This is a genomic window from Cohnella sp. GCM10027633, from assembly GCF_042675445.1.
In the GTDB taxonomy this organism is placed as follows: Bacteria; Bacillota; Bacilli; order Paenibacillales; family Paenibacillaceae; genus Cohnella.
Genome location: NZ_JBHTGV010000004.1, coordinates 115,344 through 173,014 on the forward strand (window position 1 = coordinate 115,344; position 57,671 = coordinate 173,014).

Annotated in this window: 43 protein-coding genes and 1 pseudogene (2 of these 44 cut by a window edge); 8 read left to right on the forward strand and 36 right to left on the reverse strand. The window is 50.4% G+C overall.

Annotated elements, in window-relative coordinates:
* From dndB to ACFQZG_RS12085, 7 genes are all read left to right on the forward strand, one after another.
* A protein-coding gene (gene dndB, locus ACFQZG_RS12055; RefSeq protein ID WP_378152740.1) for a DNA sulfur modification protein DndB crosses the window boundary here: on the forward strand, positions 1-630 show its 3' portion. The gene continues 462 nt to the left of window position 1, outside the view; the window shows 630 of its 1,092 coding nt (coding positions 463-1,092); its start codon lies off the left edge, out of view; the stop codon is at positions 628-630.
* Entirely contained in the window at positions 623-2,113 is a 1,491-nt protein-coding gene (gene dndC / locus ACFQZG_RS12060; protein ID WP_378152742.1) for a DNA phosphorothioation system sulfurtransferase DndC, read from the forward strand. Before dndB ends, dndC begins: the two co-directional genes overlap by 8 nt.
* 15 nt (positions 2,114-2,128) lie before the next feature.
* On the forward strand, positions 2,129-4,132 hold the full coding sequence (gene dndD / locus ACFQZG_RS12065) for a DNA sulfur modification protein DndD (RefSeq protein ID WP_378152744.1): 2,004 nt from the start codon (positions 2,129-2,131) through the stop codon (positions 4,130-4,132).
* Positions 4,133-4,504, forward strand: coding sequence for a DndE family protein (locus tag ACFQZG_RS12070; protein ID WP_378152746.1), 372 nt, complete (start codon positions 4,133-4,135; stop codon positions 4,502-4,504). It begins immediately after the preceding gene.
* Between the two features lie 14 nt (positions 4,505-4,518).
* The gene (locus ACFQZG_RS12075) at positions 4,519-5,637 is read left to right on the forward strand and encodes a cysteine desulfurase family protein (RefSeq protein ID WP_378152748.1); all 1,119 of its coding nucleotides are present in this window, start codon (positions 4,519-4,521) and stop codon (positions 5,635-5,637) included.
* A 221-nt stretch (positions 5,638-5,858) separates the two neighbouring features.
* Entirely contained in the window at positions 5,859-7,865 is a 2,007-nt protein-coding gene (gene dndD, locus ACFQZG_RS12080) for a DNA sulfur modification protein DndD (RefSeq protein ID WP_378152750.1), read from the forward strand.
* Positions 7,866-7,869: 4 nt separating this feature from the next.
* Positions 7,870-8,235 (forward strand): hypothetical protein, encoded by a 366-nt coding sequence (locus ACFQZG_RS12085; protein ID WP_378152752.1) that lies wholly within the window; start codon positions 7,870-7,872, stop codon positions 8,233-8,235.
* Between the two features lie 32 nt (positions 8,236-8,267).
* On the opposite strand, the gene dptH is transcribed toward ACFQZG_RS12085, so the two are convergent.
* From dptH to ACFQZG_RS12205, 24 genes and pseudogenes are all read right to left on the reverse strand, one after another.
* Entirely contained in the window at positions 8,268-13,760 is a 5,493-nt protein-coding gene (dptH, locus tag ACFQZG_RS12090; RefSeq protein WP_378152754.1) for a DNA phosphorothioation-dependent restriction protein DptH, read from the reverse strand.
* On the reverse strand, positions 13,741-15,111 hold the full coding sequence (gene dptG / locus ACFQZG_RS12095) for a DNA phosphorothioation-dependent restriction protein DptG (protein WP_378152756.1): 1,371 nt from the start codon (positions 15,109-15,111) through the stop codon (positions 13,741-13,743). Before dptG ends, dptH begins: the two co-directional genes overlap by 20 nt.
* Complete coding sequence (dptF, locus tag ACFQZG_RS12100) at positions 15,108-17,393, reverse strand: DNA phosphorothioation-dependent restriction protein DptF (RefSeq protein ID WP_378152758.1); 2,286 nt, start codon at positions 17,391-17,393, stop codon at positions 15,108-15,110. Before dptF ends, dptG begins: the two co-directional genes overlap by 4 nt.
* Positions 17,394-17,813: 420 nt before the next feature.
* Entirely contained in the window at positions 17,814-18,395 is a 582-nt protein-coding gene (locus tag ACFQZG_RS12105) for a hypothetical protein (protein WP_378152760.1), read from the reverse strand.
* Positions 18,367-19,164, reverse strand: a complete 798-nt coding sequence (locus ACFQZG_RS12110; protein ID WP_378152762.1) for a hypothetical protein — start codon at positions 19,162-19,164, stop codon at positions 18,367-18,369. Before ACFQZG_RS12110 ends, ACFQZG_RS12105 begins: the two co-directional genes overlap by 29 nt.
* Complete coding sequence (locus tag ACFQZG_RS12115) at positions 19,161-22,478, reverse strand: UvrD-helicase domain-containing protein (RefSeq protein WP_378152764.1); 3,318 nt, start codon at positions 22,476-22,478, stop codon at positions 19,161-19,163. The genes ACFQZG_RS12110 and ACFQZG_RS12115 overlap by 4 nt, the downstream gene beginning before the upstream one ends.
* Positions 22,471-25,116: pseudogene (locus ACFQZG_RS12120) on the reverse strand (PD-(D/E)XK nuclease family protein). The gene ACFQZG_RS12115 and the pseudogene ACFQZG_RS12120 overlap by 8 nt, the downstream one beginning before the upstream one ends.
* 364 nt (positions 25,117-25,480) lie before the next feature.
* Positions 25,481-26,320 carry a hypothetical protein gene (locus tag ACFQZG_RS12125; RefSeq protein WP_378152766.1) on the reverse strand — a complete coding sequence of 280 codons (840 nt, stop codon included), beginning with the start codon at positions 26,318-26,320 and terminating at the stop codon, positions 25,481-25,483.
* A gap of 20 nt (positions 26,321-26,340) precedes the next feature.
* The gene (locus ACFQZG_RS12130) at positions 26,341-27,585 is read right to left on the reverse strand and encodes a vWA domain-containing protein (RefSeq protein ID WP_378152768.1); all 1,245 of its coding nucleotides are present in this window, start codon (positions 27,583-27,585) and stop codon (positions 26,341-26,343) included.
* Positions 27,563-27,916, reverse strand: a complete 354-nt coding sequence (locus ACFQZG_RS12135; protein ID WP_378152770.1) for a hypothetical protein — start codon at positions 27,914-27,916, stop codon at positions 27,563-27,565. The genes ACFQZG_RS12130 and ACFQZG_RS12135 overlap by 23 nt, the downstream gene beginning before the upstream one ends.
* Before the next feature lie 137 nt (positions 27,917-28,053).
* Positions 28,054-29,004: a helix-turn-helix transcriptional regulator gene (locus tag ACFQZG_RS12140; RefSeq protein ID WP_378152772.1), complete on the reverse strand. Its 951-nt coding sequence runs from the start codon at positions 29,002-29,004 to the stop codon at positions 28,054-28,056.
* 139 nt (positions 29,005-29,143) lie between these two features.
* Complete coding sequence (locus tag ACFQZG_RS12145) at positions 29,144-29,731, reverse strand: ATPase (protein WP_378152774.1); 588 nt, start codon at positions 29,729-29,731, stop codon at positions 29,144-29,146.
* Positions 29,724-29,900: a hypothetical protein gene (locus ACFQZG_RS12150; protein WP_378152776.1), complete on the reverse strand. Its 177-nt coding sequence runs from the start codon at positions 29,898-29,900 to the stop codon at positions 29,724-29,726. The genes ACFQZG_RS12145 and ACFQZG_RS12150 overlap by 8 nt, the downstream gene beginning before the upstream one ends.
* A 177-nt stretch (positions 29,901-30,077) precedes the next feature.
* Complete coding sequence (gene rlmD / locus ACFQZG_RS12155; RefSeq protein ID WP_378152778.1) at positions 30,078-31,541, reverse strand: 23S rRNA (uracil(1939)-C(5))-methyltransferase RlmD; 1,464 nt, start codon at positions 31,539-31,541, stop codon at positions 30,078-30,080.
* Positions 31,538-32,488, reverse strand: coding sequence for a diacylglycerol kinase (locus ACFQZG_RS12160; protein ID WP_378152780.1), 951 nt, complete (start codon positions 32,486-32,488; stop codon positions 31,538-31,540). Before ACFQZG_RS12160 ends, rlmD begins: the two co-directional genes overlap by 4 nt.
* A gap of 48 nt (positions 32,489-32,536) precedes the next feature.
* Positions 32,537-33,313, reverse strand: coding sequence for a sirohydrochlorin chelatase (locus ACFQZG_RS12165; protein ID WP_378152782.1), 777 nt, complete (start codon positions 33,311-33,313; stop codon positions 32,537-32,539).
* A 159-nt stretch (positions 33,314-33,472) separates the two neighbouring features.
* A complete protein-coding gene (locus ACFQZG_RS12170; RefSeq protein WP_378152784.1) occupies positions 33,473-35,071 on the reverse strand; it encodes an ABC transporter substrate-binding protein in 1,599 nt (532 codons plus the stop codon).
* A 105-nt stretch (positions 35,072-35,176) separates the two neighbouring features.
* Positions 35,177-36,109, reverse strand: coding sequence for a carbohydrate ABC transporter permease (locus ACFQZG_RS12175; protein WP_378152786.1), 933 nt, complete (start codon positions 36,107-36,109; stop codon positions 35,177-35,179).
* A gap of 19 nt (positions 36,110-36,128) precedes the next feature.
* Entirely contained in the window at positions 36,129-37,109 is a 981-nt protein-coding gene (locus tag ACFQZG_RS12180; protein WP_378152788.1) for an ABC transporter permease, read from the reverse strand.
* Positions 37,110-37,381: 272 nt separating this feature from the next.
* Positions 37,382-37,840, reverse strand: coding sequence for a PIN domain-containing protein (locus ACFQZG_RS12185; RefSeq protein WP_378152790.1), 459 nt, complete (start codon positions 37,838-37,840; stop codon positions 37,382-37,384).
* A gap of 14 nt (positions 37,841-37,854) precedes the next feature.
* Entirely contained in the window at positions 37,855-38,133 is a 279-nt protein-coding gene (locus ACFQZG_RS12190; protein ID WP_378152792.1) for an AbrB/MazE/SpoVT family DNA-binding domain-containing protein, read from the reverse strand.
* A 630-nt stretch (positions 38,134-38,763) separates the two neighbouring features.
* Positions 38,764-40,368 (reverse strand): response regulator transcription factor, encoded by a 1,605-nt coding sequence (locus ACFQZG_RS12195; RefSeq protein ID WP_378152794.1) that lies wholly within the window; start codon positions 40,366-40,368, stop codon positions 38,764-38,766.
* Positions 40,346-42,187, reverse strand: coding sequence for a sensor histidine kinase (locus ACFQZG_RS12200; protein WP_378152796.1), 1,842 nt, complete (start codon positions 42,185-42,187; stop codon positions 40,346-40,348). Before ACFQZG_RS12200 ends, ACFQZG_RS12195 begins: the two co-directional genes overlap by 23 nt.
* Before the next feature lie 144 nt (positions 42,188-42,331).
* Positions 42,332-42,664 carry a YerC/YecD family TrpR-related protein gene (locus tag ACFQZG_RS12205; RefSeq protein WP_378152798.1) on the reverse strand — a complete coding sequence of 111 codons (333 nt, stop codon included), beginning with the start codon at positions 42,662-42,664 and terminating at the stop codon, positions 42,332-42,334.
* Between the two features lie 219 nt (positions 42,665-42,883).
* On the opposite strand from ACFQZG_RS12205, the gene ACFQZG_RS12210 reads away from it, so the two are divergent.
* Positions 42,884-43,345, forward strand: coding sequence for an aminotransferase (locus ACFQZG_RS12210; RefSeq protein WP_378152799.1), 462 nt, complete (start codon positions 42,884-42,886; stop codon positions 43,343-43,345).
* Positions 43,346-43,402: 57 nt separating this feature from the next.
* Here the strand turns inward: ACFQZG_RS12210 and ACFQZG_RS12215 are convergent, their stop codons facing one another.
* From ACFQZG_RS12215 to purL, 12 genes are all read right to left on the reverse strand, one after another.
* Positions 43,403-44,347, reverse strand: coding sequence for a DUF1861 family protein (locus ACFQZG_RS12215; RefSeq protein WP_378152801.1), 945 nt, complete (start codon positions 44,345-44,347; stop codon positions 43,403-43,405).
* 83 nt (positions 44,348-44,430) lie between these two features.
* Positions 44,431-45,438, reverse strand: a complete 1,008-nt coding sequence (locus ACFQZG_RS12220; RefSeq protein ID WP_378152802.1) for an inorganic phosphate transporter — start codon at positions 45,436-45,438, stop codon at positions 44,431-44,433.
* Between the two features lie 27 nt (positions 45,439-45,465).
* Positions 45,466-46,080 (reverse strand): DUF47 domain-containing protein, encoded by a 615-nt coding sequence (locus tag ACFQZG_RS12225; RefSeq protein WP_378152804.1) that lies wholly within the window; start codon positions 46,078-46,080, stop codon positions 45,466-45,468.
* A 271-nt stretch (positions 46,081-46,351) separates the two neighbouring features.
* Positions 46,352-47,440, reverse strand: coding sequence for a DUF3048 domain-containing protein (locus tag ACFQZG_RS12230; protein WP_378152805.1), 1,089 nt, complete (start codon positions 47,438-47,440; stop codon positions 46,352-46,354).
* A gap of 161 nt (positions 47,441-47,601) precedes the next feature.
* The gene (locus ACFQZG_RS12235; protein WP_378152807.1) at positions 47,602-48,423 is read right to left on the reverse strand and encodes an alpha/beta hydrolase; all 822 of its coding nucleotides are present in this window, start codon (positions 48,421-48,423) and stop codon (positions 47,602-47,604) included.
* Between the two features lie 784 nt (positions 48,424-49,207).
* Positions 49,208-50,473: a phosphoribosylamine--glycine ligase gene (purD, locus tag ACFQZG_RS12240; RefSeq protein WP_378152808.1), complete on the reverse strand. Its 1,266-nt coding sequence runs from the start codon at positions 50,471-50,473 to the stop codon at positions 49,208-49,210.
* A gap of 2 nt (positions 50,474-50,475) precedes the next feature.
* The gene (locus tag ACFQZG_RS12245) at positions 50,476-51,222 is read right to left on the reverse strand and encodes an IMP cyclohydrolase (RefSeq protein ID WP_378152810.1); all 747 of its coding nucleotides are present in this window, start codon (positions 51,220-51,222) and stop codon (positions 50,476-50,478) included.
* 19 nt (positions 51,223-51,241) lie between these two features.
* On the reverse strand, positions 51,242-52,420 hold the full coding sequence (locus ACFQZG_RS12250) for a phosphoribosylaminoimidazolecarboxamide formyltransferase (RefSeq protein WP_378152812.1): 1,179 nt from the start codon (positions 52,418-52,420) through the stop codon (positions 51,242-51,244).
* A 47-nt stretch (positions 52,421-52,467) separates the two neighbouring features.
* A complete protein-coding gene (gene purN, locus ACFQZG_RS12255; protein WP_378152814.1) occupies positions 52,468-53,091 on the reverse strand; it encodes a phosphoribosylglycinamide formyltransferase in 624 nt (207 codons plus the stop codon).
* The gene (purM, locus tag ACFQZG_RS12260; protein WP_378152816.1) at positions 53,088-54,134 is read right to left on the reverse strand and encodes a phosphoribosylformylglycinamidine cyclo-ligase; all 1,047 of its coding nucleotides are present in this window, start codon (positions 54,132-54,134) and stop codon (positions 53,088-53,090) included. The genes purN and purM overlap by 4 nt, the downstream gene beginning before the upstream one ends.
* Before the next feature lie 937 nt (positions 54,135-55,071).
* Positions 55,072-56,571, reverse strand: a complete 1,500-nt coding sequence (purF, locus tag ACFQZG_RS12265) for an amidophosphoribosyltransferase (protein WP_378152818.1) — start codon at positions 56,569-56,571, stop codon at positions 55,072-55,074.
* Position 56,572: 1 nt separating this feature from the next.
* Positions 56,573-57,671, reverse strand: partial view of a phosphoribosylformylglycinamidine synthase subunit PurL gene (gene purL / locus ACFQZG_RS12270; RefSeq protein WP_378152820.1) — the end only. 1,157 nt of this gene lie beyond the right edge of the window; the window shows 1,099 of its 2,256 coding nt (coding positions 1,158-2,256); its start codon lies beyond the right edge, outside the window; its stop codon occupies positions 56,573-56,575.

Genomic DNA, 57,671 nt, shown 5'->3' on the forward strand with positions numbered 1-57,671 from the left:
CATGCGGTTAATACAACATCCAGCATCGGAATTCTCTATGATCATCGCGACCAGTTTGCCTTATTGACGAAAAATCTCATTAATAGTATCCCGTTATTTGAGAGGTATACAGATAAAGAAAAGGTATCCTTGTCCAAGAACTCGCCGAAATTATTCGCTCTTAATCATATCTTTAATTCGAATTGCAGACTGATAGGAAAGAAAAAAGGAGAGTTGCTTTCAGAACAGGAACGTTTATTTATCATGGAGTTTTGGAAAGTCTTAACCGACTCGATCCCTGAGTGGAAGCTAGTTTTAACTAAAGAGATATCCCCGCGTGAGTTAAGACAAACATGCATTGTTGCTCACGGAGTATTCTTAGAAGCAGTAGGAATTATTGGACATCATCTTTATTTAAACATGCCGACTAATTGGCAGGATTATATACGAGCATTCAGCAAAATCGATTGGAACAGAGATAATAAGACTGACTGGTTAGGTAGAGCCTATGGCCCAACGGGACGAATAAATAAAACCAACGAAACGATTCTTCTAACTGCAAATTTAATAAAAAGCAAATTGGGTCTCAATTTAACTTCAAGCGAACGCGAAATTGAGAAGAAATTCATGGAGGGAAATCACATTGCTTAATATCTTTCAAGAAGATACAAAGTTCACAGATACAAAAGAATTGATAAAGGATATCTATTTGGCCGATGAACGGCCCTGGGTTGTCGGATTTAGTGGAGGAAAAGATTCCACGGCAGTCGTACAAGCGATATTTAATGCACTCATGGACCTTCAGCCTGAACAATTAACGAAGAAAGTCTACATTATCTCATCTGATACATTGGTTGAGACACCGCTAATTATTAATAAAATAACGACTACTCTTGGAAAAATGCAAGATTCTGCAATCGAGCTCGGGCTCCCAATTGAAACTCATAAGATTCGTCCATCCATTGAGAAAACTTTCTGGGCATCGCTTATTGGCAAAGGATATCCCTCCCCTCGGCAAAAGTTTAGGTGGTGCACAGATCGTCTTAAAATCGAGCCCGCTAATCGATTTATTTTGGAGAAAGTTTCTCAATTCGGGGAAGTAATCATGGTGCTCGGCGTTAGAGATACCGAGAGTGCCTCACGTGCAAATGTTATGCAGCAGCATAGTATAGAAGGTAAAAATTTAATGCGTCACTCTACATTGCCCAATGCTTACGTATTTGCACCTATACGTAATTTCTCTACTGATGATGTTTGGGAATATTTACTCCAATCCGGCCTTTCTCCGTGGGGTGAGGACAATAACGAGCTACTTCGACTCTATCAAGATTCAAACAGCGAATGCCCCTTGGTAGTAGATAAAGAGATCAAGGAGTCTGCAGGTTCCTGCGGAAATAGTAGGTTTGGTTGTTGGACTTGCACTGTCGTGAGTGAGGATAAAGCACTAAGCGGATTTATTAATAATGGTGTCACCTGGCTGCAACCGCTGTATGAATTTCGAAACTTTTTATACCACATTCGAAATGACCGGAATGCACGTCAGAAACAAAGAATGAACGGCCAAGTATATTTACTCTCTCATATTGAAGGTATTGATCTAGATGCTGCTGAAAAAATTCATATCGACGATTTGGGTACTTACCTTGCGAATAACAACATTGATCTCGCCAACGCAGAAGACTTAAACCTACTAATTATTGATCATGATGGTGAATTGAAACAGCTTGGAGTCGGCCCCTTCACTCTAAAGGCCAGAGAAGAAATTCTTAGAAAGCTTCTTCAAGCTCAAAAAAAGGTGCAAGATCTCCATGATCCTAGTATTGAATTAATTACTATCGATGAACTAAAAGTCATACGACAATATTGGGAAGATGATTTAGACTGGGAAGACCGCATCCCTACCATCTATGAAGAAGAAACAGGTCTTCGATTGGACTGGGAAGAGAACGACCGGCCTGCTCTTGCAGAAGACCAAATTACTGACCTCGAGCGCTTATGCATGGAAGAAAACATCAGCCTGTCAGTAATAAAAAAATTGATTAGTATCGAAAAAAACTATTCCGGTTACAAAGTACGGCGAGGATTGCAAAAAGAGTTCGAAAAAACTTTAAAACAAGATTTTCTACATCTTTAAATAGGAGCTTGCCAGATGAAACTTCAAAGTATTATGCTCCGAAATATTGGCGCTTATTACGGTAGCAATATAAACAAAATCGACTTTACCACTTCTTCAAATCAGAACGTCATTCTCATCGGTGGCAAGAACGGAGCGGGCAAAACAACCTTGCTGGAATCCATCAAAGTTGTTTTATTCGGTTGTATTGCCTATGGTTTTATGAGTGAGAGCGAAGCATACTATACTAGAATTCAGTCCCTTTTTAATCGCAAAGCGTTTAGGGAAAAAGAAAGCCTTTATCAAATCATTCTGTCCTTCGAAAGCATAGAGAACTTTCTTCCTGTCCAATATGTTCTAAATCGAAGTTGGAACGTAAAAGGTGAAAAGACAAAAGAAGAATTTAGCGTTACACGTGATGGCCGGTTGTTGGACTCCCGCGATACGGATAACTTCCAAAACCGGATTCGAGAAGAAATTCCACCTCGCCTCTTTGAACTTTGCCTATTCGATGGAGAAGAAATTTCACGTATTATTTCTGACGGTCAGCTATCTGATTATTTGAGTGAAGCAGCTCACATCCTATTTAATCTGGATCTCTTTATCAATCTCGATAAAGATTTAGCCCATTATATCAATTCCCGTGATGGAAGTTCTCATTTGCAAATAGATACGACTCAAAGAGACAAACTAAAAGTGGAAATATCGGAAATGCAAATCGAACTTATTAAACAAAGCTCGAATATTTCTAGTCTTCATCTAGAGATTAATAACAAACGAGAACTTCTATCTATAAAAAAACACGATTTTGAAAGACACGGCGGTATTCAGAAAGATATCCGAGACAAAATGATAGCCGAAATTAATGGGTTAGAGAACATTCGCAAAAAGAACAGTGATCAAATTAAAGGATTTCTTAATGATCTTCTTCCACTCTATCTTGTACGAAATCTGATTCAAGAAACAAGTAATCAAATGAATGTTGAAGAAAGTAACCAGACTTATGAGCAGGTCGAAAAAGTCTTGAATAGCGACTCTACAAAGCAAATCATTACATCGCTTTTGAATGAGTTTAATATCCAAATCGATTCAAATACTGCACTTCAGGATCTATTGAATAAAAAGATACTTTCTATGTTTGAACCAAAAAATAATCTGGTTATTCATAGAGCCTCATTCGCACAAAAAACCGAGGTCAGCTCGCTTCAACATTCCTTGGATAGAATTAGCAGCTACTCTTTTATTAGTCTTTTCGATGAAAACAATGACCTTCTCGAGCGCATACAAGTCCTAAAACGGAAATTAGATACTAATGACAATTCAAGCGAGTTTAAAGTGCTCCTCAATGAGATAGAAGAACTTTCAATGACTATTGAGCAAACACGACATACGATTGAACAAAAACAACAAGAAGAACATGCATTGAGCGAGCAGATAAATGCAGCTCTTTCTGAGCTTGAATTAGAAAACGAAAAGCTGTCGCAATTGCGCAGAGCGGCTACTTCATTCATCCTAGCTGAGAAAATCACACAAGTTAGCCAAAAATTCCAAACTATTCAACTTCGAAAAAAGCTAGATCAAGTTCAAACCGAAGCCATTCGAATGGTTCATAGGTTATTTCGGAAAAAAGATTACATCACTCGCATCTATATATCACACGAAGATTTTGAGATCAGATTATTCCACCAGCAAGAACCGATGATTATTCAACGATTATCCGCTGGCGAAAAAGAAATGCTCATGTTATCGATTATTTGGGCGATGTTCAAGACGACGGGCTGGAGACTTCCATTAGTATTTGATACTTTACTGGGCAGGCTTGACCAGGATCACAAGAGGGAATTAATTCAGTATTTTCTCCCGAATTGTGGCGAGCAAGTCATCGTATTATCAACCGATTCCGAAATTACTTCAGTGCAATTCAAAGACTTACAAGATTGTCTTTCACGAAGTTATACTTTGGAATTTAATGTAGCGTCCGAGTCAATTGATATTCTTCCCGATCAATATTTTGATATTTATAATTTGGAGATGGTTTGATTGAATTTTAACCTGCGTACATCCAAATATACTGCAGAAAGTTTGAAGCAACTCCACTCTGCTACTAATATTACGCCGAATATACTTATTAGATACGCTGTCTCTTTATCGCTACGCAATTCCGAGGATGTAAATGCATCCTCTAAAGAACATTCAGATGGGCTTACATTACATCGATCTGTTGTCACCGGGAGTTATGACTATATTTTCTTCTCACTAATCGCACAACACTGCAAGAGAGAAATCACCGATTCCGAGTATTTCCCCAAATTATTCGCCGCTCACCTAGAAAGAGGAATCCGCACTCTTATAGGGGAGTACAAATCAGCGGGTAACAGCGAACGTTTCTTTAAAGCCCTTATGTGCATGTAAGGAGGTAAACTGCCATGATTTATATGGACAATAGCGCAACGACACGAATTCATCCAGAAGTCTTGGACGCTATGTTGCCATACCTGCAAGAAGAATACGGTAATCCTTCCGGCAAATATTATTCTCTTGCTTCAAATGCGAAATTTGCAGTTGATAATGCGAGGCAACATATTGCAAATCTGCTGGATTGCCAGACAGACGAAGTCATCTTCACGAGCGGAGCAACGGAAAGCAATAATATGATAATTAAAGGCGCCATCGATCAATTCGGCCAGTCTGGCAGTACGATCGTGACCTCCTCTGTAGAGCATCCTTCAGTTTTAGAAACTTGCAACTATCTTGAAGGCAAAGGAGCAAAAATAACTAAACTCACAGTTGATGCTTACGGTCGAGTAAAGCTTGATGACGTTAGACAGGCAATTGCTCTTAAACCTACATTGCTCAGTTTAATTTGGGGAAATAATGAAGTGGGCAGTCTGAATGCGATTACTGAGATTGCCGAGCTTTGTCATGAACACGGCGTACTGTTTCACACGGATGCAACCCAGGTCGTCGGCAAAATTCAGTTTACATTAAGGTCGTTACGCGGTATCCGTTTCTTATCATTGTCCGGGCACAAGTTTCACGGACCAAAAGGAATTGGCGTCGCTTACATCAAGAAGCAGACAAATGAACTTTACACTCGACTTACTCCTTTATTGCATGGTGGCGGACAGGAGAACAATTACAGGAGTGGTTCACTGGCTGTTCATAATATCGTGGGGATCGGCAAAGCCGCAGAGATTGCATTGAAAGAACAAAAATTGAATGAACTTTATCTACAACAACTCGAACTTGAACTCACGGATCTGCTCGTACAAAAGTTCGGAGAAAAGATTAAATTCAATAACGATCGCGAAAATAAAATCCCCGGATTAATGAGCATTCAATTTATCGGCCTTAACAATGAATTGCTGATAAAGAAGATCGCCCCCTATCTCGCCGTTTCATCTGGTTCTGCATGCAGCTCCAGTAAACCAAGCCATGTTCTTGATGCAATGGGATTAACGCTAGCTGAAATTAGACAGACCATAAGAATCTCTTTATCCTCTTTAAATTTGTCTGAAGATCTTGCTTTTTTTAAAAATCTATAATCGGAGTGATCCCATTTGGATCTTTCACTAAAAGAACAAGAAAGTTTACTTTTAAGGAAGCTATGTTCTCAGAATGGAATTTCTACCGAGCTTGTTCAAAAGTTATTGGCTTCAGCCGAAGAAAACAACTATACTAACAAATCCAATACGGAGAGACGTACGGATTATATAAACTTAATTAGTTTTTATTCAAAATAATAATAGGAACTGAGGCGAAAGAGTTGATTCTCAAAAAGTTGATCTTAGATAATTACAAAACCTACTACGGTCACCAAGAGTTAAATCTTTACATCCCTCCTCAAGTTCGCAAAGAAAAAAATAAAAATATTATCTTAGTCGGCGGTCTTAACGGCGCAGGCAAAACAACTATTCTAAAGGCCGTTCATTATGCACTGTTCGGCAAACGTGCGATGCGCGAGGAAGAATACCGTAGAATATTTTCGAACGTAATCAATAATCACTTTTTTGACGAAGGCGGACGCGAGTGTTATATCACGCTAATTATCGAAAACGATAATTTAGAAGAATGGGAACTAAAGGTTAAGTGGATTTTCGACCATAATAAAAGAGTCGTAAACGAGACAAGAGAAATCACCATTCGAAAACCAGGCGTAAGTATTGGCAAACATAATGTTATTAGTAATATTGATACTTTCAATCGCTTTATAGATCGGAAAATCCCCTATCATGCCGCACCATTTTTCATTTTTGACGGAGAAGAAATAAAAGAAACGATCTTAAGACAAAATAGTGAAGAAATTAAAACCGCAATTCAAAAACTTAGCGGGCTTGAAACTTATAAAGTGTTGTTAGAAGACTTAATCGATACAAAAAGCTACCTTGAACGAAAACTATTAAGTTCACAAGGCACTTCAAAATCATCCAACTATCAGCAAGAACTTATCCGAGTAAGCGCCGAAATCGACGAAATTAATCAAAAAATAAAAGTAGTCAACCAAAGAAAATCCGAATTAGAGGAACAAATTCAACAAAACAAACAACTGCGAAATGAAAAAATTCAGGTTAATTCTAAATCAAGAGAAAGCATTCTCAAAAAGCTTACAACCAGCGAAGTAACTCTAAACCAGGCCAACGAAGAGTTCAATAATAAATTTAAAGATGCGGCATTCCTGCATATTTTAGCAGAGCCGATTCGAAAACTGAAAGAACGAATCAAATTAGAAGAAAAGGAAATAGAACGTCGTCACTCATTAAGTAGTACATATCAGCCTTACAAGGAATTCTTGCAGAAATTGCTTATTCATCAAACTGAACCTCCTTTGACCGAGGCCCAAAAAGAACAGATGACATCTAAAGGAGAATCCATTTGGAAAGCGAGTTCGAAAGATTCTAACGAGACAGAATTCCTCATTCTTCACGACCTAAATAAGAGCCAATCTTTGAAGCTGCAAAGCATTAATGTAATGCCCTTAACGGAACTTGGTTCCCTTCATCAAAAAATCGCCAGACTACAATCGGATATCAATCAATTCGAAGAAGAGATCAGAAGCGCACCAGAGTCCGTCGATATCGAAAAAGAAAACAATCAAATCGACAATCTGACAAAAATGTTAGGTGAAGTCGAAATGCGAATTCGAAGTTTTAGAAACAAAAGCAACAGCTTGCGAGAAGATAAAATCAAATATGAAAACTTATTGTCTCGCTCGGTTGCAAGCGACACCAATACTGATGAAATACAAGCGCAGATTCAACAAGTGGATTCAGTAATTACATTCGTTAAACAGTACATCAGTGAAGTAACGTCGCTCAAAGCGAACTTTATTCAAAGCGAGTTCAAAAAAATGTTGTCGGAGTTGATCAGAAAACAAGACGAGTTCGGAAGAATCGACTTCGATATCAATAGTTATACTGTACGCTTATATAACGATCGTGGACAGGAAATAAGCATTCAGGATCGATCCGCAGGGGAAATGCAGATTATCTCGTCAGCGTTGATTTGGGCGCTTACAAAGTCCAGCAAATTCTCACTGCCCATGTTGATCGACACACCGTTAGGTAGATTGGATAGTTACCATCGCAACCACCTGATTAATAAATACTATAAAGAGCTCAGCGATCAAGTTATTATTTTATCTACGGATACCGAGATCACTCAAGAATACATTGATACCATTACTCAAAACTCCTACAAGCAGTTCGTACTTGAATATAACGAGAAACTCAAATATTCGATAATTCGCGATGGATATTTCGAGTTAAAGAGGTGAGAATATGTCTTCTAAAAGAATGATCCTAAGTGCCAGAGGCAAAAAGATACTTGACGATTTTGTTGGATACTTATCATTAACTCGTCCTCAGGTATTGAAATTGGCATTCGCGAAGGGTTATACGAATGTTAACTACGCTACAATACCCACTGATAGCATGGAAAAGGGATGGGAAATCCCCGATGTCTTTAGTGAGGACGATCTCTTGCTTTTCAAACACCTCATTATCAATAAATTGGAACGCGAACTAGACTCATCCGAGATGGTGCAAGAGTTACTGCGGTGCCTAGAAATTGGTTTATATATTTTTGACCAACTCTATAATGAGCGGAACTCACTCGATGATTTAAAAATGCTGATTATAAGATAAAAATCCTGGGGCTTAGAGTGCCCCAGGATTGATTAAATGCGCTCATTTAAAGATGTAATGTCAACAGTAATTACAGATTGCGACGATAATTCTTTTCTTTCCGTTAGCATCGGTCCATGGACTAAACATTGTCCCTTCTTTAGGTTAGAAATTCTTGTTTCGATTCTCTTTCTTTCTGCATTATCGCTTGATAAGTTAGAAGCGATGTATGAGAGTTCCTGCTCCGGTTGAGCGAAATAAATCTTCTGAGAAGCATTTTGAAGCCTTGCTAACTCATCGCTACCCAATTGCGACTTAAGGAACTGTGTTGCGTACCATCCAGACCAACCGAATTTTCTACCTTCTGTTAGTATTTTAGATGACGGCGACTGTTCAGTATGATCCAAGTTCTGGGCTTCATCTAAGACAATCGGAATAGGCTGCGATTTGTTGCCTGTCCTTAACGTAAAGTTCCACAGATCCCAAAGAATAAATTCCGTGATAATCAATTGAATATCTCGAGGGTAGCCGGTCAATTGAATCACGTACACGCACCCTCGATCGGAAAGAATGTTATCCCACGCCATTGCAGAGTCTTGAGAGAAAACTTGCCTATCGATGAACGGTCGGATTTGTGACAAGGCCGTCTTGGCGTAATTGCTTCCGTCTTCCTCAAGGCAATTCCGCAAATGGTCAAGATTCATCTCCCTGTCGTACTTCTGCATGCCCCTGAGCGCTGCATCATAGATCGCATTTTGCTGTTGAATTCCCAACGACCTATATACGCTTGAAAACACGCTTTTCACACGTTCGGCCACATCAGTGTCCGATTCCGGCAACGTTAAGCCGCCTATATCGCGAACGTTTCGCCTAAATGGGTTGATTGGGAACTTTTCCGTGAATACAATTCTCTGATTCAACTTATTCCCTAGATAGTTAACAAACTCTGGCTCCAGTTGAGTTGGCAGGAATCCCTCGGTGTAGTCCACTACTATGCTGGATACTTGTTGTTTAGACAGTTCCAATAATAAGCATTGCATAAAGTAAGTTTTCCCTTGGCCAGATTTGCCGGAAATCAACAAATGTCTATTGGCTAATCCTTGATTACCGTACTCCCAATAGATTTTCTTATTGCTGTTCTCCGCTTTGCCGATTAGGACGCGAATGTCTTCAATCTTTTTAGTTGCCTCTGCAGTAAACACTCTTGCATTTGTTGCCATTACGTTGGGCGCTTCCACGAGTTGTATCGTTTCTTCCTCTAATTCTTCTTCCGACTTTTCTACCGACAACTTTTTTTCTTTTTGCAGTTCTTCTTGCGGTTCTTCTTGCGGTTCATTTTGCAGTTCATCTTGTGGTTCTACTTGCGGTTCATCTTGTGGTTCTACTTGCGGTTCATCTTGTGGTTCTACTTGCGGTTCATCTTGAGGTTCTACTTGCGGTTCATCTTGTGGTTCTACTTTCGGTTCATTATGTGATTCATCTTGTGGTTCTACTTGCGGTTCTACTTGCGGTTCTTCACTTGCATACTTTACAGAATAAGTACCTTTTTGATCATCCGTCCGTTCGATCTGAGCAATTGGATTGACGGTGGGTATAGATTCCTCAGCTCCATCCGTCAAGCAGTCGGAATAATTTTCATCAACTAAGTAGGTGTGAGACAGCATTTTCTCTCTAATCAAATCGTTGGGTTGCACTTGAATCCACTTGTACATCTCTTCCATTGATTTAACTAGACCGTTATATCCATCATGCTCTGGAAGATTAACAAAGGTAATTCCGTCAGTAAACTCAGATTCACGAATAAAGGCGTTTTTCTGAAATGATAATACCGCACCATCACCAAGATAATTATCTGTTTTAAAGGAGATAATCATTTCGTTACTCAATAGTTTGCCTATAATCGTCTCGCTAATTTGATAATCCTTTTGTAACCAGAACTGGCTATAGTTCAGCTTTGCAGCATTAACAAGGTAAAGTTGAGCAAAGAAATAGCGATAGAATTTTGAAGTAAACGGTTTGGCTTGATTGCATAACGCTTCTTTAAATAACTTTTTCGTTTTCGAAACTTGCACTTTGGCTTTTTCAAGAACCGGTTTCATGTTAACACCGATTTTCACTTCGATCGGGAAGAAGTGAACCAATAGTTTTTTATGATCTGTCTCCTCGATTCCCATCAACAATAAATCGTCACTGTGCGAACCATTAAACCCCAAATTCTTCGCAGTGAAAATGCCGTCTGTACGATTTAAACTCACGCTCCCAGTAACTCTAAGAATTTCCTCCAGTGAAATCGGGACCCATTTAATTTTCGGGTGGTCAAAATAAGCCAAAGCAAATTTGATCGCGGAGAGAATGCTCAGTTTCTCGCGAGAAAAATGTCCCTTGCTGCCGACGATTCTGAGAAGCCACTCCCCGTTAAACGTATTAAAAGCCTTAATCGTTTGAATAGCAGCTTCATTGTTATCCTGAACACCTTTCTCTTTTAGGAACTCCTTAATGACAGAGTAATATTGCTCGGACTTATTCGTCACCGTAATCGCGTCGTATTTGTTGGAAGAAGAATATTGATCATTATAGTGAATCACAACCAGGTTTTCATTTAAACTATTGAAGTACTCCAGATCAAGGTTTGAATCAATGAAGGTAACCCAATGGGAAGCTGAAAAAATGGTGTTTAGGTAAGCCTCTTCAGCTGCTGTCGTCCGAGAGAAGATCGCCTCACCTTTGTGGTAGGAATCGTTTCCTTCATTTTTCAAGTTCGCTGCCAATTCGTTAACTGAGATCGCTACCTTCAGCAATAATTCGTTCTCAGGATGATTGTAGTTCTTCAGACCAAATCCGCTCTTGTAGTTCTCTTTTCCTTTCATGGAAGGGACGGATGAGTAAAGCCCTTGTAGTGCCAGTCCCGTGTTCATATCTTTCATTGGCTGAATGGCATACTTCTCTTGCAGATTCATTCTGTAATATGAAATGTGTGCATAATCAAATTCGTTAATCGACTTTTTCTTATAGAAAACCAATGACCGGTGAATCATGCGTAAAATGTCGGTTGGGTTCAGATCGTTAATATTGTCAATTTTTAGTCCGAATTGCTTTTCGAACTCTTCTATGTCATTGGTTTTGCTAAGTTGATCGAATGCGCTGATATAGTTTGAATCCCTATAAATCGTGATTTCAATCGGCAAAATGTCCTTTTTTTCTTTTTTCTTAAGCTGGTGGAGCATCCAAGACAAAATCCCTCGAACAACCTCATGATCGTTTTCAATGTTAATGACATTGATTTTAAGGGGCGATTTGCTTCTCGCAGTAAATAAATAAGCGAAATGCTCTTCGAACTGTAAAAGCTTGTCTTGAATAATTTTAGCTAAGTACTTGTTAGCATCTGCTACACTTACCTTCTGTACCGGCCTAAACGTAATCCATTCTGCTGCGATCGCTTGTTCATCAGATTTATATAATTGATCATGCTTTGAACTAACATAGATATACGGAACTAAACTTTCCGGTCTCAAGCGGGTCAGGACAGCATTTTCTACCTGCTCGGTTTGCAGAGAATTGGTTAATTCTAGCTGATAGGCTATGTTTAAGGGGTGAAATGGACTAAATAAGATTTCATCTTGTATACTTAGTACACCAAGTTTAAACAAATCGATTCCTTTTCGCCCTGCAGCAACACCATCCGTGAAACTTTCAATCTCTCTGATATAGGAATCTAAATACTCTAACGCATGCTTCTTTAACGTTTCATCATAATATGTAAGGCTAGGAACATTAGATGCAATCTTAAATCGATTAATAAAACGGTTGTAAGCTTCTCGAAGCTCGACGCTAAGATGTATTTCTTCTTTAATTATCTCCCCAGAATCGATCCTCGCTGACATCAGCCCATCTTCTATCCACTTTTGTTCCCAATCCAAATAAATAATAAATTCATGACTAGCGTAGTACTCTCTATTACCAATAATCAGCTTACTTTTGTTTCCCCTCTGGAACGAGCGTCCCTCTTCGCGCTTAAGTCTCCAAATTCGAAATGCATTAATCGGAACGACTTCAGGCAATTCGTTCCTAAAGATGATTGGTACGTTCAGCTGATATTTCTCGTATATCAAATTTACTTTCAATTCGTTTTCATCATTGAAGGCATCACTTTGAAATACTAATTTATATCTTTGCTCATTAAGGATAATTATTGATTTATCCATTTCAGTAATTTCGACGATATCTTCAGTAAAACTTCCATCGCCGATGGTTTTAATATCACTTTCCAAGTTAGAGAAGATGCAACATTTTCCTGAGTCTATACTAAAGTTCGTTTCGAAATCAATAAAATCCTCACGATTCATTGGTAGAACAACGATATTTAATTCGCATCCAAGAGAGACTTTCTGGTCATGTTTATATGAAATCTTTGTAAATGTGGGCGAGAAGTTTTGTGTTTGAATATTAATCGATAAATTTACTTTTCCAGCCTGACATTTGACTAGGGATTTTGATTTTTTATCAATGGATATGAACATATTGCTTAATGACTTAACTTCTCCTTCCAACAAGAAATTAGCAATGATTTGCACTTCTTCTAGGTGCTCTGGATTAAACACGATAATATGTCTTTTTCGTTTTCCTGCTTTCGTATCTTTTAATGATCTCTCCCAAAAGTTTAATTTTTTATGAATTCGAATTTCAGAAAGTTCAACTGTCGCGCCTTCAACTTTAGCGTCTTCAAAACCTTTTAGGACGTCCGTGAACTCCGTTTTCATCCATTTGTTTTCATCGGCTAAGTCTCTGGCGTATCTTAATGCGATTTTTCTTTCTAAAAGCCCTTCATCAAAGTTTGTTGCATGAACTTTCTGAACATAATCAAACAGCTCACGATTTAATTCTAATCTGCTCTTTATTTGCCCGACACTATAAGTGTGTAATTCTGAATCATGAAACAATCCGAAATGTTCATAGTCTCCTTGATTGATTACTCCTTTAGAGATTGCGGAGAAAATCTCTTCAAAGTCAAAAAAAGTGACTTGCTGAAAAGATAAATCTTCTAAAATTTGTCCCATTCGATAATCCAGAATAATACGATCTACATTAGCCAGAGCATTATTTTGGATTTCTGCCTGCAGTTTCTTTACAAAAGCACTGGGATGCAAAGGCATGCCTTCTTTTTGTAAATCGCTGCTTCCACCGGAAATTGAGTCAAGCTGTCTGGAAACTATGCTGAATAGTGCCGTATCTTTCCATACACCCTTTTGTTCTCCGACCTGATTGCGCAATGTCACAAGAAAGTCCGGGTTCACTTCGACAGATGTATTTGCGATTACTAATCTGACTCCTGATACATCAAAGGAAAAAGTATTATAGACATTCCCTTGTTCATGCGAATAAGAAAAATCCAAATGCTCATGTTCGGAGAACGATGCCATAATTTGATGAACATCTTCATCTCGTTCAACTTGAAGATAATATCGGTTTCCCGCTTGAAGATTCGTATTCGAATCAAGGAAGAAATCCAATAATAAATTCGTAATATACTTATAAAATTGGTTTGACATATTGTGCATCCCCGCTATCGCTCTTTTTATCAATGAAATTAAGACTATCGAGCAATTCGACTACGATTTTCTTTGAAATCCGATCCAACTCAATTCCTCTTTTTGAAAATTCTAGAAATAACTGATTGAGCGGGATTCGGTTATCCTTTATGCACACGCTGGTGAGTAATAGCAGCATTTCTTTAGTTAAGTTCAATGTGGCACCTGATCGTCCTCTTACTTTTATGAACTCCGCACCGCCTAAGTCATCAATATAAGCTCCATATTTCTTTGCTGCATCTACAGCAATACCTTCAGAATTACTTTGGAACAAGATATTTATTCCTTCTTCGATCGATTGCGGAATCGGTTTGTCTGTCACTCTGTGCTCGAAGTTGGACTGGTAATGAACAATCCAATCTTGCAAACTTGCTAGATATTCGGCTTGATCTTCCGGTTGTATAATGTCAAAAAGTTTAGTCAGCTCTGTATAGTGCAGAAATTTATATTGATTATCTACTTTATTTGCTTCGAATAAGCTAAGCTGCGCCAAAGTATTCAAATGAACGAACAATAATTTCTGGCTGTCTTTAATACGTTTAAAAGCATATATTCCATCCTTAGCGTTTCTTCTCTTCCCAACAGATTCCCAATCGAGAGCAAAATACAAGGGGGTCAGTTTTTCGAAGTCAGATTTCTCTTCAAATTTCACCAAGGTCTGACATGTGTACATAAAAACATAAAATCTAGTTAGAAGAGAGAATGAATTTAGAAAGTATTCCTTATGCCTGCTTAAATACAAGAGATCCTCGCAATAAAGCCCTCCAAGTGATGGGAATAAAGTTTGATATTCCAATAAATTAATATTATTTGAATTTATTTTTAATTTGGCTAGTACAAGCTCATCTAGAATATTATCTGATGTTGTGTTTAGAAAAAGGTCTTGAACCGATTTGTTGTCACCCACCAAAACATCTGCGATAAACTTTGAAATTTTCTCATATATTTCTTTATCAGGTGACTTTGAAAAATTAAATAAGTAAGGATGCGTTATGATGATATCGTCCGAATCTCCATACAAATAATCTTTAAAAAACCTTTCAACCTCTTGATCTAATGAAGATTCAAATTGAACTTCTTTCTTTAGAGCCTTAATCTTAGGATCGTCATCACCTTCGATAGTGTTCTTTGAAATTGATTCTAATCTTGTATTGCAGATGTTTCGTACAATTTGACCTGTTATCTTGTAATAATTATGACGAAGTTCTTTAAATGCATGCGTAGAAAATGGAAGAATACTATTCACATCTTTTGTTCGGTGCGCACTCTTATTCAAACGATCGAGCTCTGCAACTTCTAAAGCGTAACTCAATTTGCACCCTCCTTTTCAAACAAATATCCTTGAAACTCGTCTTTTGATAGGAAAAAGATTTTGTTCTCACTCTCTAAGTGAATGAGCAGCTTTTTATTTTTCATACCAATCCCCATCAGCTTCTCAATAAACTCGATGAACTTAATAGAGTCTTCCTGGTCTTGTTTATTGGGCACATATCCATTATTTATTTGTGATAATAACCTGTAAAGTTGGAAATCAATCTCCAGGTTTGCCGTGCCGTTGTTCGTCCCCAACTCATATGAAACAATCATTTTATCGCTGAAGTTTTCAAGCAAGGCACCTTTTTCTTTTGGAAGGTGCACTAATGATGGTCTAAAGTTTAACTCCTGAGCGAGTCTGAATTTCGTTTGATCATTGGAGAGATAAATATAATCCTTACGAGGCGAGCCTTTCCAATCAAAAACCGCATCTTTTACACTTTGATATAATCCCTTAATAATCTGCATGTTTGAGGTGTTATACCCATAGAGCCGGTAGATATACGAATTGTATATTGGATCACCTACTGAATTGCTGAATTCCTGATTGGATAAATACGCAGTCAATACGACCGCCTCCGCGAATATAAGAAACGGCTCATGGGCAAGTTCTTTATCTTTCATGAGCACAGATAACAATTCCAATCCTCTTGCATTAGTCACATGGTTGGTTACAACGTCTTCGTTATCTTCCAACATATTAAGCTCGATAATTAATTGATCAACTTGACGCAGACGTTGAGTCGTATATGGGTTAAGCATGGCCATGTGCCGTAATATAAAAGAACGATCGGGACGATTAAACAACAACATCGGAACTGATGAGTTAATTTTCTCGAATTCGTTAAGCATTCTATAGGTATTGAGGTTATCAATAACTAAAACATCTACGAGAAAGTTTAAAAACGAACGTGCAGAAATTACGAGTTTGAATTTAATCATGCATTCAATGACCAAATTAACGACGGTTTGTTGAACCTGTTGATCCCTCATGAACTCATAATTAAAATGAGTAGCCGTGTAATTTCCATTTTTTAAATCTTCTTGATAAGCTAAATGGAAAGGATTTTCCGCTTGTTCTCCGAATACTTTTGTAACTAAACCCGAAAAAAATTCCGATTGCGTTCCATTAACGGAGAGTTCATAAGATTGATAGTCTCCAATACAAATCAAATCGAAATTATCTGCGGATAGACGTTGAATCTTCCTTTGGGAAAATAATTCACTATTGTAGACGAACTGTCTCAAGCTTGAGAACTGATTATCCTCGTCAGCTTGAATGAAATTATGGAGCACACCCAGGTTGATTGCCAACAACGTCTTTTTACCGGATTGGGAAATTCGGTCGTCCGAGAAGTCCTTAAGAGATAACTTCAAAGTGTCTAAAGCATTCATGTTTGGAGAATAACTCTCCGTCGCATCATTAATAATTGAATAATGTTGTAGTAGTTCAGAATGATGCGATTGGATATACGCCAACAAGTGGGATTTGCCGTCACCAACGCTTCCGCAAATTAGAACAAGATTTGAATTGGTATTATTTTGTTTGTTTTTTAGCAATTCAACGAAGTCTCTCTGTACTTTTCTTTCCACGTGTAGGTATTCTTTAAATGCAGTAAACGCATTTGCACTTTCAATGGCTTCTTTAGAAGAATCCTGTAGTCGCTTTAATTCACGCAGTAAGTAGCTCTCGCCATTATTTAAATCCAATTGGATCGGTAATGCATGAATATCTATATTTCTATCCTCATTTTGTGGTTCAATTAATTGCTTTATACTTCCCTTATTCGAATGATCACCTAACAATTTCTCTACATATTCTTTAAGATCTGATTTTAAATTATCCAAATCAATTTGAGGTTTAGGAAAATGGTAATCTGGTATTTCATTTTGCGAGGACGTTGAATATATTTCATAAAACCATTTAGCCAATTCATACATAAGTTTATGTGCTTTGATCGGACCTTCTAAATCCGATACAGCCTCATGAGCCCCTTTATTGCCAAGGGTTCTTAAACTATGCATTGCAAACTGAACTGGAGGCGTTAAATATCCATTGCTAGACAAATAACCGATTCGATCGAACAATGATTTATACAATTGTTCTTGATCCTTGAGTTCTTCGATTTTAAAAATCTCTTTTATGATCTCCTCAAGAAAGTTTCTTGCTTTCACTAAGGCAGCACCAGGTTCTTGGAATAAGATCTGTTCCATTCCTTGAGCATGATTGGCTCCTTTCGGAGAAAGCTCACCAATAAATTGAAGATATTTTCCGTTCAAGAATACTCCTCCATTGGTAGAATATATATATTCGTTAATGTTTTTTGATAAATCGAAGACCCCTTAACTAGTATGTCGCATAGCCTCTCTAATGGGAAGATAAATGGTCCTGAAAAAAAGAATATTCTCGGCTGCTCATTTTTCCTACACATTAATACGGGCAATAATCGCTTCTTTATAGGATCTAAATTATTCATAATTTTATTAGTTTCCTTCACCTTGTAGCCACAGTATTCCCATTCCAGAGAACCTACCTTATGGTCAGTAGAATTCAATGAATCGTTGCAAAATCTCTTGAGACCGGCTAGAAATAGATAATTATCCAATCGTCCTCTTCTACCAACAAAAAGCTACCATTGACAATCTGTCACCATTCGAAAAATTAGCAGTGTTGCTTGATTCAGCCATATAGGATCAGTTTTATTCAGGCAGAGACTCAAACGCTGCAAAAATTTCATTTCTAATGGCATCCCGATTGTTAACTTTAACGAGTGGTATAGACTTTGCAACCGCCTTTACGATCCCCCAATAACGTTTCTTCACCCGATCATCTACAGGCAAGCTAATCAGCATATTATCGTTTTCTTTGATTATGAATGCTGAATTTTCAGCGAGGGAATAGTAAAAAACACCATGATCCGAAATGGCCGGCATGCGGTTCCAATAACTGAAATCAAATGCATATCGGATAATCCAAAGCTTTGGAAAATCTTCTTCAAAACTAACTTCAACCCCGTAGATCGTACCGATCTCTTGGTTGGTTTCCTCGGAAGGCGATAATTCCCCTTCCCTCTGATATAACTTAATGAAATCGTTGATTAACCAGCCGCTCGATTCATTATCCGACTTCCACCTGAGAAATTTTGGCGTCAAGGAAATGTAGCCAAAATCTTTTGCTTCTAAATCCATCTCCGTAAACAGTAAATCTAAGTTTTTATAAGTAGCCAGAATGACATCAAACGCTTGAGAAATGTTACGCCCGACTTGATCGATTGTAGACATAGTTATCATCCTTTATAGTAGTATTTTCTGGCCAATGTAATTTCTCAAGGCATCGTCTTGATTCATTAAAAATATAAGAGTTAGATGTTATTTGGAAATGATTCATGTCTGCCTCGAATCCCGTAAATCGAACAAACCCTTTCTTTACGAGCAGATCCATAATGTCTTGCAAGATGATTTTCTGACCTGTTTCAAGCTGGCATAGATCAACCTCTTGGATAGACTCCAGCAACTCCTGCCAGGATAGGTAACCGAGCACAACCCCATTTGGTATAATCCTTCGAGACTTCATCGAAGCTTCTACTTCTGTGAGGATTGATAAAGGCGCAAGAAAGACCAAATACTTTGGCCTCGAACCACTGTCGTAGTTCGCTAGCATTCTAGCATATCTTGCAAGCTGATTCCGGCTATCAACCATGTCTATTTCGTATTCGCTTTCCTCATCTTCTGATGACAATGAACTAAAATACTTAATCTCAACGCCGATAAGAATATCGGGATGATCCAACATCAAATCAATTTCGCCTTCTTCATTGGGAGGCCAAAATTTGTAGATTGTTTGATAGCCTTGTATCTGTTGTAAAGATTGCCGCCATTTCTCCGCCGAATCCACTGATTCAAAACGGGCATTCGATATTGCACGCCGTAGCCCCACCTCCGAAGGCAAATATCTCAATGCTCCAAAAACGTTGCCAGTCAGTTGATCTTCCAACCGATCGGACAGATTGCTGCCCGATGAGGAAATTTTGTTTCGGATTTCTGCGATCATTGAGATCCTCCAGAAAGATTCACGTATTTCCTTACTTGTGCAAAATATAACCCGGCTTCCTTCACCCGATACCCAAAAGTCCCTTCCCACTCCTCCACATACGCCTGCACCTGCGTGCGATAAAAGTCGATGAAAGTCTGAAGCTTATCTTCCGTTACGCTATCCGTCTTAAAGTCTACGATAACCCATCCGTCATCTTCCTCGAACAGAAAGTCGATGACCCCTCTTACATAGACGTGTTCAATGTCGCCAGTTCCGGCTGATGCGACCGCAACTTCTGAACCGACATCCCCAACACCGCTAAGAGCGCTGACCTCATTAGCTCTCTTTCGAATCATTAGCGGCACCTCGAACAAACGGCGTTGAGCACGCAGGCTTCGTTGCCATAGCTCGCTGGCCAGCACATTCCGAACAACGCGGACAGCTTCGCCGATATGCTCCGCCGACAAGCCCTCCTCGTCCGCCAATAAACTTATCGCATCCTCCAGCTCTACCTCGGCTAACCCCTTACCTAGCATTTCGATCGACCGATGAACGACGCTGCCAAAGGCAATGCCTTTGCCTTCCGCGGACCATTCCGGCTTAACGCCGGTTGCTTTGGTCTGGCCAGTTACTGAAAATACTGCATAAGTCGACGCACCGATTGCGTCCAGCTTCTGCTGACGATCCACCACGATCGTTTTCAAATCCAGCCCATCCATCAGCTCTACCTTCTTCTCTGGTTCCATCGCCGGTACGTCCAGCTCTCGTGCGAAGTCCATCCCGTCCATAAGCGGTGTCCATGGACATTTAGCCGGTTGCTCCGGATACAAGCTGATGACCAGCATCTGCTTCGGACGCGTGGCCGCGACGTAGAGAAGCCGATCCTTCTCTGCATGACCAAACAATCGCTCCCGCTCATTCATCGCGTCCCAGCCTCGTGGTTGAGCGACGAGCTCGGTCTTGTACTCACCTAAAGTTCGGCTGATTGTAAAGTAACCTACAGCAGGATCAACCGACCGATCAATATACTGCGTGGCATCGTGGTCGGACTCTCCACATGGACATGCCAAGAACACGACGGGCGCTTCAAGCCCCTTGGCTTTATGCAAGTTCATAATGCGGACAGCCTGGTTGCCACCGGCATAAAGGCTCGACGTTTCCATTCCCCGATCGGCCAGCAACTCCTCAATTTTTCGACACAGCTCCGGCCAGCTTGAACTTGTCGAAATATCGCTCTGTACGAGCTGAAGCATCCGTACTAAAGTTCCGGCACGGATGGAACCAGCAGGTAACGTCGAAACGTATGGCAGCAGGCCCAGATCTTCTACAATTCGGCTGAACGCCGTCGCCGCGCCATTCTCTCGCACCCAATTCATGTAAAGAAACAAGCGCTTCATCACAACAGCAACCGGTCGAGCCGCTTCCGCACAAGCCTCCAACTCCGGTATTGCGAACAAAGAGAATCTGTATCCTTCTCTTTTGTACGCCCATAAATCCCGATCGCTTAACCCGAATAACATGCCGCGCATAACCGCAAGCAGAGCAGGCTTATTGGCGGAGTCCTCCAGACAACATAACAACTGCCACAGCGACAGCAATTCCTCATAGACCGTCGTGCTCCCCGATGTATCTGCCGGAACGCCATACAAATCCAATTGCTCCGCGTAGAGATGAATGAACTCCCGTGTTTTCGTCAAAATGAGGAAATCCCCTGGCACTGCAGCCCGGCTAACGCCATCCCGCTCCGCGATTTGCAGGTTGCCTCCCTTGCACGCCCAGGCGATGTACCGTGCGATCTGCTCGGCATCCAACTGAGCGACGACGCTTTTCCCGCCCTGCAGCTTCGGGTAGTTCAATACATAAATACCATGGGATGCTTTTCGATAGCCTTTAGGATCCTGCGCACGAGTTTCCATCGTCACGAATGCGGCCTGATGCTCAGTCTCCGCAGAAGGCAGCTTGCCGACGAATTGACCGTTCACGAAATCGCCAATCGAACGTACGGAGCGAAAATTGGCCGTCAGTCGCAACACGGCCCCGCACTCTTGAATCCGTGCCTTAACCTCGTTATAGATCGAAATATCCGCTCTGCGAAAACGATAAATCGACTGCTTCGGATCCCCGACCACGAATAGCGAGCCTGGACGCGGCACAAGCCGCCGCCAATCCTTCTCGAATCCGCCACCTACTGACTCGCCTGTGAGCAGAAACATTAGCTCCGCTTGGATAGGGTCGGTATCCAGAAACTCGTCAACGAGCAATCTCCTGTATCTTCCGGAGAAATAAGCTCTCACTTCTCCATTTTCACGCACCAACTTGGTCGCTTCCATTAGCAAGTCCTGAAAGTTCAGTTTTCCTGCCGTATATCGCCTATCCTGGTAATAGTCTAGTGCCGGCCTTACGAACATGATTAGCTTCGGGTACAAATACTCTCGCCATTCCTTTATGAAAGGGATAAGCACATTGATTTTCCAATCGGAAAATCGCAATTTCATCTCACTGGCATGCTCTTTAGTCGTCCATCGATTCAACGTAACGTCGAGATTGCGGTCGAACTCCTTTGCTATTTCGAGTACGCGAAGATCATCCGAAAGGTCGATGAACCGCATTTTCTGGCGGCATTGTCGAACCAGCTTTTGAACCGTATCCCAGCCCTTCTCCGGTTCAACTGTCGGTAAATAGGGGGCCGCTGTTTCGAGTAGCGAAAAGAGTGTATCCCGAATCCGATCGAAGTTAGGCCTAGCCCGCTCCTCGCACGGAAGCTCGATATCCGTAAACAAGGATACTCGATCATACACCGTCCGAAGCGTATTGACGTCTACACGCAAGCTGAGCAATTCCTCAAACATTTGCCTTTGCGCTTCACCCAATTCCGCCATGTAGTCGTCCCAGCAGCTCGCTCGAAATTGCTTGTCGCTCTCTTCGTCCATTTCTTCAAATGAAGGATCCAGCCCAGCCTCGATCGGACGCTCGCGTAAAAGCGATCCGCAGAACGAATGAATTGTCCCAATGAAAATATGATCAAGATTGCCCAGTGCTTCAGCTAACCTTTCGCGTGCAATCGTTTCGTCCGCCATATTTCGATAGGCTCGCTCCAATGCCAGCCGAAAACGCTCTTTCATCTCATCGGCTGCTTTGTTCGTAAACGTAATGGCAGCGATTTGATCAACGCGGACACCCGACTCAATCAACGCAAGAAGTCTCCCGACTAGACTGGTCGTTTTACCCGATCCTGCTCCAGCCTCAACCAGCAATGTCGTGTTCAAGTCCGTTAGGATCCGATCGCGATCAGCTTGATCCGAAAGAACAGAAACTGCATTTAGTTCAGCCAATTCCCTCTACCTCCAAAAGCGAACTCAGCGCATCTACGTTTGCAGTCGATTCCCGTTTGGCCGCCATCCAATCCGCATGCGGCCCGCAAACCTCTTGGTAATCGCAATATCGGCACCCATTTGCATCCCTGGCAGGGATGTAGAGTCCTCGTTCTCTGGAATTCAGCAACTGAGACACAATAAATGCCAGATCCTCCTTGCGATTCTGTATCCGCCTTACATACTCGCCTCGGCCCCGCTCCGTTGGAAAATAATATTCCGCTTCCGTAACCCGGGCTTCTGGATCGACGCCCGTCTCTCGAAACCATTGCTCTACCGCTATCGCATAAAGTGCATGTTGGAGCTGTGTTCCGCTGCTGAAATATTCCGAAGGCTTGTATTTGCTCGGATTGCCCGTCTTGTAATCAATGATTCTGTATTCATGGGGTCCAATCCGATCAACACGATCAACGAATCCTTTTAGCTTAAAGCGAGTGCCATCGGCCAATTCAATCTCCATCGGTTCGCCGTCAGCCGTTGACAGCTCCAGCTCGAAGAAGCAGGGCTGATCAGTTTTCCTGATCTCACTATGATAAAAGATTTCCGCATCCCGGCGGATTTCCTCGCACTCCTTGGCTAACACGTGGGAACTGGGGGCTGGAACGGCTAACGCATACTCCCCGATCACCATCTCCACGATTTTGACCAATCTGTTCCGGTCATGTATGGCAGGTTTCGTGCCGCGATCGGTTGCTTCCTCTAAGTAGCGTCAAAAAACATCATGCAACAAAGAGCCCCGTTCGTTCGCCAGCAGCCACCTTGTACGATCGAATTCCGCGGCTTCTTTCGGACGAAGCTTCAATATGTAGTGGAAATAGTACTTCAACCCGCAACTCGCATAATGCTCCAATTGACTCACGCTAATGTAGTTACGGCCTCTATCTTCCCCTGAGTCGCTGGGTTCTGCGGAAAGATCGAGGTTCAGCCAGCCATCGTATTCTGAAAGCTTCTCGTCCTGTCGGAGAACTTGAGCTTTGTAACCTTGGGCAAGCGCTTGATTAGCCTGGAGCATGACCTGCCATCCATCTTTGCGTTTCCCGTTAACGTCTAATAGCAGCCTAGCCCACGCATCGCTCCAATCAATCGGATTACGATTTTCGCCAGGATGCATCACGTCCATCACGCCATAAGGTTCACCCAGCGCATGTTTCAAAGCACCAAAATCTTTCGTCGAGTCGCCCGATTGCAGACGCAACACTTGAAGCATCTCAAAAGCCGGGCTTTGACTCTTTTGCTCTCCAACATCATAAGAAGAATAACTCAACCATACTTCGCCCCGAATAAGCGAGAGTCTCGATTCACGTTCAAATCTTGTTCTCCTTGCACGTTCACTCATTGTTTCCAAACCCGATAGCACGGTACGTTCTTCGTCTAATAGAAGCGGATCTTGTACGGCGGATATGCTCCATACCCGCTCATCCATACCCATGATCCAAATCCGGTCCCGCCCACTTAAACCGCCGTTTTGCAAAGAACTGACGTGAACCGTGCCCGGCCGCGGCGTCGCCGAAACACGAATACGGATCTCGCCAAGCATCTCCCTCACATAACGAATGGCCATTTCCATTGGCATCAATTCAGAGGGGCTTTCCGAATTACACTTGGCCAATTCTTGCAATGTTGCAATGACCGCGCCATCATCCGGCGAACGTACAGCCGAATAGTTCGCAGCAAAATCAGACACCCATTCGAGCAGTCGAATCGGATTGCATTCTCTTTTGACTGGCAGGTGATCAAACCACTTTTCCGCGTGACCGAATAGAACAGTGCCTTGCTCTCTTACCTCCTCGTCAAGTCTCTCCGGCTGAAGCATGCCAAGATACCTATCCCTGCCCCAACCAATACCGGACTTTTCGAGAAATCGCACCCATTCTCCCTGAGACCACCGCTCATCTGGAAAAAGCATATCGCCATTTCGCAGCATTTCCGCAAGCTTTTTGACGGGGTAGCCTTCCTCGATCCAATCCATTATGCCAACGGCTGCTCTTCCCGCAGAACAAAATAGGAGTGGCAGTCCGTTTGAGAGCGTACACACGACTCCCATTGCCTCGGCTTGAGCAAGAATGACATGAACGTCGCGTTCATAATCGGACAAAATGATTTCCGTACGGTCTAGCGCCGTTGACCCTGATAATATTCTGCGGAATCCTTCGCGAACTTCTGCCACGCTTCCAGTTGCGCGAAACATAGAAAATGTATTAGCGGCAAACTGCTCACTATCATAAAACGGCGCGTCAGTGTCTAGAATGCATAGTCGATCGTTCGCAACCCGCTCTATCATTTGGCATTCCGCCCATGTCCACCCAGTAGGCTCGATCGCAAAATAAAGCGTATCGTTTTCTCCCGGCTTCAGATATTCAAACAATCCGGCAAAATCCGTTTGCCTCTGGTCCCGAAGATACACTTCATATCGTGAGAGCAATTGCTGCAAATAGACGCCTTTGACCGGATTCGTAAAATGTTCCGCCTTCAAATGATCTGAACGAATGCCGGCTTGCCGCATCTCTCTGACCGCACGATAGACTTTGTTTACGATACCGGGCTTCAACATAGCTTCAGTGATATATGATGTCTGATTATCCGTGGCGATCTGCCTCATCAAATGCCGAACAATCCAAAAAGTCTGTCCCTCATCGAGCAAACGGATTTGCCGGCGGAACAGTTCCAATTTAGCTTTTTCGACTACGACCCCGCGAAGGGTCTGAATATCAACGTTAAAGATCGCCCCGTAGCGCTTGCAGATTTGCCCGAGCAATTGGTGACCTTGTGCATAAGACCTTGCCAATAATACCTTAGGGCGCAGAGGCTCCTCTTTTATTTTGTCGAATAGACGATACACCAAACCCACCTGCAATCCCCCTATTTCATAATCCAATATACCTACATTCGCTGAGAGTTACCCCCTTTCCTTCCTACAATCGGAAAACCAAGACACCGGCGATTATCCCGGTGCCTGCTTCGATTTACAATTTGTTTGTTACTAGCGCCAGTTGATCCGTTTGCCCGCCTAATTTGTTCTCGACCGATACAATTCCGACAGGGTAAGCAACCACTGTAATCTGATCTCCAACTTGAATTTCGCCGCTTCCAACCATACTAAAGATGTCTACGATCGTTCCGTCCGGAGCCTGACCTACAACTTCGGATTTAATATAGCTGTCGCCGTCTGGCGGGTAGTCCTGAACGATCGCCACATCAACCGTGAATTGGATTTCCTTTCCATAATAGTTCCAGGGGGCTTTAAACACTGAACCTGCTTTTACAGTTGTTGGGGTGACGGCTGTATCCCCGATTGCCTCAAGCATTTGAAAAGCTAATTGTGGATTCCCGTTTTTCAATGCATCCATCTCAGATTTATCCCAGTCAGGATTTTTAACGCGTTCCAATGCGGCTGCTTTCTCTTCCTCTTCCTTTTTGGCCCTTTCAGCTTCCTTCGCCGCCTTCTCCGCAGCCTCCGCCTTTTCCTTCTCTTCTTTCTCTTTCTGCTTAGCCTCTTCTTTCGCCTTAGCATCTGCTTCTTTCTTCGCCTGTGCGTCTGCATCCTCTTTAGCTTTTGCATCCGAGTCTATCTTGGCTTGGGAAGCTTCAGCAGACGATGTAACGTTCGCAGCGCTAGCCGCCTCCGTTTCAGGATCACTCGGTGCAGTAACCCCAATCAATAGGAGCAAAACAACCGTACCTACAGCGAGCATCCAACGTTTAACCCTGCGCTTGAATAATTTGTCGAACATTTTGGGGTAGATGATACCGGCGATCGATGCGAAAAACAATAATGTGAAAATTACCATTAAAAATGATTTCATGGATATGTAGCCCCTCTCTTTTACTTCCTTTTCATCCTGCGATATTTCTCCTGATTAAGCTCCTTACGCTTTTTACTCGAGTATTCGAAATTGTCTAGCTGGCTGTAAAGCTTCGCCGACTCTTCCGCCATAATCGGACTGTTCATTGCAATCGACATTTGCAGCATTTGATCCGCTTGAACTTTCAGCAGCTTCTGCCCGTGTTCCATGTCGCCATTGTCGAAAGCCACCATGGCATCCTCGATGACCTTAGCCGACTTTGTTAATTCGACCTGCTGCTCTACTATGGCGTTACCAGGTTCGTTTAGCAGATTGATATCTGATGTGAACGAAGTGGATATTTCAATCTGGGTGCTGCATGCTACCGCACTCTCCGTAACGTCAATGTAGTCCCAGTTCAATTGAATCACGTTATGTTCGCCTTGGATGTGCGGGTGGAATGCCAGTTCGACAAGAATGGACTTTACCTCGTTGTGATAGATGTCTCCAAATTGGAGAACCGGCTTGCCAGACTGCTCCTCTGCCGGATACCCGTAGATAGCAACGATTTGAGTGCCATCCGAAGGATTAAGCGTAAGTTTAACGTTCTGGGCAATCACCGATAGCAATCCCTCAAGCTCTTGCTCAAAAATCTCTGGGATGCCGTCAGCCTTGTCGATATAGTAGAAATTGCCGCCGCCATGTTCGGCGATGCCTTCCATTAACTCCTCATCGAAACCGTCTCCAACCCCCATCGTACTGATTCCTACCCCGGAAGAACGGTACTCTTTTGCAATCGCGAAAAGCTTTTGCTTATCCGTAACCCCTTCGTTCGCGTGTCCATCGGAAAGCAAAATGACCCGATTAACCATTCCGTCCGTCTTTTTCTTCCGTACGTGTTGCGCGCCTTCTATCATGCCGCCGCTAAGGTTTGTTGTTCCTCCCGTTTCGATGGATTCGATGCGATGCTTAATCAAATCTTTGTGTATGACTTGCGATGGAGGAATAATCGTCTGAACTTGATCATCAAAAGCAACGAGATTTAGCAGATCGGATACATTCATTTGATCGGCGACGAATTGGCAAGCTTTCTTGCTGTACATCAACGGTTCTCCAGACATGGACCCGCTTCGGTCAAGCACAAGAGACAAATTGATCGGTGCCCGAATTTGAGCCTTCTCCCCTTCGTTTCCCCTCGCTTCGATAAGCAAGTACACTTTTTCGACCCCGCCGGTCGGTAAATAAACTTTGCTCCAAGCATGATTAAACGATATGGCTTGATTCACTGTATTTCTCCTTCCTCCGAATGGTTTTCATGATTTTCTGATTCGCTCGTCTATTTCTAAATGAATCCAGTCTCGACCATTTGTCGTTACTGATGAATTCCAAAATACCCAAACATGTGACAAGCGTGATTTCGTTCTTTTTCTCGTCCCGCACGTAACGCCAATAGGACTGGTTGAAATACACGGCCGGCTTGCCTTGCCACTCTAAGAAACACAATTCACTCCGTGTTAACTTTTGAAGCTGATTTTGAAAACCATTAAAGTCGCCGCGGTAAACCGCTGCTCTCTCACGATAACGTTCAAATGCGTGTTTCGTTATGATGAGCTTCATGGTCGATGCCTCCTCATCTCGTCTTTGTACTTGTATCTTAAAGTTTCTATTGGGCACCTATTTGTCAGCGAATAAACGTTCGCAAAAAAATAAACCCCGCTTCAAAGTAGAAGCGAGGCTGTTTCTCTCCTGTATAGCTATTGATACATGCTGACCCACTGCGATAATTGAACCTTGAGCGAATCCCGTACCGATTTAGGTTCAAGGATTTCCGCAGAAGGCCCATATTGGAGCACCCATTTCAGAAACTCTTTTTCATTATTAACGGTCACTTCGAAAATAAGGCTTCCGTCCTTCTGATCCTTCATACGCGGATGAACGAATAGCTCCTCTTCCTTTATGTACCGGGCCACATCGGCGGAAAACCGAACTTTGAACGTCATATTCTTTTCCCCGCGATCGATCGACCATGTGTTTTTCAAATAGTGCTTAATGTTGAAATCGCCTTTGTCGAATGACTGTCCCGTAATTTCTACCTTTTGAAAACGGCTGATCCGGAACGTCCGTATCCCCTTCTTTAAATGGCAATACCCGAATAGGTAAAACAGTCGTTCACGCGGAACGAGATAATAAGGATCGATTTTCCGTTCAGTCGTTTCATTGCGGTACTGGGTGTGATAAACGGTGTCGATCGTCTTTTGCTCCAGTATCGCTTGGATGACCGGTTGCAAGAAGTTCGGACTTTCTTTACGGTATGCGGGCGTACCCATTTGAATAATGCTCGCGATATCTTCGATGATATTAATCTGATGGGACTTTTGTTTGAAATGGGTTGCCATAACTTTATCATACGCCGTCTGGAAACCGGGTGGGAGCTTATTTTCGTCCAATACAGAAGGAAGCAGCGAAAATACAAGTGCTTCCTGCTCTGAAAAATTGAGTGGAAACATAGAGAACTTGCCCATAAACCTGTAGCCTTTTCCCTTGCCATCGTTGGTAATAGGCGCAATCAAGTCGAGCACTCTTAAATCCCGATAGATCGTACGAATGTCCACTTCGCATTTAAACGCTAAATCATTCGCCGAAATGCCGGGATTCGCTTGAATGGCGTTAATCATTTTGAAAATACGAATCACTTTATCTATCAAGCTGATCCCCTCAATTCCCCATAATAGGTAGCCATCATTAACGACTATCGTATCACGGTTCGAATAATCTATGAAGACGAAGCGATAGAATTTTCTACTAATAAGAAAAGAACAGACCAACTTGCATAGCCTGTTCTTACTAAGGATTCAATTTCTGTACAATGCATTCAATCCATGATGGTATGGAGTCTGATCGGTAAGTTACTGCACCATGATCTGCCCCTAATATAATCCTGCCTTCCGATTGACTGTTATCGATCACGATTAAGTGGTCAATTAGATGAAGCTGAGCGAGCAAGTTTTGGATGGTGGTATCATGACGCCTTTTAATATCTTCGGAGGGAATGTGATGTCCGCCATTTTTAACACGGACAGCTACCCTCTCAATATTCAAATGATAATCGCCTAGACCGACATAAAACATGGTTACTTCGAATCCGTTCATTTTGGCATCGCGCATGAGCCGAATGGCATTCCCGCCTGCCAACGTTGTTTCTATTGAAAAATCCCTACCGTTATGAATACATTCCCTAGACAATTTGATGGCTTCTTTCCCTGCAGTTACTTTGCGACTCTCGGGATGAACCGAATCAATGCCCCTTGCCAGTGCATCGGGATCAATATTAACGCTTATTCCAAGCCGGTCAACAATCAGATTTCGTATGGTGCTTTTCCCGCTTCCATTGTTCCCGGCGAAAACGTACATCATTGGTGATAGTTCATGCATGAGGGGAATCCTGTTCTGTCACAGGGATAACATGACCATCATTGTACTCCTTCACAATCTGGCCTTCTAACGTTTTATAAACAATGTATGTTTCGTTTGCCTTGGCATCCAGCTTAGCGCGATCACCAGTGAGCTTAATAAGCTTTTGCAGGTCTTTGATTTGATCCATACGTTTCACCATCCTCGTTAAATAACTACCGATATTTGAGACTTATTATAACATACTAAAATCTACGCCGAATAAACAAACCCGCCCGGTTGACCAAGCGGATATCACTGTTTTCTATCGTCTATTTTCAGTGTCCAAAACTCGAAAACCCTATACCCACAAGGGCTTTTCGGACATTCACTTCACCACCCTTGACACCCCTGCCACACACTCCACATGCCCCGTCCACGGGAACATATCCACCGGCTGAACCTCCACCGTCCGATACCCGCCATCCTCGAGCAACCTCAAGTCCCTAGCTAACGTGGACGGATCACATGAGACGTACACGATCCTCTCTGGCTTCAATTCCAGCATCGTCCGAATCAACGCCGGATCGCAGCCCTTGCGAGGCGGATCGACGACAATAACGTCCGGCGTCACGCCCTGCGACTGCCACTTCGGCATCACAACCTCTGCCGCCCCAACCTCGAACTCAACATTCCGAATATCATTCAGCAACGCATTCCGCCGAGCATCCTCGATCGCTTCCGGAATGATCTCCACCCCGTACACGCGACGAGCATACTGTGCGAGGAACAACGTAATCGTGCCGATACCGCAATAGGCGTCTACCACAACTTCGTCCCCAGTCAATGCCGCGTATTCCACCGCGGAGCGATACAACTTCTCCGTCTGAACAGGATTCACCTGGAAGAACGAACGAGGAGAGATGGCGAAGCGAATGCCGCCGATCTCGTCATAGATGACGTCTTCGCCCCACAACGTACGCGTGACGTCACCCATGACGACGGGAGTCGCCCCAGTATTCACGTTCTGGCAGACGCTGACGAGCCCCGGTACTTGCTCGCGGATGAGGCCGATCCATTCGTCCACATAAGGAATGTCGAGGCCGTTCGTGACGAGGACGACCATGCGTTGGCCGGTCGCCTGCGCATGGCGCACGACGACATGCCGCAATAACCCGCGCCCCGTCTCGCGATTGTACGCGGAGATGCCGAGCTCTCGAGCGACGGACTTCACGGCGCGCACCAATGCTTCGTTCTCTTCCTGCGTAATCAAGCAAGCGACCATATCGACGACGACATTACTGCCTTGCTCGTAGAAGCCGCCGATGAGACCCGCTTCGCCGGAGCCGATCGGCACCTGCGCCTTGTTGCGATAGCGCCAAGGCTCGTCCATGCCGATAACGGGATGCACGATGACGCCTTCGCCGTCGTCCGCGCCGTTGCCCGCAACCTTCAGCTTCCCGATCCGCTCGAGGTTGCTCACGACGTGCTGCCGTTTCCACTTCAACTGCGCGGGATAGCTCAGATGCTGCAATTGGCAGCCGCCGCATGCGTCATAGATCGCGCATGGCGCCTTAATCCGATCCGGACTCTCCTTAATAACCCGAACCAATCGAGCCCGTCCGAACGACTTTCCGACGCTGACAACCTCAGCCGTAACTCGCTCCTCCGGCAACGCCCCACGAACAAAAAGGGTATAGCCCTCGTACCGGGCTACCCCTTCTCCGTCATGCGTTAAGCCGATTACGTCGCACTCTACCGTCTGTCCGGACGATACCGGCACGCCGGCCAGCGACTTCGGTTTTTCTGTACCCTGCCGACCCTTACCGCCCCAGCTCTTGCGTCCGCTCATAGCATGAGCGCCCGGTTCGGGCCGCCGTTCTTGCGGTAAGACGTCTCGCCGCGCTCGTCGACGATGACGCGAATGTGCCCGGGCAGCATATCGAACACGCACGGCAGCGTGCCGCCGAATTCGCCGTCGAGGTTAAGCTGCACGCGCTCTTCCGTCTCCACCGTGATCTTGTTGCTCGTGAAGTGCAGGAAGTGCGAGTCGTGCAGCACAGGCTCCCCGCGCATGACGAGCGTCGCGATCCGGAAGAACTCCGGCAGGCTGCACTTGCGCAGCGCAATGAAGTCGAACACGCCGTCCGACGTGGAGGCGTCCGGCAGAATACGGTCGAAGCCGGCGACGGAGTTGCTGTTCGCGATCAGGAACAGCATGAACTCCTCCTCGAACTCCCCGACTCCGTCCGCGGTAATCTTGAGAGGCGTCGGATGAAGCCGCGCGACCTTCTCGATTCCCTTCATATAATAAGCGAGCTGGCCGACCATCGTCTTCAGCTTGCTAGGCACTTCGTAAGTCAGCTCCGTCAGCGAGCCGCCGCCGGCGATATTAATGAAGTACTTGTCGTTCGCCTTGCCCACGTCCACAGGCGTCGAATAGTTCTTCGTGATCAGATCGACGGCGCCTTCCCAATGGCGCGGAATACCGTGCGCCCGCGCGAAGTCGTTCGTCGTCCCGAGCGGCAAGAGGCCCAGCGCCGGACGATGCTCCGCTCCCGCGAGACCGTGCACGATCTCGTTCAACGTACCGTCTCCGCCTGCCGAGATGACGATGTCGAAGCCGCGTTCGGCCGCGATGGCCGCCGCGTTCGTCGCGTCGCCCTTGCACTCGGTCGCGTGGCACGACACCTCGATGCCGCCGCGCTCGAGCCGCTGCAGAATCGCGGGCAGCTTGCGCTTGATCTCTTCCCTGCCGGAAGTCGGATTATAGATTAATCGTGCTCTTGGAATAGCCAATCGGATCCCCTCTTCGTTCCTTCATTCATTTCGCCATGCAACGCGAAGCTATGCTAATAACCATTCCCGCGTCTTACGCGCCACCCACTCCGCCACCCGCGGATGCGGCATGTACGCGCGCCCGTCATAGCGGCAATCTAGCCCGTTCAATGCCCTCGGAATCACCGTCGCCGTAAAATACCCCTCGCTCAGGAACAGAGGAGCCACCAGCACCGCTCCCCCGTCGTCTCCAGAACCGGAAGCAACGAGCTCCCGATAGCGCTCGCCGACTTCCTCCAGCTGCAGCAGCGCCCCCGCGTACCCGCGGTACCCGCCGCGCGCGACGAGCTGCTCGCCAAGCGACGCTATGCCCCTCTGCCATGCCTCCATGAAGCCCGGCTCCTTGCTGCCGTGCCCGATGAGCAACAAGCTCTCCTTACCCGGCGACGCAGACAACGCCGACAGCCGTTCCAGCAGCACGTCGACGACCTCCGGCGCGTCGTCCATCGGCTCGCCGTACGTCAGCGCCGCCTTCACCGCAACGCGAGCAATATCGGTCTCGAGCTTGGGCTCCGCGTACGCGCCCAACGCCCAACCGATCTCGTCCACGTGCGTGCTCCCCGACGATACGAACAGCGGCAGCGCCAGTATCCGATCTACTCCCGCGGCTTCCAGCCGGTCGACGCCGTCCTGGATGAGCCGCCCTTCCACGAGCTCGAGGAACGCGGCCTCGACGACCATCTCCCCGCCGAGCGCGGCGCGAACCGCCTCGACCGTCCGGTCGACGAGCGCGACCCAGCCCGCTTCCCGCGACCCGTGGCTAATAACGAGCAATCCCGGTTGCATGCGAAGCACATCCCCATTCTTTTCCAGCCGAACCTTCATTCTCATTAATGCTAACGAATCGTTAAGCCAATGTCAACGCCGCGCCCGCACGCACGAAGCAAAACCGCCAAGCCCGGCGGCTTGGCGGTTTCGTCTTGCATGAGGAAGGTAATAGATCGATTATTTCGCTGCGAGGAACGCGTCGAGTTGCTTCTGCTTCTCGGCGATAATGTCTTTCAGGCCGTTGTCGTTCATTTTCTTGAAGTATTCGTCTGCCTTCGCAGGATCGATCGCGCCCGTGTCGAGACCCGGATCGTATTCCTTGCGGATGTTCGTCAAGACGGAAGCCTGCGAGGAGATCGGCTCTGCGTTGAACGTGAAGCCGAGCGCCGGCGAGTTGATCGCGCCTTCGTTGAACTGCTTGAACAGTTCCCACTTGTTCGGATCTTCCGTGTTCCACACGTAGTTCAGGAACTGGCTGCCGAACATCCAGGAAGCGCCGATCGCGTAGTTAGGCGTCTTATCCGTAGCGGTGATGATCTCGCCGCTGCGCGTATAGTGTTCGCCTTCGATACCGAAGTTGAGCAGGTTGTTCAGTTGTTTGTCCGTGTGGAGCAGGTTGATGAACATCATCGCGCGCTCCGGATTTTTCGACGTCGTCGTGATGCCGAGCATCGAGCCGGCCGTCTCGCCGGTAGATACCGTGCGGTCCGTCATGTTGATCTGCTTCAGCTTGCCTTGCAGGTTAGCGGCATTCGCGACTTCCGCGTCCTTGCCCGGTTTGAGCGGGAATACGCCCATGAACACGTTGCCAGCCTTCATTGCGTCTTGCGGGGAGAGCTGAGCCGTAGCCGCGTCTCTGTTAATGAAGCCCTTCTGGAAGAAGTCGCGGGTAACCGCGAGCGTCTCCTTGTAGACCGGGAACTCGTTACGCGGCTTAACCGTCGTTTCCGTGCCGTTCTTCAGGATGACGCCGTCGATCTGGCCGTCGCCCAGGTGGTCGTACTTCGCGAAGTAGTGGGAGTTGAAGTTCTCGCCGTCCTTCATGTACAGCGGGATCAGCTCTGGCTTCTTCTCCTTGACGGTAGCGAGGATCGGCTCGAGGTCCTTGATCGTCTTCACGGCGTCGAGTTGAGCCGTCAGGCCGAGTTCGTCCGCGATGTCCGTACGGTAGATGACGCCGCCTTGTTCCGCGAGCTCCTTGCTCGTAGGTACCGCGTAGTTCAGGCCGCTGATCTTCGCGCCGGCCAGGTAAGCTTCGGGCAGCGTCTCGAGTACGCCTTGGCCGTACTTCTCGAGCAGGTTGCCGTACTTGCCGCTCGGATCGTTGACCGCGAGGAACGCGCCCTTCGCGACGTTGTTCGAGTGGCCGTTCCATGCTGCCGTGAACAGAATGTCCATCTCTTCGCGACCGGCGATCGCGAGGTTGATCTTGTTATCCCATTGGCCCCAATCGATCATGTTGATGTCGATCTTGGCGTTGATCTTGTCTTTCAGGTAAGCGTTGATCGCTTCTTCGACTTTCTTCTCGTCCGCCGGAGCCGTGCCCGGGAACGTCAGGGACAGCGTCACTTCCTCGAGATCGGCCGGAGCCGCCGCCGACGAAGCAGGAGCGTCGGAGCTTGCCGCCGTCGATTCGGACGGTTTCGCCGAAGCGGACGGGGACGCGTTCTCGCCGTTATTGTTGTTGTTGCCGCAACCCGCTAATACGACTGCAAGCATCAGGATTGCCGCCATCAGCAGCGCGAACGATTTGCTTGCTTTGCTCTTTCTAAGCATGGGTAGTGCCTCCCTTTGTTTGGTTGGAATCTATGCTCACCGGCCGGTAACCGGATGTAGCCTAACGGTAGATGATGCCTCGTTACCCTTGCTTTCCAGTAGACATTACCCTTTGACCGCGCCTACGGTCAAGCCTTGGATGAAGAATCGTTGGAAGAACGGATAAGCGAAAATAATAGGTCCCACGCCGACGATCGCCATCGCCATCCGCGCCGTCTCGCTCGGCATCGTGAACTGCGGGTTCGCCTGCAGAATCGCCGAGTAAGCCGCCGAGTTCGCGCTCAGGTACTGAATGTCGAGCAGCGCTTCGTACATCCGGAATTGAATCGTGTGCGGGCCGTCGTCGGTAATGAACAGCAGGCTGAGGAACCAGTCGTTCCAGTAGCCTAGCGTGCAGAGCAGCCCGACCGATGCGAGCACCGGCAGCGACAGCGGGAGCACGATGCTCCAGAACGTTCTCATCTCGCCCGCACCGTCGATCTTGCACGACTCGAGCAGTTCCGTCGGAATCGAGTTGGAGAAGAACGTGCGGATCAGGAGGACGAAGAACCCTTGCACGAACATCGGAAGCATGAGCACGAACGCCGTGTCCTTCAGGTCGATAATGTTCGAGTACATCAGGTAGAACGGTACGAGACCGCCGTTGAACAGAATCGTGAAGAACATAATGAAGGAGAACACGTTCCGGTGCTTGAAGTCGCGCCGCGAGATCGGATACGCGTACAGCGACATCATCGTCAGCGCGATGACCGTGCCGACCAGCGTGACGAAGATCGAGACGCCGTAGGAGTCGACCACCGGCCGCCAGTCGTTCAGCAGGAAGTTGTACGCTTCGACGCTGAACTTCTCGGGCCAGAACTTATATCCGTGAATGAGCACCTGCTTCTCGTCCGAGAACGAGACGCCGATGAGCAGTAGGACCGGTATGATGCAGATCGCGGAGTAGAACCAGAAGAACGCGTTGATCGCGAAGTTCGAGCCGCGGGAGATTGCGAGAACGTCGTAGTCGGTTTTGCGCTTAGATGCGGAAGCTGCCATTCGAATTCCTCCTTCTTAGTTAGAACAGGGCGTCGTCTTTGCTGATCCGCCGGACGATCAAGTTCGAGCCGAGCACGAGCACGAAGCCCACGATCGCTTGATAGAAGCCCGCGGCGGAAGACAGTCCGATGTTGCCCGTTACGAGGAATCCCTGGTACACGTAAGTGTCGATGACGAGCGTCGCGTCGTACAGCGCGCCTGCGTTGCGCGTGGCGTTGAAGAACAACCCGAAGTCCGCGTAGAAGATTCTTCCGATCTGCAGCATCGTCAGCACGATGATGACCGGGCGGATGAGCGGGAGCGTGATGCTCCAGACTTGCCTGAACTTCGAGGCTCCGTCGATCGTCGCCGCCTCGTAATATTCCTTGTCGATGCCGATGATCGCCGCCAGGTACAGCACCGCGTAATACCCGATGCCCTTCCAGATGTTCAAGATCGGCAGGATGACCGGCCACCACTTCGGATCCGAGTACCATTCCACTTCGCCGGCCCCGAACCAGCCGAGAATCTCCTTGTTCATGATGCCGAGCGACGGGTTCAGGAACGCGTACACGAGGTAGCTGATGATGACCCACGACAGGAAGAACGGGAGGAACATGACCGCCTGGTGGAACTTCGCGAGCCGGACGTTGCGCATCAGGTTGAACATGAGCGCGAAGCCGACGCCGATGACCAGGTTCAGGACGATGAAGATCGCGTTGTACACGACCGTGTTGCGAGTAATCCGCCAAGCGTCGCTCGTCTGGAACAGGAACTTGAAGTTGTCCCAGCCGACCCATTCGCCGTTCATGAAGTTCTCGATGAAGCTGCGGGATTCGTACGTGATCTTCTTGAAGGCGATCAGCGCGCCCGCCATCGGAATGTAGTTGTTGATGATCAAGACGATCAGCGCGGGAGCCATCATCAGGTAGAACACGCCGTACTTCTGCCAGTAACCCTGGTTGAGCGTCTTCACCTTCTTCGCTTGCGGCTGCAAGACCGTCGGCGTAACTTGTTCCATCTCTATCACTATCCTTTGCTATCGTGTTGTCTCGTCTGTGATCCCATTGTACGTCCATCCGTAATCTTCCATCTATCTACCCCGGTGACCGACTTAGCACTATTGTGACTTTCGCGCGCCCGCCGATGGTTACAATTGGATGCACGGCAACTTCAAAGTTACAATCAAGTTACAATCGGCGCGGGCGAGCCGCGGCATCCTTCGATGCAGATGCAAAAAAGACAGCCGCGAGGCTGTCTTTTGTTCGGTACAGGCATGGATGAGAGCTTGGTTTATATGACGTCGCTTGGCGCGTAGTATTCGCAGTTACTGAGCTTCGAGAAGCCCTTATCCCACGTAAGTACGGGAATGTTCTGCTCGGCGCTTTCCACGCTGAGCTTTATGTCGACGAGGTCGAGACTAACCGTCGCGTACTGCCTGAGCGTTTCGCGTATCGTCTCGGAAGACTCTACGTTCTCGGCTTCGATGAGGGCGAGTATCTTCGAAGAGATTTCGGCCCTGTCCAGACCATAGATCTTCTGCAAAACGAAGACCATTTCTTCGACTACCGCGTCGGGGAATTTGAGGGTGATTTTACCCTCCGCTACCTTGCGAATCAAGGTTAGCGTGTCCTGAACGATTTGCTGCTGTCTTTCTTTCAATTCGGGTGTACTCGCGGCTTCTATGTCTTTATTGCCGACGAGAATGCGCAGGCCGATGTTGGCGTCTGCAATGAACTTTTCCTTCGTCATCTGGGGTAAGCCTCCTAATTTTCTTGCCGCTGCAGGTCATCAGCAATCATCTCCTCACGGTATTGATCTCTGACTTCCCTAACGTCTACAAGCGGTTTTGTGAATGGAATATCTAGGCTGCCAAAAGCGTCCAGAATGGACTTGCTTTTAACGCCGCGTACAACTACGTCTTCGCCTCGTTCTTCAAATACGAGCCTATCGCCCTCCTTAATACCGAGTAAGTTTCTGACTTTAACTGGGATTGCAACGACTCCTTTGGCAGACAGTTTTCCAGTCTCAATTTTCGTTTTCATTAAGAGTTGATTCTCCTTAAGCGCGACCTAGTAAGGCACCATAAGGTAGGAATAAGGTATATGGTTGGGTAAGGTTTGGTCGTGCATCTGTAATTTGATATTTATCTACTTTGATAGGTAAGTGTAACTGCTCTACTATATTTGCTTCGATAATCCTACTATGAAATGAACTGGGCTTTTACGGTGACGGGCTGGTCTGCTGGCAGCTGTCAACTTGCGATACATGTTTATGAACTTGAATAACGATACGATGGCTTGCTTTCCCTTTCGGAATTCCCTTTCGAGACTACCGTTACGCCAATCATTCCATGTCCTTTAAGTCGAACATTTCCGCATTCAACGTTTGGCCGAACATGAATGCCGTATCCATTGATGACAACCCGCTTTGCGTAATCTCTGATCCATCGGATTGATTAATAAATCTGACTCGCCACATCTATCATCACCTCCCCGCATTAGTATAACCCAATTATTACACAACACTCTCAAAAAAGTCAAGGAATTAACGTAAGTTAAACTTTTGCAGAATGGTTAAGCATTTTGTCGAATTGTGCCGTATTAACAAAACCCCGATCGATCGGAGTATTCCGATTCCATCGGGGCGGTCTATGAACAAGAAAATGCCGGCGTCTAGCCTATATTCTGGTACTTCTTGCGGTATTCCTGCGGCGTGTAGCCCGTCGTCTTCTTGAACAGCTTCGCGAAGTACGAGAAGTGCAAGTAGCCGAGCCCCTCCGCGATGTTGCTGATCTTGTCGTTCGTCTCCCGCAGCAGCTTCTTCACGCGCTCGATCTTCAGCCCGACGATGTAGTCTGACAATGACAAACCCGTCTCCTTGCGGAAAAGCCTAGACAGATACGCCGGGTTCCGATACACCGAATTCGCGATATCGTCCCTGCTGAGCTCCTTGTGGATGTTGTCTTGGATGTACGCTTGGATCTTCGCGATGACCGCCGACGCGTCGCGCTGGCTGACGATCGCCTGGCCGGCCTTGGCCAGCGCCTTCGTCGCCCACGACTGCATGAGCGCCGGCGTGCGCGCGGCTTGCCCGTCCTGAACGTCCTGCACCGTTAGCGTGTCGTACAGCGACATGCCCCGGCGGCTCGCCGCCTGGAACAGCAGATGCGCGAAGCCGAAGTAGAACAACTCGAGCGCCTCGCGGCTCGCTCCCTCCCCTTGGAACCGCGCCATCGTCTCCTCGATCGCCTTCGCCAGCTCGTCGATCTGGCCGCCGTCGAGCAGTAGCGCCCAATCGGCGAACGACGGCATCGCAAGACCCGACGCGGCCTGCGCGTCTCCCGCCGGCGCGTTCCTGCCGTCGACGACCGTCTGCGTCTGCGACACGTTCGTCCGCTCCAGCTGCGTCAGCCGCTCGAGCGCCTCCGGCAGCTCCAAGATGCGGACGTGTTCACCGATATAGCACGATACCCGGCAATGGAAGTACTCTTGGCACGCCCGCACGTACTGCAGGCAGCTGCGGTGCAGCTCCGCGCGGTCGGTCGTTCCGCCGTACAGCAGCGCGAGGTTCAGCTCGTTACGGTCGACCATGATCGTCCCCGCCTGCTCGCCGAGGATGATCTCCGTCGCCGCCTTGCGAACCGCGTACTCCATGATGCTCTCGTCGCGGGCGTCCAGCTCCCGCTCCCAGCCCTCGATACTGAGCAACACCGGCAGCACCCTGCCGTCCGCCTCGAGCGGAATGTCGTACAGCGAGAGCTCCCGGTTCAGCCGGCTCGGCGAAGCCGGCGCCTTGCCGGCCAACACCTCGTGCCAGAACCGCTCGATCAGGATCGGCAGCTGGTTCGTCCACTGGCGCCGGTACGTCTCGAGCGTATCCTCGAACGCCTCCTGCTCGCGCCGGCGCTCGATCTCCTCGATGCCCCGCCGCACGATGTCCTTGAGCAAGTCGTGATCGACCGGCTTCAGCACGTAGTCGAAGCTGCCGTAGTGCAGCGCCTCCCGCGCGTATTCGAACTTCGCGTGCCCCGTCAGGAAGATCGTCAGCGTCGACGGCGACACCTCGCGCATATACTTGAGCAGCTCGATTCCGTTCGCTCCCGGCATCTCGATGTCCGAGATGACGAGATCGACCCGCGTCTCCTGCAGATGGCGCTTCGCCTGCTCGACGTTCTCGGCTTCGAGGATCGTGCCGATCGGCATGTCACTCCAGTCGATGCCTTGCGTGATGCCCTTCAGTGCGTAGATCTCGTCGTCAACGACCAACAACGTCAGCATCGTAATCCCCCTCCGAGTCCGGGCGTTCGCCCGCTTCGTCCGTGTCCGTATCCGTGTCCATGTCGATCCGGCCCGCGCGCGACGACGGCAGCTTGATCTCGACGATCGCGCCGCCTTCCTCCGCGTTGCGGAAGAGGATGCCGCCGTCGTCTTCGTATAGCATTTTGAACCGCCGCAGTATGTTCCATATCCCGAGATGCTGCTCGCCCGTGCCAGCCATATAGACGTTGCTCTCCAAGTCTCTCAGCATCTCCTCCGGGAAGCCCGATCCGTTGTCCGAGACGACGATCCGGATGTAGCGCCCCGGTTCGGCCGGATCGTCCTCGGAGCGGATGGTCACGCGGAACGGCGTGCCGTCCTGCACCCTGCGGTTGAAGCCGTGGATGATCGCGTTCTCGACGAACGGCTGGATCATGAGCGGCGAGATGTCGGCGGACAGATGCCGCTTGTCGACGTCGATCTCGTAATCGAGCTTCGACACGTATCGCAGCTTATGAATCTCTAAGTAATTCTTCACGTGGCTGATCTCGTCCTCCAGCCGCACGACCGACCGGTGGCTCTGCATGAGGAACCGGAAGTAGTCAGCCAGATGGAGCGACAGCTTCTGCACCGACTTGAAGTCCTTCAGCGCGGCCAGGTTGTAGATGATATTGAGGCAGTTCATGTAGAAGTGCGGATTGATCTGGATCTGCAGATGCTTGTACTCCGCGCGCTGTACGCGCAGCTGCTCCTCGTAGATGTCGATCTTCAGTCGCTCGATCTGCTCGGCCATCTGATTGAACGTGCCAGACATGAACGCGAACTCGCTGCTCTGGTCGGTCGGGAGCCGGACTTCGAGCCGCCCTTGCCCGATCTTCCGCATCCCGCGGATGAGCTCGACGAGCGGCTTGAACATGACGCGCTGCAGGAACAGCAGGTACAACGACAGCAGGAGCGCCATGAAGAGGGGAATCCATACGTACAGCATTTTCTGGAAGAAAGGCAAGTTACGCAGAATATACGATTCCGGCATGACGATCGAATAGTGGAAGTCCGTGTACGCGGAAGGCTTGGAGAGCACGAGATACGACTGCCCTCCCTGACGAAGCACCCCGTAGCCGTCGTTCATCTCGCTCACCTGCTTGCGGAACGGCTCGTCGGCGAGCGGCTCGAATGCGCTGTCCGCGATGACCGTGCCCGCCGAGTCGATGAGGAACGTGCTGCCGTCTGTCCCGACCTCGAAGCTGTCCATCCCGCGCATCAAGCTCTCGGCCCGCACGAGAATGCCCGCGAACACCTCGGAGCCCATGTCGACGAACTTCAGCAGGTAGTGGGTATCGCCGATCTTCTTCGTCTCCCATTCGGGGGAGAACGCGAGCGTGCTGTTCTTCAGGTTCGCGGTCGTCCACTCTCTGAGCGCCGTCTGCTTCAAGGTAGAGTTGCCGCTATATTGCGTCGTCAGGAAGATCTCGTCTTCCCTCCGGTTGTAGACGAACAGCGAGTCGATGTTGTAGTTCATGCCGAGGGAGTTGCCGATGAAGTTGTTCTGCAGGCGAATCTTCGCGAGCGTGTACCCGTCGTCCGTCGCGGACAGATTCTTGATGCTCGCGATATCGGGGTCGCTCTGCTTCAGCCGGAGCAAGTAGTAGACGAACTCGAGCAGAATCTTGTCGTTCTCCCGCACGTTGACGGAGAGCAGCTTGTTGTAGTTGCTGGATACCTGCTGACGGACGACGTTCATCGCGTACAGGTTGTTGTAGATAATGAATGCGACGATCGGCACGATGATGAGCAGGAAGCCGAACACGATCTTGAACCTTACCGATTGCCAGTATTTCATGGCTCCGCTCCTCTAAGGACGATGTTGCCCCTAGCATAACCTACCTTTTCCAATGTGGGCAATAGCAATTCGATAGGGAGCGGCATACGCCAAAAAACGCCGCTTGTCCCGTTCCGGGGCGCAAGCGGCGTCTGAGGTTGCCGTTCAGTCTTGGGTTACTTCTTCGGCAGGCTTCGTCTCGTTGCCGAAACGTCCGAGCCGATCGAGCGTCAGCTTGTAGCCGTCGTTGCCGTAGTTCAGGCAGCGCTTCACGCGGGAGATCGTGGCCGTGCTCGCGCCCGTCTCCGATTCGATCTGGTTGTACGTATGCCCCTTGCCGAGCATGCGCGCCACTTCCAGACGCTGCGAGAGCGACTGGATCTCGTTGACCGTGCACAGGTCGTCGAAGAAGACGTACGCCTCCTCCACGTCCTTCAAGGTCAGAATCGCTTCGAACAGTTGGTCGATCGATCTATCGTTCAGCTTCTTCAGTTGCATGATTACGCGCTCCTTCCGTCCGCTCGCTTCCGTTGCCGATCCGCATGGGCGTCGGTACGTCGATTCCGAAGCTAGCACACCTATGCTCATATTGTACTGCGGAGCATCGTATACTTCAAGCATCACCGCATTACAGAGTTAAAATGTCGCCCGCACGGGCATCCGTCCATGCCGATCGGGTCATTCGCACATAGGATAGCAAAAAAAGGGTGTGACTTCATGAACGACCCGTATCCGTATCCGTACGTTGACCGCAACTGGACATCCGGCCAGCAGGACGGATTCCCCGGACTGGAGGCGCAAACGTTCTCCGGTCCTCCTGCGGAGATCCATACACCGACCGTCCTTCCCGCAGCCCCCGCGGCGTCGGGCGCGTCCGCCTTACTATCCAAGCTGCCGTTCAACATCCAGAACCTGAACGACGTCAAGGCGCTCGTCGACCGGATGGGCGGCATCGAAGGCGTCATCGCCACCGCGGGCAAAGTCCAGAAGTTCATGTCCACGGTGCAGCAGGTCGCTCCGCTGATCAAGCTGTTCATGGGCAAAAAAGGTTCGTCGTCGAGCAGCTCCGGGGTGAGCACGTCTCGGCCGCGCAGAAGGCGTCGAACGTCCGCCAAGCGGAAGCCCGCCGCCCGCAAGCGCGCCGGCGCCGGGTCCGGGTCCGGGGGAAAGAAGCGTTAACGCGCGAATGGCCTGAGCCGGGAAGAACTCCCGCTTCAGGCCATTCGTCTGTCTGTCTTACTTCTCGTATTCCAGGAACGGATCCGGCAGCCGGATGACGTGCGCTTGCGCGTCGCTGACGCCCGTATACAGGGAGGCCGTCCCGTCCCCGTGGCGGATGAGCCCGCCGCTGAACAGGACGTCGATCAGATCCGGCCGCTTCGCCGGCCCGTCCGGGAACATCGCTCGCGTCGCGATCAGCTTGACCGGCGTCGTGCGGTGCGAGGCCGGGTCGTAGACGAACACCATCGGGTAATAGTGCCGGATGTTGTTCTCTTCCATTCTCGCGATATGGCCGAGCACCCCGATCTTGCCGTCCGGCAGTAGATGCGCTTCGTTCGCGCCGCCCCACTCGTCCGGCAGGAACTGATTCTTGAACAGCCGCGCCGAGGAGATGATCTCCTCCGTCAATTCCGACAACGCGCCGACTTCCGTGTAGCCGATGAGCGCGCGGGCGCCCTCGACCATCATCGGCCGCGTGAACACGCCGATTCTGCCGTTCTGCAGCTCGATGAGGCGGATATCCTTCATCGTCAGCGGGCCTTGGGCGAACGCTTCCAACCCCGAGATCGAGTAACCGCGGTAGAATACGGTGCGCCACGAGGTGACGTAATGCGGATCGTCGCCGTCGAAGTACACCTCGACGCCGCCGAACACGAGCTCGCCTCCGATGAACGTGACGAACGGATCCTGCAACGCGAATACGGGCGCGCCGTTGCGCGGAACCCATTCGCCTCCCCGCTCGACGAAGAACGCGACCTCGGACGATTCCTTGTCGCGGTCCTCCACGCGGCCGGCGATAACCGGCTCGCCGTTGTCCATGAACGGCGCGCAGATGTTATAGACGTCGCGGTTGCCGACGCCGGCGAACCGAAGACGTTCGCCTCTCGCGTCGGGCGCGACGGCCATGAACTCTCGCAGCAGCTCTTCGCATGACTTCGCCCGTTCGGTGTATACAAGCATAGGTGTCCTCCAGACTCGGCGCGATGACAGATCCCGTTACGATATTGTAGTACCGGCAGGCGAATTCGGTTCGGGCTGCGCCTTTAATTCAAGAACGGACTGAGCCCGTAATAGATGAGCGCGGCGAACACGCTGACGATCGGGATCGTGATGAACCAGGTGACGATGATCCGCCCGGCGACGCCCCACTTGACGCTTGAGAACTTCTTAGCGGCGCCGACGCCGAGAATCGACGACGTGATGGCGTGCGTCGTGCTGACCGGGAAGCCCATGATCGTCGCGACCTGAATGACGCCGGCCGCACTCGCGTCCGCGGCGAAGCCGTTGATCGGCTCGATCTTGAATATTTTCGTCCCCATCGTCTTGATGATCTTCCAGCCGCCTATCGACGTGCCGAGAGCCATCGCGAGGGCCGCGGATATTTTTACCCAGAATGGGATCGGTTGATCCATGTCCGTCTGAATATTCCCGGCGACGAGCGCCATCATGATGATGCCCATCGCCTTCTGCGCGTCGTTCGTGCCGTGCGCGAACGCTTGCCAGGCGGCCGTCAGCCGTTGACCCCATCTGAAGCCCTTGTTGATCTTGTGGGGGCTGACGTTCGCGAGCACCTGCTTGAGCAGGAACATGATGATGTAGCCGATGACGAACGCGATGATCGGCGAGAACACGAGTCCCAGGACGATCTTGGTGAAGCCGCTGTAGTGAATGCCGCCGAAGCCTTCGGACGCGATGACCGCGCCCGCGAGCGCGCCGATCAGCGCATGCGAGGATGAGGACGGAATGCCGAACCACCACGTGATCAGGTTCCATCCGATCGCCGCGATGAGCGTCGCGATCAGCACCGTCAGCCCGTGATCCAACTGAAGCGGATTGGCGATGTCCTTGCCGATCGTCTTGGCGACCCCGGTGAAGGATAGCGCGCCGAGCAAGTTCATCGTGGAAGCCAGGATAATCGCAACGCGAGGCGTCAGGGCTCGCGTGGACACGGAGGTCGCGATGGCGTTCGCCGTATCGTGGAATCCGTTAATGAAGTCGAAGCTTAAAGCCAGCGCTACGATAATAACGACCAATGTCAATGTGTAATCCATATTGTCGATTCCGTCTCCGTTCGCCGATTATGAATTACGCATAATGATCGATTGCAGCGTATTCGCGACGTCTTCGCAAGAATCGGTCGTCTGTTCCAAGCGTTCGTACACTTCTTTGTATTTGATCAGCTCGATCGGGTCCTTGACGTTCTGGAACAGGTGCTTGATGCCCTGGCGCATCAAGTCGTCGCCCTCGTTCTCGAGCTCGTTCAGTTTGACGCAGTGCGGTTGAATCGCGAGCAGCTTCTTCTGGGTCAGCAGGTAGATCGCCGTCTTGATCTCTTGTGCGCTGTTGCGCAGGCAGACGCCGAACTTGCGGATGAACGGATCGGCCTTGGCGATCTGGTACATCTCGAACCGGGAAGCGCAAGCCTCGATGCCGTCCAGCACGTCGTCGAGCTTCTTGATGAGCTCCATGATGTCTTCCCGCTCGATCGGCGTAATGAACGTCTTGTTGAGCTCGGTCAGAATAATATGGGTGAACTTGTCTCCCTTATGCTCGAATTCCTTCATTTCTTTCGCGAATGCCGTCACGTCCGGCAGATCGCCGTTCACGGCGTTAGCGAAACGGTCGACCGTCTCGTAGATGACTTCGGCCATTTCTTCTAACGTCTTGAAGAAAATGTCTTTTTTACGGAACACGGATAGCCCTTCTTTCCCATTGAGTACCTGCTTGATTTAACGCGATTCAAGACCAGAATTTACATTCCGATGACCATTGAATATTTTATCACAGGGCGAGCGAGCATGGTATGTCTACCTTTGACACTTTCGACACATTTTTTAAGGTTGCCTTCGAGGGGGAATCGTAGTCGGCGAGAGGGGATTTTTTTGCTTGCGGGGGCCGCATGGCAAACGCCGAGGAACGTTGCGTTCCCCGGCGTCTTAGTGTATTCGCGTATTCGGTTATCGGTTACTGATAAGTCAGGTACGAGCTTAGCGCCTTCGCGCTCGGCACGACGTGGTAGTAGGTGACGCCCGGCAGGAACGGGAGCTCCTTGCCGTCCTTCACGAGCCGGATGACGTCGCCTTGCTTGCGCTCCCACTTGCATTCGATGACCTTGCCTTGCTGGAACAGCACCGCGTCGCCGCCCTTGTCGAGATCGACGACCAGCCTTCCGTAATCGTCGTACGTCTGGACCTTCGTGGCGAGCACGGCCAGGTTCGTCGCCGTTAATTGCGCGTTGTTGTTCTTGTCGATATGCGGCTTGTCGTTGATGGAGCGATTATAGAGCTTCGTCGCGGCGTCGTACGCGTACGACACCTTGTAATCCTCGATGGCGAACTTGATCTTGATCTCCGTCGCCGTCGCGGCGGTAATCAACCCTGGAGGAGCCGGGTCGAACGTCAGCAGCGGCACCGTCGCCGTCTCGGGATACTTGCGTTTCGCCGCGCCCGCGCGCAGCTTCTCGAGCGTCGTATAGACGTTGTGCGGCGCCTTGCGCGAATTGTCGCGGTAGAACGATGCGCCGGAGTTGTTGATCTCGTCGAGCGTCTGCTTCTTCTGCCGCTGGATGATCGCCAGCGCGTCGTTGCTCGCGCCGACGTGGGCGATGACGCTGTTATAGAACTCGCCGACTTGGATGAAATAAGGCCGTATACTGCGTACCGGTCCGATCGGATCGGTGAATTCCTTGCTCTGGAAGATGGCTACGAGCCGCGTAATGCCGCCCTCGGCTTCGATCTCCCAGACGGTATCCGCTTGGGTGAGTCCGGATTGCGGCCGCGCGGGCCCGAAGTTGTTGATCATGACCGCGAACGGCCGGTTCGTGACCGTCTGCTCGACCGGCAAGCCCGTCAGAGGCGCGGTGAACGCGGCGACCGGCGTCGGCGCAGGCGTCGTAGACGGCGTCGGGGTCTCGGTCGGCGTAGCCGTGGCGATGGCGGTTTCGGTAGGCGCGATGGTCGGTTCGTCGTTGCCGCTGCATGCGGCGATCCCGACGAGACTGAGAGAGAGTGCGACTGCTGCGTACTTCTTGCTCCAAGTGAGACGCGATATCACGAGTGAGATCCCTCCGTCGGCATTCGGGTTTATTCGGGGTATTCTCCCATTAAACCATAACCGGCGGAGCTTGTCTTGATCTCATTGTCGCACAGGGGGGCGAGGTCGTGCGGGAAGATAGCGATCATGCGTGAAAAGCATGCGATTATGCCGATTGGTCGTCAGATGCTCCAATGCTGCCAGTCTTGCTGGCGCTTCTCGTGGCTGTTCAGCCAGGAGAGCGTGGAGTCGAACAGCTCCCTCTTATGCTGGCCGTGCGTGTAAGTGTGGTCCGCCTGGAACAGGATGTTCTTGTCGCAGCGGCCTTCCCCGCGCAGCCAGAACGTCTTCTCCAGCAGGAAGCTGTAGTCCGCCGGGATGATGTCGTCCGACGTGCCGTGCGCGACGAACACGTCTCCGTGGAACTTCGGCGCCTCCTGGAACGGCTGGTGCTGCTGCAGCGATTCGAAGAACTGCGGCTTCAGGCGGTAGCCGAGATAGTCGGCTTGGCCCTTGCTGGCCGCTTCCTCGAACACCTTGCGTCCGACGATGCGGACGATATCATTGAACGGATGCGCGACCGGCGACCAGAGCGCGAGCGACTTCACGCGCTTATCCCGCGTCGCCGTCAGCAGGGCGACCGCCCCGCCGAGGCTATGCCCGATCAGCGTCACGCGCAGCGGATCGACGCAGTCGAGGCTCACGCCGTAGTCGAGCACCGAGCGGGTTTGCGCGATCATGGAGTCGAGGCCGTGCTCGCCGTATACGCCGCCGCTCTCTCCGCAGCCCGCGAAGTCGAAGCGGACGACGAGGTACCCGTTGGCGGCGAACTGCCGGCTCGCGAGCAGGAACAGCCGGTCGACGCCGATCCGGTTGCCGACGAAGCCGTGGCAGATGACGACGAGCGGCATTTTGTTCGCCGACAGCTGTTCGTCCTTGACGGGGTAATGAATCGTCGCCGTGAGCGAGAGGTCTTCGTGGCGGATCGCGATCGGTTTTTCCATGGGGCATTCCTCCTATGATTGCATAACCATTAATTCCGATAAGTTAACTATGAATTAAAGGATACCATCGTTGGAGGCGCGTGTCAACGGCGAGTTGGAGGCACTTGGCAAATTAGAGTCGTTTGTTTCTCGCTCCTCCCCCGGTGTGCGTTTATGGCGCCCAAAGGCGTGTGGTGTGGCGGTATGTTGGCGGTAGAGACGCGGTTTGGGGGATGGCGATCACTCATTTGGGTGGGAGTTTGCGGGGGAAGTTGGGTAAATGTTGTATGGGTGGCGTTGTTCGGGTGCGTCATCGGCGGTTTAGCGTTATGAGGTAACGTTACTGCGCCGCGTTCAGCATCACCGGCGATTTAGCGTTATGAGGTAACGTTACTGCGCCGAGTTCGCCTTCATCTGCGATTTAGCGTTATGAGGTAGCGTTATTGCGCCGCGTTCCCATGTTCGGCAATTTAGCGTTATGAGGCAGCGTTATTCCGGCGCATTCGCCGCCATCGGCGGTTTAGCGTTATGAGGTAACGTTACTGCGCCGCCAACATTTGGGCACACTATGGCATAACCTCCGGCGCGCCCGCGTGCCGGGACAATCGAAAGGAGCATCCCCATGAAATCGTTCGTCGAATGGCTGTCGGACCATACGCTCACGACGGTGCTCGTCTTAGGTACGGTCTACGCGGTCTGGTTCGTCGTCGCCCACCGCAAAGAACTGTTCTACAAAGAATAGCACCGCTCGCCATCCCGCCGCCTGAGCAGACGGGATAACGAGCGGTGCCATATTAAGAACGACTTATACGAGCGCTTTGGCCGCAATGTCGGTCCGGTTCATTTTGCCTTCGAACGCGATCTTCTCCGCGGCCGCGTACGCTTGCGCGCGCGCTTCCGCGATGCCGGCTCCGCGTCCGACGATGCCGAGCACGCGCCCGCCGTTCGTGACGATGTTGCCGTCCTTCGACGCGGTGCCCGCGTGGAACACCAGCGCCTCGTCCTCGCTCACGCGATCGAGTCCCGAGATCGGGAGCCCCTTCGGATACGAGCCCGGATAGCCGCCGGAAGCGAGCACGACGCATACCGCCGCTTCGTCGCTCCACGTAATGTCGATCTCGTTCAACCGGCCGTTGATCGACGCCAGGAAAATATCCAGCAAGTCCGTCTGCAAGCGAGGCAGCACGACTTGTGTCTCCGGGTCACCGAATCGGGCGTTGAACTCGATCGTCTTCGGACCGTCCTTCGTGATCATGAGCCCCGCGAACAGCACGCCGCGGAACGGACGTCCTTCGGACACCATCGCGCGGGCCGTCGGCTTGATGATGTTCTCGATCGCTTCGTCGATGATCGACTGATCGATGTGCGGCAGCGGCGAGTACGTGCCCATGCCGCCCGTGTTCGGACCTTTGTCGCCGTCGAACGCCGGCTTATGGTCTTGCGCCGGGGACATCGGACGAACCGTCTCCCCGTCCACGAACGCCAGGATGGACATTTCCTGTCCTTCGAGGAACTCCTCGATGACGACTTTATCCCCCGCCGCGCCGAACGAACGGCTGACCATCGTCTCCTCGAGCGCCTTCTCCGCTTCCTCGCGGGTGAAGCACACCGTTACTCCTTTGCCCGCGGCAAGACCGTCCGCCTTGATGACGATCGGCACCGGCTGCGATTGCAAGTAATCGCGCGCGGCCGCGTAATCCGTGAACGTCTCGTACTTCGCCGTAGGGATCTCGTATTTGCGGAGCAGATTTTTCATGAAAATCTTGCTGCCCTCGATCTCCGCCGCATTCTTCCGAGGTCCGTAGACCGGCACGCGAGCCGCTTCGAAAGCGTCCACGATGCCCGCCGCAAGCGGATCGTCCGGTCCGACGACGACGAGGTCGATCGCCGTGTCTTGAGCGAACTGAACGAGGCGGTCGAATTCGAACACGCCGATCTCCACGTTCTCCGCCAGGAGCGCGGTTCCCGCGTTGCCCGGCGCGCAGTACAACTGCTTCACCTTGTCGCTGCGGTTCAGCGCCCACAGGATCGCATGCTCGCGGCCGCCGCTTCCGATGACTAATACGCGCACGCTCAAGCCCCCCTCTCGGATTCCTTGTTGAAGACGTTCAACGTGAACGTGCCGTCGTCGATGCGGATCGACTTGACGAGCAATGAGATCTTATTGTCTTCGTTCAGCAGGTTCCAGTAGAACTGGGCCGTCTCTTGCGCGTCGTCGAACAACGGCGCCAGTTGCGGCTCTCCCGCGAACGAAGGCAGCGGATTGCCGTCGCCGACGTACGTCGAGATGAAGTGGCCGTAGCCCGCGATCGCCTTCTCGTAGTGGAAGTATTGGCGCTTCGTCTGCGACTCATCATTCTCGTTCGACTTCAGAATCGACAGCTTGTAGGCGTTCTGCCGGTCGTTCAGATCGACGAGGCCGGAGATGCGAGGCGTGAAGTTCTGCGGATCCGGCTCGTACGTGCGCGTCGCGAGCGCTTGCTCGAACGTGCCGCCTTGGCGGATCGCGTCGTAGATCGTATCCGTCTGGTCGCCGTTCGTCACGATATGCGCGCCGCCCTCATGGCGGAGCGGATAATAGATGATGAGCGAAGGGTCGGACAGCTTGGCCGGATCGGCCGCTTCGGTGTGCAGGAACCCGTTATTTTCCGGTACGAAAATCCGATTCCGGCTGTTCTCGCTGCGTCCCATGATCCAATATACTTGCACGAATCTCGTCGCGTCAGGCGTCAACCCGATGATGATACCGCGACCCGGATACGAGTTGTTGCTTAGTTGCTGTACGGTCTGATCCGCCAGCTGTTGCCACTTGGCCGTCATATTCGTCGCCACCTTCCGATTAATGATGGAACAGGCGCACGCCCGAATACACCATGACCATGTCGTAGTCGTTCGCCGCTTGCACCACTTCTTCGTCGCGCAGCGAGCTGCCCGCTTGGATGACGTAGGTCACGCCGCTGCGGCTTGCTCGGTCGAGGTTGTCTCGGAACGGGAGGAACGCGTCCGATCCGTACGATACGCCCTTGAGACCCTTGAGCCATTCGCGCTTCTGCTCGGCAGTCAGGCGAGCAGGCACCTCGTCGAAGCACTTCTCCCAGCTGGCTTGCTCGAACGAAGTCACTTCGTCCTCGAGCCACAGGTCGATCGCGTTGTTCTGCTCGGCGCGCGCGAGTCCTTCGCGGAACTTCATGTTCAGCGCGGCAGGGTGCTGGCGAAGGAACCAACGGTCGGCCTTGTCGCCAGCGAGGCGCGTGCAGTGGATGCGGGATTGCTGGCCCGCGCCGATTCCGATCGTCTGGCCGTCCAGCGCGTAGCAGATCGAGTTGGATTGCGTGTATTTAAGTGTAATCAGGGCAACGAGCATATCGCGCTTCGCGTTGTCCGGCAAATCCTTGTTCGCGGTAACGACTTTCTCGAACACGGAAGCGGCGTCCGGCACGGCGGAGTTGCGCTCCTGCTGCAGCTTGAGGCCGAACAGCGTGCGCGTCTCGATCGGATCCGGCACGTAGTCCGGGTCGATCTGCAGAATGAGGTACTTGCCGCCCTTCTTCTGCTTCAGAATCTCGAGCGCTTCCGGCGTATAGCCCGGCGCCACGACGAGGTCGGACACTTCGCGCTTCAGCAGCTGCGCCGTCGAAGCGTCGACGACGTCGCTCAACGCGGCCGCGTCGCCGAACGAAGACATGCGGTCCGCGCCGCGAGCGCGGGCGTAAGCCGTCGCCAGCGGAGACAGCTCGGCGCCGTCGACGAAGTAAGCCTTAGCTAGCTCCGGGGAGATCGGCGCGTACACAGCCGCTCCCGCAGGGCTCACGTGCTTGAAGGACGCCGCTGCCGGCAGTCCCGTCGCTTGGCGCAGCTCGCGCACGAGCTGGAACGCGTTCAACGCGTCGAGCAGGTTGATGAAGCCCGGGTCGCCGTTGACGACTTGGATCGGCAACTGCTTGCCGTCGGCATGCAGCTTCGCTTCCTTCTGGTGCGGGTTCATGCCGTAACGCAATACGATTTCTTTATCGCTCATTGTAGGAGGTCGTCCTTTCGATTATCGCTTGCCGTTGATCGGCCGGCTTAGCCTTGCGCGATCGTCACGTGTCTTCCGTTCAGAGAGACGCGCCCTGCGGCGATCAGTCTCACGACTTCCGGCAGCAACGCGTGCTCGATCTTCTGGATGCGGGCGCCGAGCGTTTCCTTCGTGTCGCCTTCGAGCACTTCGACCGCGCGCTGGGCGATGATCGGTCCCGTGTCCGTGCCTCCGTCGACGAAGTGAACGGTCGCCCCGGCGATTTTGGCGCCGTAGGCGATCGCTTGCCCGATGCCGTCCATGCCCGGAAAAGCAGGGAGAAGAGCCGGGTGAATATTGATCATCCGTCCGTAGTACGGCTCGACGAGCACGTTCGTCACGAGGCGCATATACCCCGCCATGACGATCAGGTCGATGCCCGTCTCTTGCAGCTTCGCCACGATCTTCTCTTCGTAAGCTTCGCGGGACGCGTATTCCTTCGGACGGAATTCGTAGGTTTCGATATGGAATGCCTTGGCGCGCTCGAGCACGTACGCGGACGGCTTATCGCACACGACGAGCGAGATCGTCGCGTCGATGCCGCCTTGTTGCACGGCTTCGGCTAACGCCTGAAAATTACTTCCGCTCCCGGAAGCGAATACCGCTACTTTCAGCGGTCCGGTTCGACTCATGGAAGCTCAACGCCTTCGAACGTAACGATCTTGCTGCCTTCCGTCACGGTACCGATGCGGTACGCTTGCTCGCCTTGCGCCTTCGCGATGCGGATCGCTTCTTCGGCTTGGTCTGCCGGAACGACGAGCACCATGCCGATGCCCATGTTGAACGTCGTGTACATGTCGCGGTCTGAGATCGAGCCGTCGCGCTGCATCAGGTTGAACACCGGTAGAACCGGCCAGGAGCCGCGGGTAACGTCGACGTTAACGCCTTCCGGGAGGACGCGCGGAATGTTCTCGATGAAGCCGCCGCCCGTAATGTGCGCCATGCCTTTGATCTTCACGCTCTCGAGGATGTTGAGGATTTGCTTCACGTAGATGCGGGTCGGCTCGATCAGCACGTCGCCGAGCGTCTTGCCTTCGAGCTCGGTCAGCTTGTCCGTTAGGGAATAACCCTTCTGTTCGAGCAGCAATCTGCGCACGAGCGAGAAGCCGTTCGAGTGGATGCCGCTGGACGCGAGGCCGATGACGGCGTCTCCCGCCGCGATCGTCGATCCGTCGATCGCTTTCGGACGATCCACGATGCCTACGGTGAAGCCGGCGATATCGTATTCGCCTTCGCTGTACATGCCCGGCATCTCTGCCGTCTCGCCGCCGATGAGGGCGCAGCCCGCTTGCTGGCAGCCGTCCGCGATGCCCTTGACGATCGCTTCGATCTTCTCGGGGATGATCTTGTCGCACGCCAGGTAGTCGAGGAAGAAGAGCGGCTCCGCGCCGGTGACGATGACGTCGTTGACGCACATCGCGACCGCGTCGATGCCGATCGTGTCGTGCTTGTCCATCGCGAACGCGAGCTTCAGCTTCGTGCCGACGCCGTCCGTTCCGCTGACGAGCACGGGCTCCTCGTACTTGTCTTTGTTCAGGCCGAACAGCCCGCCGAATCCGCCGAGTCCGGTGAGAACTTCGGGACGGAACGTTTTCTTGACGTGTTTTTTCATCCGCTCGACGGCTTCGTTGCCCGCGGCGATGTCGACGCCGGCTTGTTTGTAGGCTTCGGACACAATTGTCACTCCTCGTTTTGTGTGGCTCTATTGTTCGCTGCTGCGTGACGAACGATCGGGTTTCGCCGCTGTTGCGGTCAGGTGACTGGAATGAATGGATGAATGTTTTCACCTGACCGCAAAGGCAGGCGCTTCGCTCTACACCCGATCGTTGTCCCTCCGCTGCTCCTAGCCACCTTGTTAAGTCGTACTATCTATCGTCCTCCGCGGGACAAGCCCGCGTCGAAAATCTTGGTGGGGCAACTCCGCTGGGGGGTTAACCCTTCGGCGATGGTAATCGCCTTCGGGGAGGCGATTTAGCGGTACCATACACCGTTACTTCGGCGCGAGCCCCTCAGTTTCGCGAATTAACGGTATCACACACCGTTACTTCGACGCGGGACCCTCGGTTTCGCGATTTAGCGGTATCACACACCGTTACTTCGGCGCGGGACCCTCGGTTTCGCGAATTAGCGGTATCACACACCGTTACTTCGGCGCGGGACCCTCGGTTTCGCCAATTAGCGGTATCACACACCGTTACTTCGGCGCAGGACCCTCAGTTTCGCGAATTAGCGGTATCACACACCGTTACTTCGGCGAGAGACTCTCTGTTACGCAATTTAGCGGTATCACACACCGTTACTTCGGCGCAGGACCCTCAGTTTCGCGAATTAGCGGTATCACACACCGTTACTCCGGCGTTGGACCCTCGGTTTCGCGATTTAGCGGTACCCTGCACCGCTACCCGTTATCGCGACGATGGCGCCAGCCGAGAGAGCGGTGTCCTAAGCCCCTATACCTTATCGTCCCCAAGCGACGGAGGGACAACCATCGGGTGAAGAGCGAAGCGGCCGCCTTTGCAGTCACGTGACTACCTTGGTGTACCCATTCCAGTCACGTGACTGCAACAGCGGCGTAACCCGGTGGTTAGTCCTGCAGTCGCGCCCCCGGACGATTAATCACAACTACACGAAGTCAGCTTCGCTTCCTCGAACCGAACCGGCGTCGGGTAGTCGTTATTGAAGCACGCGAGGCACAAGCCGCCGTTCTTCTCGTTCTCGTGAGCGCCGATCGAGTCGATGAGGCCTTGCTCGCTCAGGAAGTAGAGCGAGTCGGCGTTGATTGCCTGGCGAATCTCCTCGACCGTCTTGCTCGACGCGATCAGGTCCGCCGGGTTCGGAGTGTCGATGCCGTAGTAGCACGGGTTCATGAACGGCGGAGACGTGATGCGAACGTGCACCTCGAGAGCGCCGGCTTCGCGAAGCATGTTCACGATGCGCAGCGACGTCGTGCCGCGAACGATCGAGTCGTCGATCATGACGACGCGCTTGCCTTCGACGACCTTGCGGACCGCCGACAGCTTCATTTTGACGCCTTTTTCGCGCAGCTCTTGGGACGGTTGGATGAACGTACGTCCGGTATATTTATTCTTAATAAGGCCGAGTTCGTAAGGGATGCCCGTCTGCTCCGCGTAGCCGATCGCCGCGGAGATCGACGAGTCCGGCACGCCGGTGACGATGTCCGCGTCGACGAACGCTTCCTGCGCGAGCGTCTGCCCCATGCGCTTGCGCGACGAGTGCAGGTTCACGCCGTAGATGTCGCTGTCCGGACGCGCGAAGTAGATGTACTCCATCGCGCATATCGCGCGGCGTTCCAGCTTCGCGAACCGATCCTCGCGCAAGCCGCCCTGGTCGAGCACGAGCAATTCGCCCGGCTGGACGTCCCGCACGTACTCGGCGCCGATCGTCTCGAGCGCGCAAGATTCCGAAGCAAAAATATACGCCTCGCCCAGTCTGCCCATAACGAGAGGACGCAAGCCGTGCGGATCGCACGCGGCGATCAGCTTGTCCTTCGTCATGATCAGGAACGCGAAGCCGCCGATCAGGCGCGCGAACGCGTCCTTGACCGCTTCGACGAGATCCTTCGGCGACCGCGCGATCAAGTGCGCGATGACCTCGGTGTCGCTCGTCGTCTGGAAGATCGAACCGCTCTCCTCGAGCTCGCGCCGGATGCCCGGCTCGTTCACGAGGTTGCCGTTCGTGCACACCGCGAGGTCGCCCCCGCGGTACTTGAACACGAGCGGCTGCGCGTTGCCGAGCATGCTCGATCCGGAAGTCGAGTAGCGCACGTGGCCGATGGCGACGTCGCCGCGCAGACCTTCCAGCGTGTCCTTCTCGAATACTTCCTTGACGAGACCCATGCCCCGGTGATAGTGGAACTTGCCGTCGTCCGACGTGCAGATGCCACAGCTTTCTTCGCCGCGATGTTGTAGCGCATGCAATCCGAAGAAGGAAATGTTGGCGGCTTCGGGATGTCCGTACACCCCGAATACGCCGCACTCCTCCTTCAATTTATCGAAGATCGAATCCCGATTGCTGACGTTGCCTTCGTTGTAGTAGTCTCCGGTCCAGAAGCGTTGCACTGCCGTCCCTCCGTTCGCCGATCGAGTTGTCATTTTATTGCTTGTTGCCGTTCATGTAAGCAGGGATCGCCGATTTCCATACGCCGCGCAGCTCCGCGATCGGAGCGTCGATTGCCGTATGGCCTCCAACGGACACTTTCAACCGGTCGCCGCCGACGACGCCCAGCCGTTCGACCGATACGCCTGCCGCGGCGATCGCCGCTGCCAACGCATCCGCCTTGTCAGGCTTAGCGGACAGCAGGATGCGCGATTGCGATTCGCTGAACAGCGCGATATCCGGACGTAGGTTCGAACCAAACGTGACGTCGGCGCCAAGGCCGCGGCCGAAGCCGGACTCCGCCAACGCCGCCGCTAAGCCGCCTTCGGACAAATCGTGCGCGGAAGCGACCAAGCCGCTTTGGATCGCGCCAAGTACCGCGCCTTGCAGCTTACGTTCCGTGGCCAGATCCAACTCCGGAGGACGGCCTTCCGTTACGCCGTGAACCGCGTATTGGAACTCGGATCCGCCGAGCTCCGCCTTCGTCTCGCCGAGCAAGAAGATGACGTCGCCTTCGGCTTTGAACTCTTGCGTCGTAATGTGGTCCGTATCGTGAACGAGGCCGACCATGCCGACGACCGGCGTCGGGTAGATCGCGCCGTTGCGGTTCTCGTTGTACAGCGACACGTTGCCGCCGATGACCGGCGTCTCGAGGACGCGGCAAGCTTCCGCCATGCCGTCGACCGCTTTCTCCATCTGCCAGAAGATCTCGGGCTTCTCCGGGCTGCCGAAGTTCAAGTTGTCCGTGATCGCCAGCGGTTCGGCGCCGGAGCAGACGATGTTGCGTCCCGCTTCCGCTACCGCGATGCGTCCGCCGACTTCCGGATCCAAGTAGACGAAGCGGCCGTTGCAGTCCGTCGTCATCGCGAGCGCCTTGCGCGTGCCGCGAATCGTCACGACCGCCGCGTCCGAACCCGGACGTACCGCCGTCGACGTGCGAACCATGTAGTCGTATTGGTTGTAGACCCACTCTTTGCTCGCGAGCGAAGGGGAGCCGAGTACTTTGAGCAGCGCCGCGTTCAGATCGACTACTTGCTCGTAGCCGTTCGTGTCGATGGAGCCGTTCTTCAGGTAGTATTCCGGCACGCTGGACGGT

What these genes read in the sequence shown, in the direction of transcription:
- dndD (WP_378152744.1), top strand. Translation starts at nt 2,129, where the DNA reads ATGAAACTTCAAAGTATTATGCTCCGAAATATTGGCGCTTATTACGGT.
- ACFQZG_RS12075 (WP_378152748.1), top strand. Translation starts at nt 4,519, where the DNA reads ATGATTTATATGGACAATAGCGCAACGACACGAATTCATCCAGAAGTC.
- ACFQZG_RS12085 (WP_378152752.1), top strand. Translation starts at nt 7,870, where the DNA reads ATGTCTTCTAAAAGAATGATCCTAAGTGCCAGAGGCAAAAAGATACTT.
- dptH (WP_378152754.1), bottom strand. Translation starts at nt 13,760, where the DNA reads ATGTCAAACCAATTTTATAAGTATATTACGAATTTATTATTGGATTTC.
- ACFQZG_RS12105 (WP_378152760.1), bottom strand. Translation starts at nt 18,395, where the DNA reads ATGTCTACAATCGATCAAGTCGGGCGTAACATTTCTCAAGCGTTTGAT.
- ACFQZG_RS12110 (WP_378152762.1), bottom strand. Translation starts at nt 19,164, where the DNA reads ATGATCGCAGAAATCCGAAACAAAATTTCCTCATCGGGCAGCAATCTG.
- ACFQZG_RS12125 (WP_378152766.1), bottom strand. Translation starts at nt 26,320, where the DNA reads ATGAAATCATTTTTAATGGTAATTTTCACATTATTGTTTTTCGCATCG.
- ACFQZG_RS12135 (WP_378152770.1), bottom strand. Translation starts at nt 27,916, where the DNA reads ATGAAGCTCATCATAACGAAACACGCATTTGAACGTTATCGTGAGAGA.
- ACFQZG_RS12145 (WP_378152774.1), bottom strand. Translation starts at nt 29,731, where the DNA reads ATGCATGAACTATCACCAATGATGTACGTTTTCGCCGGGAACAATGGA.
- ACFQZG_RS12150 (WP_378152776.1), bottom strand. Translation starts at nt 29,900, where the DNA reads ATGGATCAAATCAAAGACCTGCAAAAGCTTATTAAGCTCACTGGTGAT.
- rlmD (WP_378152778.1), bottom strand. Translation starts at nt 31,541, where the DNA reads ATGAGCGGACGCAAGAGCTGGGGCGGTAAGGGTCGGCAGGGTACAGAA.
- ACFQZG_RS12165 (WP_378152782.1), bottom strand. Translation starts at nt 33,313, where the DNA reads ATGCAACCGGGATTGCTCGTTATTAGCCACGGGTCGCGGGAAGCGGGC.
- ACFQZG_RS12170 (WP_378152784.1), bottom strand. Translation starts at nt 35,071, where the DNA reads ATGCTTAGAAAGAGCAAAGCAAGCAAATCGTTCGCGCTGCTGATGGCG.
- ACFQZG_RS12175 (WP_378152786.1), bottom strand. Translation starts at nt 36,109, where the DNA reads ATGGCAGCTTCCGCATCTAAGCGCAAAACCGACTACGACGTTCTCGCA.
- ACFQZG_RS12180 (WP_378152788.1), bottom strand. Translation starts at nt 37,109, where the DNA reads ATGGAACAAGTTACGCCGACGGTCTTGCAGCCGCAAGCGAAGAAGGTG.
- ACFQZG_RS12185 (WP_378152790.1), bottom strand. Translation starts at nt 37,840, where the DNA reads ATGACGAAGGAAAAGTTCATTGCAGACGCCAACATCGGCCTGCGCATT.
- ACFQZG_RS12190 (WP_378152792.1), bottom strand. Translation starts at nt 38,133, where the DNA reads ATGAAAACGAAAATTGAGACTGGAAAACTGTCTGCCAAAGGAGTCGTT.
- ACFQZG_RS12195 (WP_378152794.1), bottom strand. Translation starts at nt 40,368, where the DNA reads ATGCTGACGTTGTTGGTCGTTGACGACGAGATCTACGCACTGAAGGGC.
- ACFQZG_RS12200 (WP_378152796.1), bottom strand. Translation starts at nt 42,187, where the DNA reads ATGAAATACTGGCAATCGGTAAGGTTCAAGATCGTGTTCGGCTTCCTG.
- ACFQZG_RS12205 (WP_378152798.1), bottom strand. Translation starts at nt 42,664, where the DNA reads ATGCAACTGAAGAAGCTGAACGATAGATCGATCGACCAACTGTTCGAA.
- ACFQZG_RS12210 (WP_378152799.1), top strand. Translation starts at nt 42,884, where the DNA reads ATGAACGACCCGTATCCGTATCCGTACGTTGACCGCAACTGGACATCC.
- ACFQZG_RS12215 (WP_378152801.1), bottom strand. Translation starts at nt 44,347, where the DNA reads ATGCTTGTATACACCGAACGGGCGAAGTCATGCGAAGAGCTGCTGCGA.
- ACFQZG_RS12220 (WP_378152802.1), bottom strand. Translation starts at nt 45,438, where the DNA reads ATGGATTACACATTGACATTGGTCGTTATTATCGTAGCGCTGGCTTTA.
- ACFQZG_RS12235 (WP_378152807.1), bottom strand. Translation starts at nt 48,423, where the DNA reads ATGGAAAAACCGATCGCGATCCGCCACGAAGACCTCTCGCTCACGGCG.
- ACFQZG_RS12245 (WP_378152810.1), bottom strand. Translation starts at nt 51,222, where the DNA reads ATGACGGCCAAGTGGCAACAGCTGGCGGATCAGACCGTACAGCAACTA.
- ACFQZG_RS12250 (WP_378152812.1), bottom strand. Translation starts at nt 52,420, where the DNA reads ATGAGCGATAAAGAAATCGTATTGCGTTACGGCATGAACCCGCACCAG.
- purN (WP_378152814.1), bottom strand. Translation starts at nt 53,091, where the DNA reads ATGAGTCGAACCGGACCGCTGAAAGTAGCGGTATTCGCTTCCGGGAGC.
- purF (WP_378152818.1), bottom strand. Translation starts at nt 56,571, where the DNA reads ATGACAACTCGATCGGCGAACGGAGGGACGGCAGTGCAACGCTTCTGG.